This is a genomic window from Nocardia gamkensis NBRC 108242 (assembly GCF_001612985.1).
Classification (GTDB): Bacteria; Actinomycetota; Actinomycetes; order Mycobacteriales; family Mycobacteriaceae; genus Nocardia; species Nocardia gamkensis.
The window spans coordinates 1-57,671 of sequence record NZ_BDBM01000013.1 but is presented as its reverse complement, the minus strand read 5'-3'; the positions used below and the strand labels follow the sequence as shown (position 1 = coordinate 57,671).

Here is a 57,671-nt window from a genome sequence, read left to right as displayed (position 1 = left end):
CCTCGGCCCGCTCGAGATCCAGCAAGCGGCCCACGACGTGGCCGCGCCATCCGGCGGCGGGGCCGCACGATCCGTCGTGATCGGCCCGTTCGGTGAGAACGGACGCGATCTGGGCCGCCTCGGGCGTCTCGCCTTGCAGGTAGGCGCCGTAGGCGGCCACCGACGTCGCCTGGACGGCGTCGGTCGTGCCCAGCAGTCCGTGTTCCTCGGCGATCGCCAGCGCACGCGCCGCGCGCTCGCGCATCGCTGTGGCGGCGTCGACGGCGTCGGCGGCGAAGGCCAGCCGGGTCAGGGCACGCAGCACCAAGCGGGGGCGGCCCGCGTGCTCGGCGAGTGCGAGCGCCGAGTGCAGCAACTGTTCGCCGCGAGCGACGGTGCCACCGGCGACGAAGGCGGTGGCGATCTGGATCTCGGTGTACGCGTCGAGATCGGGGTCGCCGGTCGGCGAGACGCGGTCCGGGAAACCGGGGAGGTCGGCCCCGGTGGTCGCGGCGACGTCGATCGTCGCGGCGAGGGTGAGTGCGTCGAGCCGTTCGGGCGAGGCGAAGGAGATCTTGGCGGCGCGCCGCGCCGCGGCGGTGTCCAGGCACGCCACCGCGGCGGCGGTGCTGCCCGTGACGAGGGCGTCGACGACGCGCACCTGCCAGAGGAACGGATCATCGAGCAGAGCGGGCGCCGAACGGGCCAGTTGATCGAACAGCGTCGCGCCCCTCCCGTCGAGAACCATGCGCAGCGCACACGTGGACAGGAATTCGCACAGCAGATCACGGTCCGCGGCCGCGAGCTGATGCGGAAGCGCGGTGGAGGGCAGCCCCGCGGACCGCAACCAGCGGGCCGCCCGGCGATGTAGTTGCGCGCACAGGTCAGGTCCGAGGCGGCGGGCTTCGGCGAGGAAGTGGGCGCGCACCAGCGGATGACAGGAGAACCAGACCTCGCCGTCGCGCACGTCGGAATCGATCGGGAAGTCGATCCGATCGAGTTCGTGCAGACAGTGCCCCGCGCCACCGCCGAGGAGGTCGTCGGCGAGTTGCTCGGTGAAGGAAAGCGGAATGCTGGTGTAGGTGAGGAACCGGCGCAGTGCGGGCGGCAGCGCCTCGATGAGCTCGCTCATCAGGAAGTCGGCGACCGCGCGCGCCGGGCGCGCGAGAACGGTGAGCGCAGCGGCTCGGTCGTCGGATCTCGCGGCCAGATGCGTCGCGGCGATGCGCACGAGGGCGGCCCAGCCCCGGGTCAGGGCGTGCAGCGTCGCGAGTTCGTCGCCGGTGAGTTCGCAGCCGTGGTCACGGCACAGCGCATCGATCTGCGCCGGAGTGAAGGCGAGTTCACTCGGACCCCACCGGGTCAGTCGCGAATGCAGCTCGAGCACGTGCCAGCGCAGCGGCGGAGCGAAGCGAGCGCACAGCACCGTCGTCACGTTGGGCGGCGCGTGCTGCAGGAAGTACTCGATACCGGCGAGCGCGAGCGGATCGGTGAGCAGGTGGGCGTCGTCGAGCACGAGAACCGTCGGCGTCGTACGCGCGGCCAGCGTGTCGGCGAGCGCCGCGGCCTGCGCGGCAGGCGGGTTCGAGCAGGTCGGGTTCGCGATCTCGAAGCGGTCGTGCAGCACGGTCCACAGCGTCGTCGGGTCGTCGAGCTGCTCGGTGACGGTCACCCAGGCGACGTCGGACGTACCCGCGGCGTGCCGGGCGGCCCAATCGGCCACCAGTACCGACTTCCCGGCCCCGGCCGGTGCGCAGATCAGCAGCACGTGTCCGTCGCGGGTGCTCGACACGCCGTCGGCGGCGGCGTACAGATCGAACCGGGGGATCGGGGTGAACGGCAACGCGGGTATCTCGGTGACGGATTCCGCCGCGGCGGGGACGGGGCGTAGAGCGGGGACGTGCGAGGTGGTCACCGTGCCTCCCGGGCCGTGTGCTGACAGATCACTACCACGCCTCGGTAGCGGAACTTACCCGGTGTGTAGTCCGCTCGATCAGATCGTGTGTGGTCGTTATGGAATTTTCATTTCGGGTGACCGCGAAATATCGGAGTCACCCGAAACGGGTGAAGTGCCGGACGGTGGGACTGGTGGACATTCGGAAGACGCCTGTCCACTATTCCCCGAGAAAGGGGGCGACCGATGACGCACATGACCGAACCGGAGCCACACCCCGTCCGCCGTGGCATCGCGGCGGGTACGTCCATAGCGGCCGCGATCCTGTTGCTGACCGTCGGTGTGCTGTCGATCTTCGAGGGGATCTCCGCCGTCGCCGAGGACGACCTGATCGTCGTCGGCGCCGACTACGTCTACAAGTTCGACACCACGACGTGGGGCTGGATCCACATCGTCATCGGCGTTCTCCTGGTTGTCGCGGCGCTGGGTTTGATGACCGGCGCCACCTGGGCGCGGGTGGTGGCGATCTTCCTGGCGGCCCTGTCGATCATCGCGAACTTCATGTGGTTGCCGTACTACCCGGCATGGTCGGTTCTGGTGATCGCGTTGAACATCGTCGTGATCTGGGCGGTCGCCACTTGGCGGCCGGAAGCCGTCTGAGCGGACGGACATTCCCGGCCGCGCGCCTCTGCTCTCGGCCGGGACGAACGCCGCCGATCCGACCTTCGGTGCGCCTCGCACCTGAAGCGTGGCGCGGCGCCGGTCAGCGGGATCCGGCGTCGTCCGGCCGGGGGTGGGAGCCGGCTCGGCGCGGGCGGGACGGCGATATTGTTGCGGCCGCAGCATTCCGGCGAGCAAACTTGGTGATCTCTCGCAGAAGTCGGGGTTTCCGCTGCCACCATAGGTGAGGTTGTGGTATCCACCTTCGAGATCGCACTACGAAATCGAAGGGACGCCAATGCCCAGCAAGCCCCCGCTCGTTCTCCTGCACGGTGTCACGATGTCCGAACGGGTGTGGGACGACGTCACCCCCTTGCTCGCCGCCCGGCACGAGGTGATCACGCCCACCGCCGTCGGCCATCGGGGCGGGCCGCCCGCCCTGCGGCGCCCGGCGCGGGTCGAGCATCTGGTGGACGACATCGAGCAGCGGCTGGACGCGCTGGGACTGCGCCGGGTGCACGTCGCGGGCAATTCGCTGGGTGGCTGGATGGCGATCGAATTGGCTCGTCGCGGTCGCGCCGAGTCCGTCTGCGCGCTCTCACCGGCGGGGTTCTGGGAAGCCGGGGACGGAAGCCGGTCGGCCGCGACCCGCCGCATCGCCCGGGAGGCGGTCACCGGGCGGTTGCTGGGCTTTCTCGCCCCGCTGGCGCTGCGCAGTGCGGCGGCCCGGCGCATCGCTCTGCGCAACATCGCCGTGCACGGTGATCGCATCAGCTCGGCGCAGGCCCTGACCTGCTTACGCGACCTGCTGGAATGCACCGTCACCGCCGATCTGCTCGGCACCGACGAGCAGATCGCCGCGCTCGACCCGTTGCCGTGCCCGATCACGGTGGCCTGGTCGGAACACGATCGTGTTCTTCCCGAACACATCCACGGGCCGATCGCCCGGACGCGGCTGCCCGAGGCCGTGTACACCATCCTGCCGGACACCGGTCACGTTCCGATGATCGATGACCCGCGGCTGGTGGCGCAGACGATCCTGACCACCACCAGCGTCACCACCGCCGAGGCGCCCTAGGTCGTACGCGTTCCGCGGCGTAGCGCCCGGAGGACGGCGATGGGTCCGCCCGGTCACACATCGAGCAGGTGCGGCAATCCGGCGCGATACCGATCGGCGTCGATGCGTTTCCACGGTTCGAAGACCGGCAGGGAAACCAGGGGGAAGACCGGTACGCGGGGGGCCGGGTCGTCGGCGGCGTCGAGGATCGCGTTGGTGGCGGCGCGCCCGGATTCGTTGGCGCCCTCCATCGTGGCGAGGTCGATGTGGTTGCGTACGTGATCGCCGCCGAAGAACAAGTTCGGGATGGCGCAGCGGGCCTGCGGCCGGTGGTCGTAGGAGCCGACGGTGTTGACCAGCAGCGGAGTCTCGTTGTGCACGCCGTTCGCGGTCCAGGTGACTCCGGGGTCCAGATGCCAGGAGCGGATGTCCTCGGGACGCAGCCATCCCGTCCCGGTGTTGAGCCACTCCGTGAGCTGTGCCCACACCTCTTCGGCGATCTCCTCCGCGGAGCATTGTTTGGCGGGCCGGTGGAAGCGGATGCCGGGGGAGTCCCAGTCGGAGATGTCCACCGAAAGGCATTCGCGCACCGTGCCGTCGCCGTAACGGGCGGCGAAGTCGCCGACCCACATGGGCGCTTGGCGCAAGGCGGTGAGCGCCCACGGGGAGCCGAGGGCGGCGATATGGCCTTCCGGCAACTCGGTGGGGTTGGCGAGGTAGTACTGGATACCGACCATCCAGTCGGTCCGCAGCTCCCGCATGCCCGCCAGATGTGGGTCGGTGTCGAGGATGTCGTCGGTCAGCAGCGTGACCGCCCTGTCCACCGGCATCGCGCACAGATACCAGTCCGCGGTGACCACGGTGGAGCGGCCGCCGGGATCCGTCAGCGTCGCCGAGGCGATCCGGCCATCGCGAAGCTCCAGCCGTGTCGCCCGCAGGCCCGGCACGAATCGCACGCCCCGCGACCGCAGATAGGTGACCCAGGGGTCGATCCACGCTTCGTTGGTGGGACGGTTGAGAATACGGTCGATACCCGCGGAGTACTGCGGGATCGCCCCGGTCCCCGCCAGCACCAGGGCCTCCCCGATGGTGCCGATCGTGCGCGCCGAACTCAGCTGGGGTTTGGCCGCCACGGTGATCCGGGTGAGGGCGCTGACCAGGTATTCGCGATAAGCCGCCGACTTGCCTTCGGCCCGCAGGATCTGCTCCCACGTCACGTATTCCCACTGCCCGAAACGCCGTTCGGTGCAAGAGGTGAACCAGACGGCCATCTGTTTGGCGAAGAACGCGAGTTCGGCCGGTGGCAGCTCCGGAATGAAGCCGAACGCGCCGATCAGCGTGCTCTGCAAGCGCTGCGGGTTGATCTGGTCGAGGCCCCCGAATTCGACCGGCGCGTAGATCGGCGGCCTGCCCCGGAAACCGGCGACGGTGCCCTCGACGCGGACGAGGTTGCCCGCGACGCCATCGGGATTGCCGGGAAAGGGAATGCGCCGCATGGTGTCCGGAAGGTTCTGATAGCAGCCGGGAAAGAACCGGAAGCCGTGCTCGCCGGGCAGATCCGAACGGCCGTCGGTGCCGGTGCCCGGTACACCCATGCTGCGCGCTTTACCGCCGAGGAACGCCGGTTCGTACACGGTGACCGCGTATCCCCGCTCGATCAGTTCGTGGGCCGCCGACAGCCCGGCGACGCCGCCGCCGAGCACCGCGACCGACTTACCTCCGGTGCGCAGCGCGGGCGTTCGGCGTGGTCCGGGCGGTGCGGCGTGTGCCGGGGCGGCGGTGAGGGCCAGTCCGGCCGCGAGCGTGCCGCGCAACAGGTCGCGGCGGGTGAGGTCGATGGTCGGCCGAGGACGCGGGTCATGCATGTCGATCTCCTGAAGATGCCGCGAGAACGCGCCGCGGCGGCCGGGACTGGATGGCGTCGGCGGGATCGGAGCGCGTGAAGGCGCACGCTTCCCTCCGTTCGGAGACTGTGTCGCGGCATTCGTCCGCCAGATTCGCGAGAACCGGCCAGGGGGCGCGCCACGATGCGCGCAATGCTCCCGCCGTGAGCGCCGCCGCGCGTGCGGGAGAGAAGACGTCTTCGGGAGCCACGGTGCGCGAGAAGATCTCGGTGACCGCGTCGGCCAGCGCGGGGTCGGCCGCGGCCCTGCGGTAGAGCTCGATTTCCAAAGGACGCATCGCCGTACCGCGGGCCAGCCGATTGGTCCACTGGTAGACGCTCAGGCATTCGCGATCGCGCAGCCGTTCCCACGCGGCCAAGGCGGTGTCGAGGTGCTCGGTGTCGTCGAGGGCTGCGGCGGCCAGTTCGCCGAGCAGCCGGCCGTAGCGCAAGGCATCCCGGATGCCTTGCGCGGTCACCGGATCCTTGAAATGGCCCGCGTCCCCGGGCAGCGCCCAGCCCGGCCCGGTCGAGCGCCGGAAGTAGGACGCCAGTCCGGTGGCCGAACGCACCCGCCCGACGCGGCGGCAATCACGCAGGCGCAGTCGAAGTCCGGGCAGGCGCTCGATCGCCTCGTGATACCTGCGCTCGGCGCGCCCGCCACCCGGTTCGGCGGGCTGCGCGGGCGGCTGGACGAGGCTCAGCAGCAAGCCGTCGTCGCAGGGGAACGCGGTGCCGAGATCGGCACCGTGCCGCCATTGGGCCGCGATGTGCCGCTGGTCGGCCGCGCCGTCGTGCCAGTAGGCGAAGAAGCAGTCCCGTCCGCTCGGTGCGGACAATCGGGGCCGGGTGGCCCCGACGAGCCGGGCCACCGTACTGCGGCGGCCGTCCGCTCCGACGACGAGGCGGGCACGTACCTCGTGCTCGCCGCTTTCGTCGGCGTAGCGAACGCCGGCGCAGCGAGCCCCCGACCACAGCAGATCGGTGACCCGCACGCCCTCGCGGAGCCGTGCTCCCGCCTCCACGGCGGTGGCCACGAGCGCGGCGTCCAGTCCGGTCCGCCGCACGCACATCGCGTAGTCGACGCCGTCCACCGGTGTGAAGGACGACCGGACCGCGTAGCCGCCGCCGTCGGCGAAGGCCGTGGTCAGCGGGGGCGCGCCGAGCCGGAGGACACGGTCGAGGGCGCCCGTGCGATGCAGTTCGGCCAGGCCGCCGGGCCACAGCAGGTGCGTCGAGAGGGTGTCGGAGGGAAAGCGCGCCGAGTCCAGCGCGAGCACGTCGCGCCCGGCTCGCGCCAACGCGATGGCGGTCGCCGAGCCCGCGCACCGCGCGCCCACGACGACCACGTCGGTGTACTCGATTGCCGGGGAAGAAGAACCGCGCATGCCCGAACACCTCGGTCATGTAGTCTCGGACACTGTGTCCGATCGATGGTGAGCGGTGGGTGCCCGAATGTCAATATCGGTGCCGTGTCGGCAGAATGGGGGGACGCACCCGACCGGCACAGCCGAGCACGCGGCCGCCGCGCCGCAGAGAGGACCCGGATGCCCTCGCTGACCCGTGTCCCCAGAAACGCACGCAAACCGGTCGACGATCGGCGCGCGGATTTCGAGCGACGCGTCCTCGCCGCGGTGGAGGAGCTGCTCGCCGACGGCACGCCCTACACCGAGATCGCCGTCCACCGGATCGCCGCCGCCTCGCAGTCGGCGAGGTCGACGTTCTACAGGTATTTCCCGGACAAGAGCCGGCTGCTGATCCGCATGGCCGAATTGGCCACCGCGGATCTGTTCGAGGCCGCCGAGCGCTGGTGGATCACCGAGCACACCGGGCGGCAGGCCGGTGTGGTGGCGGCCGTGCGCACCATGATCGCGGGGTTCCGCGAGCACCGGTCGCTGCTGCTGGCGCTGAGCGAAGTCGCCGCCTACGACCGTGACGTCGGCGCGTATTGGCGCGGCCGGGTCGCCTCGTTCGTGGCGGTGGTGCGATCGCGGCTGGAGACCGACCGTGCCGCGGGACGGATAAGTCCGGCGATCGATCCGCGGGCCACCGCCGTCGTGCTGACCTCGATGGTGGAACGCGCGATCGCGGTGAGCTTCTCCTCCGGCTCCGGGGTCACCGACGACGCGCTGGCGGAGGCGCTGGGCCGGGCGATCTGGTTGACGGTGTACGGCGACGCCCCGTCGGCCTGACGGAACACCCGGCGGCACAAGCGGATCCATTGCTACAGTCGCGCCCATGACACAATCCGGACAGCCCCTGCGGATCGGCATCCTGGGCGCCGCCCGCATCGCGCCCGCCGCCGTCGTGCGCCCCGCCGGGGCGAACGCGGACACGGTGGTCGCCGCCGTGGCTGCCCGCGAGCCGGAACGCGGCCGGGCGTTCGCGCGCGAACACGGCATCGCGCAGGTCTTCGACAGCTATGCCGCGCTGATCGCCGCGCCCGACATCGACGCGGTCTACAACCCGCTGCCGAACGGTCTGCACGGCCGGTGGACGAAGGAGGCGCTCGCCGCGGGCAAGCACGTGCTGTGCGAGAAACCGTTCACCGCCAACGCCGCCGAGGCCGAGGAGATCGCGGCACTGGCCGCGACGTCGGACCGGGTGGTCATGGAGGCCTTCCACTACCGCTACCACCCGATGACCAGGCGGGCCGAGGAGATCATCGCCTCCGGCGAACTCGGCGAGCTGGTGCGGGTGGACACCGCGATGTGTTTTCCGCTGCCGCGATTCTCCGATATCCGCTACGACTACGCCCTCGCGGGCGGGGCGCTGATGGACGCAGGCTGCTACGCGGTGCACATGGCCCGGGTCTTCGGCGGCGAGAACCCGGAGGTCGTCGCGGCGACCGCGAAGTTGCGCGGCCCGCACATCGACCGCGCGATGAGTGCCGAACTGCGCTTCCCCTCCGGGCACACCGGGCGGGTGCGCTGCTCGATGTGGTCGTCGGACCTGCTGCGCATCGGGGCGCGCGTGGTGGGCGAACGCGGTGAACTGCGGTTGCTCAATCCGGTGGCGCCGCAACTGCCGCGCAGGCTTTCGGTGCGTTCGCAGGGCGGCAGGCGCACGGAGAAGATCTCGCGCCGCAGCACTTACGCCTATCAGCTCGATGCCTTCGTCGCGGCGGTGCGGCACGGGGAGCCGGTGCTCACCTCCGCCCAGGACGCGGTGGCGACGATGACCGTCATCGACGCGATCTACGCGGCCGCGGGCCTGCCGCTACGGCAACCGGCCTGACGCGGCGGTCGCGATCGCCTCGGTGTAGACCGCGACCAGTCGTTCGGTGAACCGCGACTGCAGCGTCCGGCCCGCGTGGCGTGCCAAGACCTCGCGCATGGCGGTGAGCCGGTCCGGCTGAGCCGCCAGCAGCCCCAGCGCTTCGGCGAGCGCGGCCGTCGAGGCGTCGCGGGCCCGGAATTCGCCACCCTCGGGCACCGTTTCGGTGACGTCGGGGTCGCAGTGCAGCACGGGAAGGCCCACCGCGACCGCCTCGAGCAGAACCATGCCTTGCGTGTCACACCCGGCGGAGGGGAACAGCAGCACATCGTGGGCACGCATGGCCGCCAAGCACTGCGCCTGGCTCACCTCGCCGTGCAGCCGAACCCGCTGGTGCAGCCCGAGCCGGTCGACGGCCGCGCGCAGGCGCGCCTCCAACGCTCCCGCACCGTAGATGTCGAGGGTGCAGCCCTCGGCCCGGTGCACCGCCTCGATGGCGTCCAGCGGCCGCTTCTCCGCCGAGAACCTGCCGCACCACAGCACGCGCAGCAACGGATCCCGGCCACGGGGCCGCTCGGGGAGAGCGCGCACCAGATCGTCGTCGACTCCGTTGGACACCACGTGCATCGGCCGATCCACCCCGTGCGCGGCCAACCGCTGGGCGAAATGCCGTGTCGGCACCACGATGTGGTCGGCGGCCCGCGCCTGCGCGACCAGCGGCCGCCAGGCGTGGCGCGCCGTGCGGCTTTCCGCCGACTTCGGCATCGTCCCGCGCAGGCCGACGAAGCTGCCGTGCAGCACGCGCATGGTGAGCGCGGCGAGATAGGGAAACGGGGAATTGCGTTCGATGAAGGAGTCGTCGCGGCTGTGCATGGACTGCACCGCCGGAAGGCCGTGGCGGCGCGCGGCGCGCAATCCGGCGATGCCCGCTCCGTAGGTGGTCTGCGCGTGCACGACATCGAATCCGCGCTCGGCGAACACCGCGTCGATGAGGCGGGCATTCCTTCGGGTCGGCAGGGCGACCGGATAGCCGTTCACGGCCAATCCCGCCGTGGTGGCGAGCACGACGATCCCGGGATCCGGCGGCACGGGATCCGGCGGGGGGATGGTGAACACGGTGACGCGATGCCCCAGCCGTTCCAAGGCCGTGCGCTGCGCGCGCATCGACGTCTGGATCCCCCCGAGGGTGGCCGGATGGAAGTCCGCGAACATCGCGATGCGCAACGAGCGGTCGTCCCCGCTCACGCGGTGCCCCGTCCGGCCGCGGAAGGCGCACAGCCGTCGAGGAATTCGAGGATGTGCCCGTACACGTCCAGCGCGGCGCCGCGACCGAGGAAGGTGTCGAGGTGGCCGTAGGAAGGGATCTCGATGTAGCGCACGTCCAGCCCGGGGTGGCGGGTGGTGAGCACGTCGTGGCACAGCTTGTTGGAGTCGAGCCAGACCTCGTTGCGGCTGCCCGACAACAGCAGCACCGGGCAATCGATCCGGTCGGCGTGGTCGAGGGCGTTCTCCGGGAGCACGCGGTAGCGGTCGTCGTTGTCGTTCCAGCGTTGCACCGCGTGCGCCAGCTCCATCCGCCGCAGCTGGGGCAGCACATGGACCGGGATCGGCCCGAACAGTTCCGCCAGACGGTCGTGGGTGCGCGGATCGAGGTGGTCGTGGACGAACAGCTGCGCGCCCATGCCCCAGCTGCCGTGCACCATCCGGCAGGTGGGGTCGGTGCATTCCCCTTTCCGGGTGAGCAGGGCGTAGAGCAGCGTTTTGCGCGACCACAGCCCGACTCTGCGGAAGTCGGACTCGAGGTGGTGGACGCGGGAGCCGAGCAGTTCGCCACCCACGAGCACGCGCATCCGCACCGCGTTGCTCACTTTCGGGGTGAGGAACACGCCCTGGGCCACGACGCCGGCCAATCCGGGCAGCAGTCCCGCGGCCATGCTCATCGACAGCGCCAAGGCCCCGACGCAGTGCGCGACCACGAACAGCGGCCGGTCGCCGATGCGCAGGCGGATCTCCTCGACGGCGCCGGGGAGGTCGTAGAGCGCCACGTCGTCGAAGCTGAAACGCGGCCCGGAGGCGTTGTAGGGCAGACGGGAGCTGCCGCGCCAGTCCAGCAGCCACGGTTGGTATCCCGCGTCGAGCAGCGCGTCGACGACCGTGCGGATCTCCGGCGCCAGGAACATCTCCGAGGAGACGCCGTGGCCGTGGACCAGCAGGACCGCGGGCCGGTCGGCCTCGGCGGCGACGGCGCGGCGCAAGCCCAGCCGCAGGCCGTCGGCGGCACGGAACGGGATCTCCTCCAGCGCCGGGGCGGCGCCCGGCCGGATCGGGGTGAGCATCAGCGCGACTCCTTCGCGTTTCGGCGCAGATCCAGCAGCTCGGTGCCCACGCGCAACGCCGGTTCCAGCAGGCCCTTGCCGAGCTGGGATCCGAACCAGCTCAGCCACAACAGTTTCGCGGTCCGCCGCTGGCGCTCGGACAATCGCGGATCGACCTGGATGCCGTCGATCTGATCGCGCAGGTAGGTCTCCAGCGGCACGGCGACTTCGCCGGTGAGGCTCGCCGGTTCGCCCTCGCGGCCGAGTTCCACGGTCAGCGTGCGCGCCTGCCTGATGAGGGTGCGGCGCGCCTCGGCGTATTTGTAACCGGACAGCCACCACCTCCCGCCGTCGGCGTCGCGCAGCGCCAGCCGGTAGTGCATCAGCGGATGCCGCAGTCCGTGCCGGATCGGGATGCCGTCGTGCGGGCGCACCGACAGCACACCGGACACGGTGAGGGGTTCGTCGTGCAGGCGTGCGCACCGTAGTTCGCCACCGACATCGACCGTGCGCCCGGCCACCAGCTGGTGGGTGCTCGCGATGGACAAGCGCAGATTCAGGGTGCAGGACGTGTCGGCCGCCCCGTCCGCGGCTGCGAGGGTGCCCGCCAGGGTTTCCGCGAACCACAGATACGGTGCGTCCTGCGGCTGCGGCAGCCGGGCCAGACCGGTGCCCGCGAGCATTTCCAGTGTCTTGCTTTGCGACCGAGCGCCGTAGCGGACCGGCTGGGGCAGGTTGTGGGCGCGCAGGAAGGCGCGGGTTCGGTCGTCGGTGGCGGCGGGGACGGAGGCCATCGTCTCCAGCGGGTGGCGCGCGACCGGGCTCTGCAACACCTGCGCCAGCGATTCCAGCTCAGGGACCGGCTCGGTGCGGATCCGTTCCACCACCTCGTCACACCAGGCGGACCAATGCTGCACCCGCATGTCCATGCCGATCGCCGCCGACTCGCCGAGCATCTGCTCCAGTGTGGTCGGCGTGCCGGTGAGATGGTAATTGTGGCCCCACGCCCCCGGCGCGCACACGATGGCCGCCGCGACCTTGCTGACCCAATCCACCGGGGCGACATGGAGATTGCGCAGCGCGGGGACGGTGCCGAACCGCGACAGCGCCGCGATGATGCCGCTGTTGAGGTCGCGGGGGTTGTGCGCACCGGTCTCCCGGTGTCCGCCGATTCCGCCGGGTCGCAGCACCGTGACCACCAGTCCGTGCTCGCGCGCCCGCCGCATGACCGCCTCGGCCGCCCACTTCGTCCGGTCGTAGCCGATCACGAGCTTGCCGATATTCGCCACCGGATCGTCCTCGCCCATCGAGGCGATGCCGAGTTCGTTGAACACCGCGATCGAGGAGATGTGGTGCAGCGGTTTCGGTCTGCCGGTCGCGGCCAGCCGGGCGAGGGTCAGCGGGCCGAGCACGTTGCCGCGGCGCAGGGATCGGTAGCCGCGCAGGAAGTCCACCGCGGCGCCGACGTTGACGATCGCGTCGACCTCGTCCGCCAGCGCGGTCCAGCGTTGCTCGGACAGGCCGAGGTTCGGCTCCCGCAGGTCGCCGGTCAGCACCGTCACCCGCCTGCGCACCTCCGGTGACCACGGCAGCAGGAACCGCGTCAGCGCGGCGGCCAGCCGGTCGAGGCCGTCGGTCTCGTCCCGCGCGCGGACCAGGCAGACGACGTGGGCGTCGCTGCCGCGCAACAGGTCCAGGAGCAGATGGCTGCCGAGGAAACCGGTGGCGCCGGTGAGCAGCACACGGCGTGGGACCACCCGCTCCGGCGGGTCGACCAGCGGTAACCGGTCGGCTCCGGCGACATCGGACATCAGCTGCGCGAACTCGTCGTCCACGGAATCGGATGCCGGCGCGATGATCTCGTGGTCCCTGGCGTCCGGACCGGTGCCCAGCCAGCGCCGCGCGAGCCTGCGCGGACGCGCGTCGGCGAACACGTCGTCCAACTCCAGGTGCACGTCGAGCTCGCGGGCGAGCGCCGCCACGAACTGCACCGCCGCGACGGAGGTGGCGCCGCCGTCGAAGAAATCCGTGTCCGGACCGACGGTTTCGGCGGTGAATCGGTTCGCCAGCCGGGTGACCGCCGCCGTGAGCGACTCCGGATCCCACTGTTCGCGCCGTTCGATCGCCGCCGTCGCGGGGGGTGCGTCGCCACCCGCGCGCGCGAGCAACGCGGACACGTCCAGGCCGCCACCGCGCTCGATGGCCTCGGCGAGGTCGCGCCGATCGGCTCGCTCGAGACGCGGCGAGTGCTCGCCGTTCGGACTGCGCACGGGAAACTCCTTGTCGGCCATGATCATCGCGCCCAGGACCGGAACGTCCGCAGGCGCTCCAGCGGCACCTCGACGTCGAGCCGCTCGGCATCGGTGGCGCCACCGCCCAGCGCGGCCGCCAACCGGCGGGCGGGCACGTTGCGCTCGGTGCGGTGGACGGTCATGCGCACCGTCGTGCAACCCAGCGCGGCCGCGCGGTCGGCCAGCCAGCCCAGCAGGTGTTCCTCGACGCCGCGGCCGAGGGCGCGGCAGCTGAGATGCCATCCGCGCACATCCAGCGCGGTCCCCTCGGCGCGCAGCGCGAGCACGGCGATCGTTCCGTAGTCGCCGAACCGGTCGCGCGCCGCCGCGGTCCACACCTCGCCGTCCTCCTGCCAGCGGTCGACATCCTGCTCGGTGCTCGGGCCCAGAACGAATTGGCTGGTGCGCCGGATCAGCTGAGCGGCGCGCGCCCGGCTCCCGCCGGAGAGCCGCTCGACGGTCACCACCAGGTGCAGACTCTCGAGGAACCGCGCGAAGTCCAGTTGTTCGCGGGCCAGGTCGCGTTCGCGTTCGTGCCGGTAGAACTCCGCCCGCTCGGCGTCCTCCGCGGTCACCGCCACCGGCGTCACCGGCCACAACCGGGTCAGGAAGGCCTCCAGTTCCTCGATCGGCGGACAGGTCACCGCGAGCACTTCCGGCAAGCGGGAACGCATCTTCGCGATCTCCACCGGGTTGTCGTCGAGATAGACCACGTCGTCCGATGCCAGACGCAAGGTACGCGCGGCCTCCTCGAGCCGTTCGGCTTTGCTGTCCCATCCGGTGGAGACGATGGCGAAGTCCGCGGCGCGCAGCGGACTGTCCGGACGGTCCAGGACCGCCTGCACGGAATCGTCGTCGTTATTGCTGATCAGCACCAGCAGGGTGCCCGCGGCACGCCACTGCCGCAGCCGCCGCGCCAGCGTGATCCGCGGCGGGTCGAAGGTGACCGCCGCGGGCCCGATCTCGCCCACGACGCCGCTCCACAAGGTGTCGTCGCCGTCCACGGCGATGACTTTCGGGGCGGGCAGCAACGCGACGCGCGCGACGGCGGCGAGCGTCAGCGCCACCGCCGCCTGGAACTCCTCGGTGAACGGCAGGTGCGCCAGCGCGTCGGTCTGCTCGTCGAAACGGTGCGCCACCGGGTGGTCACGGGTCCAGTCGGCTTCGGTGAGCACCGCGACGCCGGGAATCTCCCGCAGCCGTTCGGCGGTCAGCCGCTCCCACCGCAGCAACCGCTCGTCGAGCGCGGGGGCGGGCAGCAGGCCGACGATGATCGGCCCCCGGGCACGCTCGGCGGCCTCCCGGACGGCCGCGGGGTACTGCGCCGCCAGTTCGGCGAGCGAGTCGTCGGTGAGCGGACCGAATCGCTCCAGGTCCGCCGCCCGCAGCAGCACGATGCCCAGAGCGGTCGACGGCTGGGCGAAGACCCCGGACGGGTCGCGCAATCCGGCCAGGACGTGATGGTAAGGCGCTTCGAGCACCGTCCGCCCGTCCGCGCCGTGGGCATGCGCCGCCGCGCTGTACAGATCCGGCAGCTTCCCCAGCGCGAACGTGGCCCCGAACGCGACGCCTCGCGGTGTGTCCGTGCGCGGTGGGCGCACCGGAAGCCCGGAGTGCTCGACCACCTCGCCGAGCAGTGCGAGGTAGTCCTGCCCGAGACGGGTGCAGGTCGCGTCGTCGATGATGTCGGCGTTGTAGGTGAACCAGATCTGATCCGCGTCGGCCAGCACGGCCACCATGAGGTCGAGATCGGAGTAACCGGTCCCCACCGGAACCAGGTCCGCGCGGTGGACGGCGGAATTGGCCCGCAGATAGTTGAAGTACACCTCGACCAGCGGCGCGTTGTCTCGATACAGGCCCTCCGCGGCGAGCGTGGTGAGCACGTCGGAGAAACCCGCTCCGGGCACCAGCAGCCGCCGCAGCCGGTCGCCGGTCCGGCGCAGCAGGTCATCGATCGACTCGCCGGGCTCGACGGTCGCCGGATAGGGCACCGGCACACCGAAATAGCCGACGGCTGTCGGCGCGTCGGCGTGGATGCGGGTGTCCACCGGGACGGCGAGCGCGAAACGATCGGTGTCCTGCCGCCGGGCCAGCAGCACCGTCAGCGTGCCGAGGAACAGCGCCGCCGGCGTGATGCCCAGCTCCCGGGCCCGCCGCGCCGCGCGATCCTGCAGCCCCGTGGGCAGTTCCAGCAGCACCTCCCCGGCTCGGTGACTGCGCTGCGCGGGCCGAGGACGCGCGAGGGTGAGGTCGAGGCGGCGGCAGCCGGCGAACTCGCGGCGCCATGCGGGGTCGGGCTCGGCCTGCGGTGCCTGCGCGGCGAGCAGATCGTGGATGTCCTTGTTGGACAGGATTTCCGGGTGGTCCGCGCCGGACAGCTCGGCACCGATCTCCCCGGCGACCAGCATCATCGATTGGACATCGCACATGCCGTGGTGGGCGCCGAAGATCAGTGTCTGTTCGCCGGACTCGGACGTCAGCAGTTCGAACCGCCACAGCGGCCCCTGCGCCAGGTCGAACGGTTCGCTCATCAGTTCACGGAACCGGGTGCGCGCGTCGGCGTCGTCGAGCCGGTCGACGGCCGAACTGCGCAGCAGCGGCCCGCCCGGGCGGGACCGCACCTGCAGCCGGGTGCCGTGCTCGTCGCTGGGCACGATCACCGTGCGCAGCGCGGCGTGGCGTCCGGCGAGGCGGGCGAGCATCGCTTCCGCTTCGGCGTGGCCGATCGCCCTGGGCAGGCGCATGGCCAGTCCGCCGGTCTGGGCGACACTCGGAATGCCCTGCTGGGCGGTGCGCAGCAGCCGCATCAGGTCTCGGGTGACGGGCAGGGTGACGACCTCGGGGACGTCCTGCTCGGCCGGACGCGCGGCAGGTACGGCGGTGTCCGTGTGCGCCGCCTCGGCGACTAGGTATTCGGCCAGCGCGGCCGCGCTCTGGTTGGCGAGGATCTCGCCGAGCGGGACCAGGATGCCGGTATCGTCGCGCAACCGGTTGCGCAGTTCCACCGCCATCAGCGAATCCATGCCCAGCCCTTGGAACGACCGGTCCGGTGCGATGGCGTCCGCACCGGTATGCCCCAGCACGCCGGCGGCGACGCGCGCCACCACGTCGACCGCGACCGCGGTCGCCTCACTCGGCGGCAATCCGCGCAGCCGGTCGGCGAAGCGCGACCGTACCGACGGGTCGGCCACGTCGCGGTGCGCGGCCGTGCGGCGCGCAGCCGGGCGGATCAGCCCGCGCAGCAGCAACGGCACGTACGGTGCGCGCCGCATCGCGTCGGCATCGATCCGCATCGGCGCCAACACCGGCTCGGTCCGCCGGAGCGCCGCGTCGAACGCGGCCAAACCGTCCTGCGCGCTGAGCGGGCGCATGCCGGAGCGTTCCATGCGACGGATGTCCGCCGCCGCCATCACCTCGTGCATGTCCAGGCTCCACGGACCCCACGCCAGCGACTGCGCGGTGTGCCCTCGGGCGACGCGGTGGGTGGCGAGGGCGTCGAGGTAGGCGTTGGCGGCGGCGTAGTTCGCCTGACCGGGATTACCGAGGACGCCCGCCACGGACGAGAACAGCACGAAGCACGACAGGTCCATGCCCGCGGTCAGCTCGTGCAGGTGATGCGCCGCGTCGACCTTCGGCCGCAGGACGGCGGCGAGCCGGTCGGGAGTCAGCGAGCCCAGCGTGCCGTCGTCGAGCACCATCGCTGCGTGGACGACGCCGCTGAGCGTGCGTCCGCGCAGCACGTCGGCCAGCGCGGCGCGATCGGCCACGTCGCAGCGGGCGAAGACCACGTCCGCTCCCAGACCGGTGAGTTCGGCGCGCAACTCGTCGGCACCGGGACCGTCGGCGCCCCGGCGGCTGACCAGCAGCAGCTTGCCGACCCCGTGGGCCCGCACCAGATGCCGGGCCAGCAGCGAGCCGAGCCGTCCCGGCGCTCCGGTGACGAGCACGTACCCGTCGCCGAACTCCACGCTGCCCGGCGCGGCCTCGGCCATGGGCGCTCGCGCGAGCCGCGGCGCGGACAGGTCGCCGTCGCGCACGAGAACCTGTGCCGCCCCGCAGGCCAGGACGGTCGCGATATCGACCTCGGCGTCGGCGCTGTCGACCAGCACGATGCGATCCGGGTTCTCCGACTGCGCCGCCCGCGCCAGGCCCCAGACCGCCGCTCCCGCGGTGTTCGGGACGTCCTCGCCGGGCAGCGCCATCGCCCGGCGGGTGCGCACGACGATGGTCGCCGCTGTCAGGCGCGGATCGTCCAGTGCCGCTTGCAAGGCTTCCAGCGTCCGCCGGACCGCGGCGTGCACGGCGTCGATCGAATCACCCTCGGCGACGTCGATGAGCACCGCCTCCGGCGCCGGATCGTGCGGGCCGAGCAGCGACCAGGGCACGGCGGCGACCGGCCGGACCACCGCCGGCGCCGCGAGCGCCGACCACTCCGGCCGGAACAATGTGCGATGCGCGGCGGACAGCGCCCCGTCGAGCAGCTGCGCGGCGGGCGCGGGCCGCAGGATCAGCGACCGCACCGACACGACCGGGCGGCCGGTGTGATCGTTCGCCAGGACACGCACCCCGTCCGAGCCGTCACGGGAGATCCGGACGCGCAACGCCGTGGCGCCGGAGGCGTGCAAGCTCACTCCCGCCCAGGCGAAGGGCAGCATCGCCGAACCACTGTCGTCCGCGCCGAGCAGCAGCGCCGCGTGGAGGGCGGAGTCGAGCAACGCGGGATGGATCTCGAACCGCGCGGCGTCGCCGTGCGCGGACTCCGGAAGCGCCACCTCGGCGAAGACTTCTTCCCCGCGCCGCCACGCCGCGCGCACCGACCGGAACAGCGGCCCGTACCGGTGTCCGCGATCGGACAGCCGCGCGTACAGGTCGGCCACGTCCACGGCCGTCGCACCCGCCGGAGGCCACTGCGCGGTGTCGCCGCCGATGGTTTCGGTTCCGTGGGCCGCCGCCAGCACCCCGCGGGCGTGCAACGTCCACGAGGTGTCGAGATCGCGCTCGAGGCGGGAGTGGATCGACACCAGGTGGTCACCGTCGGGGTCGGCGTCGCCGACTACCACTTGGACCTGGACCGCGGCATCCTGCGCGAGCACCAGCGGCGCGTGGAGCACGAGTTCGCGCACGTGTCCGGCGGCCACCTCGTCACCGGCGCGGACCGCGAGCTCGACCAGCCCGGTACCGGGCAGGACGACCGCGGCGGGCGCGGCGTGCTCGGCCAGCCACGGATGCGTTCGCAGGGAGATCCGGCCGGTCAGCGTCACGCCGCCGGAATCGGGGTGCGGCACGACCGCGCCGACGAAAGGATGACCCGCGGGCCGCAACCCCAGTGCCGCGGCGTCCTCGGACACCGACTCGGTCCAGAACCGCCGCCGGTCGAAGGCGTAGGTCGGCAGCTCGACGCTGCCGCGCGCGGGCACAAGGCGTGACCAGTCCAGGTCGCGGCCCGCCACCCAGAGCGCGGCCTGGGCGCGAGCCAGGCTGCGTGGCCCGTCCTCGTCGCGCACCAGTGAACCGACCGCCACGACTTCGCCGCCGATGTCCTCCGCGACCGCCCGCACCGCCGTGGTCAGCAGCGGATGCACCCCGAGCTCGACGAAATACCGGAACCCGTCGCCGATCATGCGCTCGATCGTGCTCGCGAACCGGACCGGTTCGCGCGCGTTGCGGTACCAGTAGCCGCCGTCGGCGGAGTCGTCCACCATCTGTTCGCCGAGCACGGTGGAGTACCACGCGACGTCCGGCGGGGCCGCGCTCAACCCGGCGAGTTCGTCCAGCAGTCGCTGCCGGATCGGTTCCAGCAGCGCCGAATGTCCCGCCAGCGCCGGTCCCGCGGCCAGCACCCGCACCTCGATCTGGTCGTCCCGCAGTGCACGCACCAGTGTCTCCACCGCGTGACGGGCTCCGGCCACGATCGTCGAGCCGGGCACATTGATCGCCGCGACCGACACCGCCTCGTCGGCCGCCAAGCGTTCCGCGAGCCGGTGCGCGGGCAGGCCGACCATCGCCATCGCGCCTTCCTCGGTGATATCCGCCATCAGGCGGCTGCGTGCCACGACCACGCGGGCGGCGTCGTCGAGGCTCAGCGCGCCCGAGACGTAGGCCGCGGCGATTTCGCCCTGGCTGTGCCCGATCACGGCGTCCGGTGTGACGCCCGCGTCCCGCCAGGTGGCCGCGAGCGCCGCCATCGTGGCGAACAGCAGCGGTTGCACGAGGGTGAAGTCGCCGAGTTGCGCCGCGGTGAAGGTGAACAGCCCGGTCGCCAGCGACCAGCCGGTGCGGTGCCGGAACGCTTCGTCGCAGCGGGCGAACTCGGCGCGGAACACCTCCGACCGGGCCAGCATGTCACGCGCCATCCCCGCCCACTGCACGCCTTGCCCGGGGAAGACGAACGCCGTCTTGCCCGCGGTGAGCGCCGCGTCCGTGGCGGCCACGACATCGGGCAGTGCCCGTTGCTCGACCAGATCGCCCAGGCCGGACAGCATTTCGTCGCGTGTGCCAGCGACCACGACGGCGCGCCATTCGAACGGTGTGCGCTGCAATGCCAGCGAGCGTGACACCGGTGCGGGGTCCAGCGCGGGGTAGCCGGTGACGTGCTCGAGCAGGCGACGCGCCTGACCGTGCAGCGAGGCCCGGTTGCGGGCCGAGATCGGCAGCAGAGCGACCCGGCGGTCGTCCGGAGCGTCGTCGAACGAGTCGGAGGTGTCGTCGACGGCGGGCGGGTCCTCGAGGATCAGGTGGGCGTTGGTTCCGCTGAGCCCGAACGCACTGACGCCCGCGCGGCGGGGCCGGGTGCCACGAGGCCATGGTGCCGAATCGGTGTGCACGACCAAACCGCTACCGGCCCAGTCGATCTGCGATGTCGGCGGCCCGTCGTGGGCCATCCCCGGTATCCGCTCGTGCTGTAGCGCGAGAACCAGTTTGATGACCCCGCCGATTCCCGCCGCGGCCTGGGTGTGGCCCACGTTGGACTTCAGCGAGCCCACGCCGAGCGGGCGCCCGGGTTCGCGGCCGGGACCGAAGACGCGCGCCAGGGCGCGGGCTTCGATCGGATCGCCGAGGGCGGTGCCGGTGCCGTGCGCTTCGACGTAGTCCACGTCCGCGGGCGTCAGCCCGGCCGAGCGCAGCGCCGCCTTGATGACCTGCTCCTGCGCGAAACCGTTGGGAGCGCTGATGCCTTGGCTGCGGCCGTCCTGGTTGACTGCGGAGCCGCGGAACACCGCGAGCACCCGGTCACCGTCGCGCCGGGCGTCGTCGAGCCGTTTCAGCAGCACCAGCCCGGCGCCCTCGGCCCACACCGTGCCGTCCGCCCCCGCCGAGAACGGCGCGCACCGCCCCGACGGCGACAGCACACCGAGTTTGCACAGTTCCACGTGCGCGGTCGGGCTCATCAGCAGCGTGGTGCCGCCGGCCAGGGCCAGATCGCATTCGCCCGCGCGCAACGCCTGCGCGGCCAGGTGCATGGCGACGATCGAGGAGGAGCACGCGGTGTCGAGGGTGACGGCCGGACCGTGCAATCCGAGTGTGTACGCGATCCGTCCGGATGCCACGGCCGGCGCCAGCCCGGTGCCGACCTGCCCGTTCAACTGCTGCGGAGCCGGGTCGGCGAGATAGCCGGTGCTGTACACGCCGAAGTAGACACCGGTCATGCTGCCCTGCAACCGCTTGGGGTCGCGACCGGACCGTTCGATCGCCTCCCAGCTCAGTTCCAGCATGAGCCGCTGCTGCGGGTCCATCACCGCCGCCTCACGCGGGCCGATACCGAAGAACGCGGCGTCGAACTCGTCCACCTGGGTGAGGTATCCGCCGCGGAAGGTGTACGCCTTGCCCTCGGCGGCCGGATCCGGGTCGTAGAGCCCGTCGACGCTCCAGCGCCCGGGCGGCACCTCGGACAGGCCGTCGCGTCCCTCGTCCAGCAGGCGCCACAGCGATTCCGGATCGTCGGCTCCGCCGGGGAAACGACAGGCCATCGCGATGATCGCGATGGCATCGTCGGCGCGCCCGGACGGGACGGGCACGGCCTCGGTTCCGGTGCGTGCCTGCGCCAGCAGAGGTACGGCGGCGGGTGCGCTGTCGGTGCGCTGTCGGTCCGGGACGGGCGCGGCCTCCGCTTCGGCGGGGTGCAGCGCCGCCACCACTTGCGCGATGGTGGGGTGCTCGAAGAACAGGTTGGTGTCGAGGGTCCGCCCGACCTGGTCGGACAGCTCCACGACGAGTTCGACCAGATCGGCGGAGCCGAGACCGAATTCGACCAGCGGCCGGTGCACGTCGATGCGCGCCGGATCGAGATACGCCAGCCGGGCGATGATGTCCACCAGTCGGCTCTGCATGGCTTCGGCGCTCATCGCCGCACCGCCCGGTGCGGGGGGCGGGACGCCGATCTCGTCGAATTCGCCTCGCAGGGACAGCAACGGGGACAACGCGTCGTCGAGATACGCGGCGCGGCAGGCTTGCCGCTGCACCTTGCCGCTGCTGGTCTTGAGGAGGGCGCCGGGCCGGATCAAGACCACCGATCGCAGCGTGAGGCCGTGCTCCGCTGCGATCGCCGCGCGGATCGCGTCCTCGGCGTCGGCGAGTTCGGCCGGATCCTCGGTGCGTACCTCCGCGACCACCACGGGCAGTTCCCCGTCGAGGCCCTCGTCCACCGAGAACGCCGCGACGCAGCCCGCGCGCACGGTGTCGTGCGCGGTTTCGGCCGTCAGCTCCAGATCCTGCGGGTAGTGGTTCTTGCCGTCGATGATCAGCAGATCCTTGCGCCTGCCCGTGACGAACAGCTCACCGCCGGACACGAAACCCAGATCCCCGGTACGCAGGAAGGCGCGATCGTCGTCGCCGAGCCGGGCGTGGAAGGTCTCGGCGGTCGCCGCTTCGTTGCCGAAATATCCGGCGGCGACACTGGTCCCGGACACCCAGATCTCGCCCTCGGTGCCCTCGGCGCACTCGGTGCGGCGCTCGGGATCGACGATGACGATCGACAGCCCTTCGGCCGGGCGTCCCACGCCGGCCAGCTCGGAGCGCCCGGGCGGCAGGACGACCGTCGGAGGCGCGCCGAGTTCGGCGGCGCTGACGATGAGCGTCGCCTCGGCCAAGCCGTAGACCGGCTGGAACGATTCGGCCCGGAATCCGGTGCTCGCGAAGGTGTCGGCGAACCGGCGCACGGTGGCCGGGCGCACCGTCTCCGAGCCGTTGAACGCCACCTTCCAGCCGCGCAGGTCGAGCCGGTCGATCTGCTCGGAGGTCATCCGGCGCAGGCACAGTTCGTAGCCGAAGTTGGGACCACCGCTGGTGTGCGCGCCGAACTCCGACACCGCCTGCGGCCAGCGTTCGGGACGTTGCAGAAAGTGCCGGGGAGACAACAGCACCGCGTTCGCGCCGACGAACATCGTCTGCAGCACCGGCGCGATGAGCCCCATATCGTGGTACATCGGCAGCCAGCTGACGAACAGCGCGTCGGTGAGCGAGGCCAGCACCTCCGGCGTATGGCCCAGTGCCGTGGCGATGGCGCGCTCGTTGTGCAGCAGGTTCGCGTGGGTGACCACGACGCCGCGGGGCGCGCTGGTCGAACCCGAGGTGTATTGCAGGAAGGCGACCGAGTCCGGGCCGACGGCGGGCTGTCGCCATGCGGCGGCCGCGTCGTCGGGGATCTCGTCGGTCGCCAGCCACGTGAGCGCACCCAGTTCGGGAACTTCGGCGACCGCCGCGGTCGCGTCGACGCGGACCTGTCCGGTGGTGAGCACCGCGCCGACGTCGGCGTCGGTGACCATGTGCCGCAACCGCCGCAGCGACCGGGCGTCCAGTTGCGGCAGTGGCGCGGGCACGGCGACGACGTTCGCGGCCAGGCAGCCGAAGAAGGCCGCGATGAAATCCAATCCGGACGGATACAGCAGCAGCGCCCGGCGGACGCCGCGGTCCTGCAACGCGGCGGCGATGGCCCGCGCCCGGGCCGACACGGCGGCGTAGGAGATCTCGTCGATGACGCCGTCGGCGTCACCGGTGCGCAGGAAGCGGTACGCCGTGGTGTCGGTCAGGGTCTCGCCGCGGGCGAGCAGGACATCGACGAACGAACGGTAATCGGTCATGCGGTAACAACCTTCGGAACTCGACTGTCACGGTGGTCGTGCGCGCGCCGGACGACGCCGCGATCGCGCGCGGCGGCCACCCGGCGTCTCATGGTCGGGGTGTCGCGGCGGCGAGTTTCTCGGCGGCGTCGACCGCCGCGAGTACGCCGTTCTCCTGCGCGACCGTGCGGCCGATCTCGGCCGCTCGCTGCCGCACCTGCGGCGTGAGAGCCTGCGCCAGCGCCTGGTGCAGACGATCGGGGGTGATCGTGCGATAGGGGAACGTCGCACCGATACCGAGCGCGGCGATCCGCCAGCCGTAGAAGAATTGATCGCTGTGCACCGGGATCACCACGGCCGGAATCCCCGCCCGCACCACGTCGTGGGTATTTCCGCTGCCGCCGTGATGCACCACCGCGGCGCAGCGCGGCAGGACGCGGTCGTAATCGAACGAATCGATGATCAGCAGGGTGCGGTCGGCGCTGAACCCTTTCGGGAATCCCTCGCCTTTCACCGTGACGAGTGCCCGCGCCCCCAAGCGCGCGCAGACCGTCGCGATCATCTCGCGGCATTCCACCGGATCGAGCACGGGCATTCCGGTCATGCAGAAATAGATCGGGGGTTCCCCTTCGTCGAGCCAGCCGTCGAGTTCCGGGTCGACGACCGCTTCGCCCCAGGCGTCGCGCAGCAGCGGGGGCAGAATGGAGGCGCCCACGATCGTGGCGCGTTCGGGCCAATCGTGCGGCTTCGGCAACAGCACGGGGCTCACCATGTGGACGAGCGGTATCCGTTCGGCACGCAGCCGCCGGAAAGGATTGCGCGGCCCGCCCGCCAAACCCATCTGACGGCGCAATTGACGGTCGACCTTGCGATACAGGAACGTGTAGGACAATTCGAAAAGGCTGTAGGTCGCCCGCGACAGAATCCGGGACGAGGTCATGTTCTTCGCCATGAACGACGACGGGAACTCGTCGGTGCGTTCGAGCGGGTAGGGCAGGCAGCCGATCACCGGGGTACCGGTCTTCTCGCGGAATTCCATCGCCCACGGTAGCGTCGACGCGCACGCGACGACGACATCGGCGGACGCGCAGGTTCGCGCGAGCACCTCGTGCATCGCCACACCACGTTCACCCTCGATGATCCGCACCGTGTCGAGCATGATGCGAATGAACGGCAGCGTCTTTCCGGAGGCCAGCGCTCGCTTCGCCGCGGTCGTCTCGAGCAGTTCCGCGGCGTCGAAGGGAATCACCCGGGGCTCGAAGCCCGCCTTGCGCACGATGTGCGCTTGATTGCGGGTGGCGGTGATTTCCACTTCGTGCCCGCGGGCACGGAATTCGTGCGCCAACGCGAGATACGGTTGATGATCGCCCCTGGTACCTGCGGGCAACAAGGCCACACGCATACTATCGACTTCCGCTCGTGCACTGGGCTCGTCCGGCCGGATTCCACGAATCGGCCGATATCTGGTTCGTTGCAGGGATCCGCCTCCCGCGGACGTCCTGCTCGCTCGACAGAGTTCGGAACGGTACTCGGCCCCCCGCCGTTCTCAACGGGCCGACACTGTTCGCAGAATCGGGAGATGATCCTTTCGTCCGAGGGTGAGCCGACCGGCCGCGTCACACCCGGCGTGATCGGCTCCTGCGAAACCGGCGCAGGCCAGTATTCCGGCTCGACCGGGCGCCGTCCAGACTAGGCGCGGGCCGAATCGTTCCCTTCTCACCGGTGGGAGTGGTCCGACCGCGGTGCCGTGCGCCGGCTCGGCGAAAAATTCGCGGCGGCAGCGGATTCCGGCGCGCGGAGCTGCTCGGCTGCGGAGCGCGAACGACTATTTCGGTGCCGTCCACCAGCCCGGCGCCACCGGTGACCCGCCGTCGTGCGGGTCGAGCGCGGTGACCGCCGCCACGACTCCGGGCGCCGGCAGTGCCCCCGGAAACCGGGGCATCGCCGGAAATGTCCGTGCCCCAGCAAGCCTCGTCGGGGTGGATCCGGGTGCGGAGTTTGCGGCTTCGCCCGATGCGCGGGCAATATGTGGAGGCTGGACGGTTGTCGGCGTGCGTCGCTCGCTGCGACTCATCCCGTGCCGCGGAAGGGACCCCGCCGTTCCAGGGGCGGAACCGATCTGTTATCTACTGGCTACGATTGTTTTTTCGACTGCACGCGCTCGGTAACCGTGAAGGGATTATCTCTATGGCACGCAAGGTCGTCGTGACACTGGTCGATGACTACGACGGCAAGTCTCAGGCCGAGGAAACAGTGTCTTTCGCCGTGGACGGCGTGGCCTACGAGATGGACTTGTCGGCGGACAATGCCGGTCAGTTACGTGGATTCTTCGAGCAATGGGTTCCGTATGCCCGCAAGGTCGGTCGCGCGCGCCGCGGCCGCGGCGGTGTTCTGCGGTCGGCGAACGATCGAGAACAGGCCACGGTGATCCGGGAATGGGCGCGCAAGAACGGCATCGATGTGTCGGCGCGTGGACGGATCTCCGCGGAGGTCGTCGAGGCGTACAAGAAGGCGAACGGGTAATTCCGGAAAGTTCCTCGATCGGTGGCCTGAGGTGCCCGCGCCGCAGCGGCGGCGCGGGACGGCCACGGTGCGTACTTTTCCGCGCGATGCGGCGATAACAGCGCCGCACCGGGGTAAGCGACCGGTATGACGGTCATGTCAGGCGCCCCGAAGCAGGAACTGCCCCGCCCGCGTGGCGAGCTGTCGGAAGCGGTGGTGCAGCTGCTGCGCGGCGAACCGGGTGGCTCGGTGCCGGAGCCGGGTCCGGCGGATCCGTACGGCGAAGACCTGCACCTGGCTCTGCACACCTGCTACGAGCTGCACTATCACGGTTTCCCGGCGGTGGACGCGGGATGGGAATGGGATCCGGGCCTGCTGGGTCTGCGCGCCGCGCTGGAGCAGCGGTTCCTGCGGGCGCTGCGCGAGGACGTGCCCGGCGGCGGGGATCTCGACGCGGAACTCGACCAGTTGCTGGTCACCCCGGCCGACCCGGACGGAGTGAGCCGTTTCCTGCGCGACGAGGGCGAGTGGTGGCAGATGCGCGAGTACTTCGTGCACCGTTCGATCTATCACCACAAAGAGGCCGATCCGTACGCATGGGTGATTCCCCGGCTGCGCGGTCAAGCCAAGGCGTCGCTGGTGGCGGTCGAGTTCGACGAGTTCGGGGCCGGGCGCGGCGAGCGCGTGCACGCGCAGCTGTACGCCGACCTGCTGGCCGGCGCCGGCCTGAACCCGGACTATCTGCATTATCTGGACGCGGTTCCCGCGCCGATGCTCGCGCTGGTGAACATGATGTCGCTGTTCGGGCTGCACCGGTCGTGGCGGGGCGCGCTGGTGGGCCATTTCGCCACGGTGGAGATCACCTCCCCGCCCGGCGCTCAGCGGTTGGTGCAGGCGCTGGAGCGCTTGGGCGCCGATCCGGCGTGCGGGCTGTTCTACCGTGAGCACGTCGAAGCCGACGCGGTGCACGAGCAGATCATGCGCACCGGGGTGATCGGCGACCTGCTGCGGCGGGAACCCGAGCTGACCGAGTCGGTGGCGTTCGGTATCCAGGTGACGAATCTGCTGGAGGACCGATTCGCTGATCATGTGCTGGAGTCCTGGCGCGCCGGTCGCGGATCGTTGCGCGATGGCGGGCGCGGACGTGGCGGCGCGGACGATTAAGCAGCGCTCGGCGGGCTATCCGCCGAATGTGATGTTGATTCGACCTCCCGGCGTCTATTCGCCGCAGCTGGACACCTGGTTGCTCGTGCGTGCTCTGGCCGAAGCGGGCGTTCCGCGCGGCGGGCACGCGGTGGACGTGTGTACCGGAACGGGCGCCTTGGCCGTCGCCGCCGCGTACACGGGCGCCGCGCGGGTGACGGCGGTGGACGTGTCCCGTTCCGCCGTCGTGTCCGCGTGGTTGAACTGCCGGCTGCGCGGCATCGACGCGGAGGTGTTGCGCGGTGATTTCGCCGCGGTCCTCGGCGGGCGCAGTTTCGATCTGGTACTGGCCAATCCGCCCTACGTCCCCGCGCCCGAGGGCACCGACAGCCGCGGCGTCGCCCGGGCGTGGGACGCCGGGGCCGGGGGCAGGGCGATCCTCGACCAGTTGTGCGCGGCGCTGCCCACTCTGCTGAAACCGCGGGGGGTAGCGTTGATCGTGCATTCGGCGCTGAGCGATCCGGATTCGACGTTGGCGCAACTGCGGGAGCGAGAACTCAAGGCCGCGATCGTGGCACGGGCGACCGTGCCGTTCGGGCCCGTGCTGCGCCGGCGCGCGCAGTGGCTGGAATCGGCCGGGCTGATCGGGCCCGGTCAGCGAATGGAAGATCTGGTGGTGATCCGTGCCGACCGCATCCGACAATGAGCAGTGTCGGCGAGTGACGCTCACCGCCGACGGTCCCGCACTGATCGAGGGCCCGGTGGAGTTCGTCACCGCGGACGGGCGGACGGTGCGCTCCGACCGGTTCCTGGTGGCGCTGTGCCTGTGCAAGCGCTCGAAGAACTATCCGTTCTGCGACACCAGCCACCGCAGGCATCGCCGTTCGTCGTGACCGCGGGTCACGCCGGGGAAGCGGCCGAACCCAGCGAGCGGACGGTGTCGAGCAGTGATTCGGTGGCGCAGGCGACGGTCTGCTCGACCACCTCCACCGGTTCGCCGTCGAACTGACGGTGCCACGCGCGCACGCCGTGCTCGGTGGCGATCGCGAACCAGACCGAGCCCGGTGGCTGACCGTCCTGCGGGTCCGGGCCGCCTGCGCCGGTGACCGCTACGGAGACAGCCGCTTGCAGCAAGCCGCGGACTCCGGTGGCCATCGCTTCGGCCGCCGTCTGTGAGACCACCGGCACGTCGGGCACACCCAGGACGGTGCGCTTGACCTCCGTGCTGTAGGCCACGAGGCCGCCGCGGAACCATTCCGACGAGTTCGGCGCCGCACCCAGCGTGGCAGAAAGCCGGCCGGAGGTGAGCGATTCGGCGACCGCCACGGTGATCTCCGACTGCTGCGCCGATTCGGCCAGCTCGTGTGCGTTCTCGTCCGCCTGTGGCATCTGCGTCCTTTCTGCGCTGTCTGCGGCTCACCATACGGGCGGGCCCGTGTCCGACCGCACGGCAGCCACCCGGTTTCGGTGCGGCGGCGCCGGGAATGTCGGCAGAGAACCGGCCCTTGACGCAAGGAGAAAGCGATGACGACCGACGCGATCGTGCTGCTGCGCGATGACCACAAGGCGATCCGGAAACTGTTCCGCGAGTTCGAGAAGGCGGGTGAGGACGCCACGCAGACCAAGGGCAAGGTGGTGAAGAAGATCATCGAGGCGCTCACGGTGCACACGTATCTCGAGAACGAGTGCATGTACCCCGAGGTCCGCAAACTCGTTCCGGAGCTCGAGGACGACATCCTGGAGTCCTACGAGGAGCATCACGTCGCCGACGTGCTGGTCACCGAGCTGTCGACGATGAAGCCCGACGACGAGCACTTCACCGCCAAGACCACCGTGCTGATCGAGAACGTCGACCACCACATCGACGAGGAAGAGAACGAGTGGTTCCCGAAGGTGCGGGAAAGCCTGGGGCGCAAGCAGCTTCAGGAGATCGGGGCCCGGATGCAGGAACTGAGGAAGAAGGCGCCGACCTCGCCAGCCCAGCCCTCGGCGCTGAAGAAGACCGTGGACGCCGTGCTGGCCTGAACAGACAATGGCGCCGGCGCCTCGGGGGAGGTGCCGGCGCCGTCGTGTGGGCGTTCGGTCTTCAGTCGGCGGGCGGGTACTGCTGCGCGCTCAGCAGCCGGGCCAGGTGGGCGGCGTTCCTGGCCAGCGCGGCGGTGGCCGAGGCCACCGCCTTGGGCACCGAATCGAGATCCTGGTAATCGGTGCCGCCCATGGCCTGATCGTTCCAGTACGTGCAGCCCTGCGCCGGAATGGTGAATCCGATGTCGTTGAGCCTTTGGAACAGATCGGCGACGATCTTGTGCGCGCCGTCCTCGTTGCCGACCACCGCGACCGTGGCCACCTTGCCCACCATCGCCGGACGGCCCGCGTCGTCGGTCTCGGACAGCTCGGCGTCCAATCGCTCCAGCACCCGTTGCGCCACCGACGACATGTGCCCGACCCAGGTGGGGGTCGAGACCACCAGGATGTCGGCCGCCGCGACCTGCTCGCGAATCGAGGGCCACTGGTCGCCGGGGCCCTCGTCGGCGGTGATGCCGGGCAGCACGTCGTAGTCCACCACGCGCAGCACCGTGCCCTGCACGCCGTGCCCGGCCAGTTCGTCGAGCACCTGGCGGGCGATGAGGTCGCTGCTGGATTCGGCGGGCGACTTCTTCAGCGTGCACACCAGCGCGAGTGCGGTCGGTCCGGCCATGAAGGAAACCTCCTGATTCACCATGTGTTCCGGTTCAGTCGCGGGCGACGACCCGGATCGTGCGCAGCCGGGAGTCGGCGGCGTCGGGCACGTTCATTCCCGCGTCGAGCCCGGTGCGCAGGTATTCGACGACGGCGGCATCGATGCGTTCCCCGGGCACGACCACCGGGATGCCCGGCGGATAGGGCGTGAGCTGCTCGGCGGCGATCCGGCCGATGGCGTCGCGCGCGTCCACCGTCTGCACCGGGCCGAAGAAGGCGTCGCGCGGCAGCATCACGGTCTCGAGCTGCAGGTCCTCGGGTGAGGGGAGGTCGATGCGCGGCGGCTGGGGATCGGTCAGCTGGTCGCGCCAGGCGGCGATGCCGTCGACGAGGGTGTCGACGGTGTCCTTGTCGTCGGCCAGCGACAGCGTGGCCAGCAGGCGGCGGTGATCGCTCAACCCCATGTCGATGCGGCGGTGCTCGCGCAACCAGTCCGCGGCTTGGTAGCCGCTGGCCCCGGTGCCGGAGACGTCCATCAGGACCTGCAGCCGGTCGAGGTCGTGCGAGGCTTCCGCGCCGAGCAGTTCGTCTTCGAGCACCTCGATTCCCGGTAGCTCGGCGAGTTGCCGCCTGGCCTTTTCGGCGACCCGCAGGGCGTCGCCGAGCAGTTCGTGGCCGCGCTCGACCATCTGCCTGCGCCAGCCGTCGAGCGCGGCGTAGACCAGCACGTTCGGGCTGGTGGTCATCAGCAGGTCGGCGCATTCGCTGAGCCGGATCGGGTCGATGAGATCGCCTTGCAGGTGGAACACCGAGCCCTGTTCGAAGCCCGCGCCCATCTTGTGCACGCTGACCACGCACAGATCCGCTCCCGCGTCCATCGCCCAGGTCGGCAGATCCTCGTGGAAGGGCAGGTGCGCGCCCCAGGCCTCGTCGACGATCAGGGGCTTGCCGCGCTCGTGGCAGACCTCGGCGATGCCCGCGATGTCCGCGCAGGTGCCGTAGGGACTCGGGCTCACGATCAGCGCGCCCGCGGCGCCGGGGTGCGCGTCCCACGCTTCGCGGACCTGCTGCGGCGAGGGCGGGTGCGCGAAGTGGTGCTCGGCGTCCCAGCGCGGCGTGATCCAGTGCGGCTGGACGCCGGAGAAGATGAGGCCGGCGACGACGGACTTGTGGCTGTCGCGTGCCACGAGCAGGCCGCCGTCGTGGCCGCCCGCCACCGTCATCATGGCCGCCTTGACCGACAGGGAACTGCCGCAGGTGGAGAAGAACGCCGTTTCGGCCCGGACCGCGTCGGCCATCAGCGCTTCGGCCCGCGCGAGATAGCCGCCGCGCGAGAGCCGGTCGTCCAGCCCGGCGGTGGCCAGCACGTCGGAGCCGAAGGCGTCCCGGCCGATCACCTCCAGCACGCGTTCGTCGGTTCCGCGTCCTTGCCGATGCCCGGGCGGCGTGAAGCCGTAGCGGCCCAGCCGGTGATAGTCGGCAAGCGCTTCCAGGAGAGGAGCTCGTGTATGGTCCACGGCTACCGCCTACCCCGGATCTGCGGCGGCACACATCCGGCGCACCGCCGGCTCATGGCCTCCCGCGCACCCCCATCGCCGCGGTCTCCGGCAGCGTCCCGAATCCGCGTGCCGCGCAAGGGGATGTGTCCGTCGGGGTGCCGGACCGCCGCCCGACGGCGACCACCGCCCGGCATAGGTCCGGGCGAGGTACCCCTCGCGTGCGGCAACCATATCGGTCGCGCACTCCCGGGCCGGGCGATGCGGTCGCGTCCTGCGCCTACCGGCGTTCGTTCGGGGGAACCCGTCGCCGGTCGTTTCGGGCACGGGCGTCCGGGTAGGACGGGGACTGTATCGACTTCGACCGGAGGAGCGCGCGGATGAAGGCAGTGACCTGGCAAGGGCGGCGCAAAGTCGCCGTGGAGACGGTGCCCGATCCGCGGATCGAGGCGCCCACGGACGCGATCATCGAGGTCACCTCCAGCGGAATCTGCGGATCCGACCTGCACCTGTACGAAGTGCTCGGCGCGTACATGAGCAACGGCGACGTCCTCGGCCACGAACCCATGGGACGGGTGGTCGAGACCGGCTCGGCCGTCACCGGCCTGGCCCGCGGGGATCGCGTCGTCATCCCGTTCCAGATCAGCTGCGGCGCCTGCTACATGTGCCGCACCGGCCTGCCCACCCAGTGCGAGACGACGCAGGTCCGCAAATACGGCTGCGGCGCGGCCCTGTTCGGCTACTCCAAGCTCTACGGGCAGGTGCCCGGCGGCCAGGCCGAGTATCTGCGGGTGCCGCATGCCGACGCCACCCATATCAAGGTGCCCGAGGGACCGGCCGACGACCGCTTCCTGTACCTGTCGGACGTCCTGCCCACCGCATGGCAGGCGGTGGAATACGCCGCGGTGCCCGACGGCGGGTCGGTGACCGTGCTCGGCCTCGGCCCGATCGGGGACATGGCCTGCCGGGTCGCGGCGCATCGCGGCTATCGCGTCATCGGTGTCGACCGGGTGCCCGAACGGCTGGCGCGGGCGGCCGCGCGCGGTGTGGAGGTGATCGACATCGGCGCCGTCGACGAGCCGGTCGGCGACATCGTCCGCGGCTGGACCGATGGCCGCGGCACCGACTCGGTGATCGATGCGGTGGGAATGGAGGCCCACGGGTCGCCGATCGCGTCGGCAGCCCAGCGCTCGGCGGCGTTCCTGCCGGATCTGGTGGCCCAGAAGGTGATGGACACCGCGGGCGTGGACCGGCTCGCGGCGCTGAACTCCGCGATCGACATCGTCCGGCGCGGTGGCACGATCTCGGTGATCGGCGTCTACGGCGGCATGCTCGACCCGTTGCCGATGCGGGTGCTGTTCGACAAGCAGATCCAGGTGCGGATGGGCCAGGCGAACGTCAAGCGGTGGGTCGAGGACATCATGCCGCTGCTGAGCGACGGCGACCCGCTCGGCGTGGACACCTTCGCCACCCATCGTCTGCCGTTGACCGGCGCGGCGGAGGGCTACGCGATGTTCCAGCAGAAGACCGACGGTGCGGTGAAGGTGGTGCTCGACCCGACCGCCACGAACTGACCGGCGCACCGGCCCCGGCCGAGGTCCGAGACCGCGGCCGCGGCCGCGGACGGTTTGCTCTGTCTTTGCCTGGGTAGCTGCCGGGTATGAGCTTTTTACTACGCGGGGTCGTCTCACCGTGGTGGCTCGAGGCGCCGACCTCCGTGGCGGCGGAGATGGCCCGCGCCGGCGTGGAGAAGGTCGTCGATCTGGGAACCAAAGCGGCCCAGGCGCCGGTGCATGCGGTGGCCGCGGGCGCGCGGGCGGGGGCGTCGCTGCTGAACCTGGGAAGCGACGAGGAGTTGCGTGACGAGTTCGCGGCGCTGATCGATCCGCACGCGCTGCGTTCGCGCCGCCGCGTGGCGCTCTACGAGGACCGGGCGACCGTCGAGGTGCGCGGGCTGGACTCCGGTAAGAGCGGAGACGTCACGCAGGCGCTGCACCGGACGCTGGACCGCCGCCGCGATGTGCGCTGGTGGCGGGTGAACGCGGTGACCGGCCGCGTCGTCGCCGCGCTCGAGCACGGCGCGGCCGACCTGCCCGCCCTGGTGTCGGCCATCGAGTCCGTCGAGGCGGACACCGCGGTCGGCGACCTGGACTGGAGCCGCGGCTGCGAGCACCCAGGGGATCGGGAACCACTGCTCGCGGCCGCGATCCAGGTCGCAGGCGACGTGGGTGCGATCGGATTGTCCGCGGTTGGCGCGGTGCTGCCGTTGCGCGGGCCCGCCCGGATGTTGCGCGCGGCGGCAGCCTTCGTCGACACCCAGCCGCGGCTGCGCAAACGGCTGGAGGAACAGCTCGGCCGTCCACGCACGGACATGGTGCTCACCACCGCCAACGCCATCGGCAACGCCCTGGGCAACAGCGCGGCGGCGGGCACGGCGAATCTGGTGATCGACGCGGTGCATCGCGGCTTCACCCTGACCGAGTCGATGACCAGGTACGCGCAGTGGCGCAAGTGGGAGACCGAGATCGACCGCCGTCCGGCGGAAGTGTGCGATCCGCTGTCACCGTCCATCCGCGTGGTCGAGATGCCGCAGGGTCCGATCGAGCGGGTCGCCGACGAAACAGCGGCGGGCGCGCTGGTGGGTGCGGTCACCTCCGTCCTCGGCGGCCGCGGCCTGTTCGGCGCCGCCGACGCGCTGGAACTCGGCGCGCCCAAGGCGGCGCGGGCCAGCCGGGAGGCCTACGGCGCCCTCGTCTCGACGGTGCTCGGCCGCGCGGGCGTGCTGACGCTGCACCCACGGGTCTGGCGGCGACTCGACCGATTGTCCGCCCTGGTCATCGACGGAGAATCGCTGCTGACCTCCCGCCGCTTGGTACTCGACGCCGAAACGACCGACCAGAGATGGTCGGTCGCCGACGTGTGGAGCGCGGGCCAGCGCCTGCTGTGGGAGCGGGAGGCCGGCGAAGCCGCGGACAACGAAGCGCAGCCGGACGACACCGATCGCTACCTGTCGTCCGGCGGCCACCGCACACTGGTGCACCCGGCCACCGGAAAACCCGACGACGGTGCCACACCCCGCCCCGTGTGGCGCGAACTCCACGACAATGGCAAACCGGTCGGTCGAGTCCTGATCGGCCGCGAACTCGACCGGCGGGCACACGCGCTGCTGAGCCGGGCGCGCAGCGCGGGCCTGCGCGTCACCCTCGCCGCCGGCGCCGACGCCGCCGAGCTGCGGTCGATGGCCGACGAATTCGTCTCCCCGTCCCCTTCGCTCAGCGAGCGGGTGCGCACGCTGCAACAGGACGGCCACGTCGTCGCGGTGCTGAGCCCCCGCGCCCACAAAGCCCTGGCCTGCGCCGATGTCGGAATCGGTCTGGCTATGCGGGAAGGCAACGCCCTCCAGATGCCCTGGACCGCCGACGCGGTCTGCCGCGACCTCGGACAGGCGCACCGCGTCCTCGCCGCCATCGCCCCGGCCCGGCAGGTGAGCGAACGCGGCCGCTCGCTGGCGCTGTCGGCGGCCGCGCTGGGCGGGCTGCTGCTGGCCGTCGCCCCCGACAGCGCGGGCCGGGCCTCGCCCATGACCGCCGCCCACTACACCGGTCTGCTCAGCGGCGCCTACACCGGATGGCGTACCGCGCGTACCGAGCCACCGGCCACCCTCGCCCCGTTGCTGCCCTGGCATGCCCTCGAACCCGGCGAGGTGTTGAGCCGGTTGCCGCAGCCCGGGCCGGTGCGGGAACGGGCCCAGCCGGACACCGCCGCCCGCATCCCCGGGGTGCGCGTGCTCACCTCGGCGGCGTCGTTCGCGGGCCAGCTGCGCCGCGAACTGGCCGACCCGCTGACCCCGATCCTCGGTGTCGGCGCGGTCGCCACCGCCGTGCTCGGCGCCCCGTCGGACGCCGTGCTGCTGTCGTCGGTCCTCGCGGTGAACGCGCTGGTGTCCGCTTGGCAGCGGCAGCGCGCCGAGGGCGCGTTGCACCGGCTGTTCGAAGGCGAGCAGCTCACCGCCCGGGTGATCGAGCGCGCCGAACTCGACGCGGGCGAACCGCGCGAAACCCGCGTGCCCGCGAACCTGCTGACACTGGGCGATGTCATCGTGCTGCGCGCCGGGGACGTGGTCCCCGCCGACGCGCGGCTGCTGCGCGCGGACGACCTCGAGATGGACGAATCCGGCCTCACCGGCGAGTCGATCACCGTCGACAAGCAGGTTCCCGCCACCCCGGGCACGTCGGTGGCCGACCGCGCCTGCATGGTCTTCGAAGGCAGCACCGTGGTGAACGGCGCCGGGCGGGCGATCGTCGTGGCCGTCGGCCACGACACCCAGGCGGGCCGCGCCGCCGCCGGAGCCATCCCGCCCGAGAAGGCCGGTGTGCAGGCGCAGCTGCGCCGCTTGACCGACCGCGCCCTGCCGCTGACCCTGACCGGCGGCGGCGTCGTGACCGGGCTGGGCATCCTGCGCGGCAGGCCCCTGCGCACCGCCATCGCCGACGGTGTCGCGGTCGCGGTCGCCGCGGTCCCCGAAGGACTGCCGCTGGTGGCCACGGTCGCTCAGCTCGCCGCCGCCCGCAGGCTGTCGCGGCACGGTGTGCTGGTGCGCGCCAGCCGCACCGTCGAGGCCCTCGGCCGGGTGGACACCCTGTGCTTCGACAAGACCGGCACCCTCACCGAGGGGCGGCTGCGCCTGACCACCCTCGCCGATCTCGACGACCAGTGGTCCCCGGACGCGGGCTCCGAAGACGCGCACCGTCTGCTGCGAGCCGCGGCCCGCGCCTGCCCCGATCCCGCCGAGGGACCGATCGCGCACGCCACCGACCGCGCCGTCGTCGACGCCGCGGCGCAGATACTCGGTGACGATGCCCGGCATTGGGATGCGATCGAGGAGATCCCGTTCGAATCCAACCGCGGATACGCCGCCACCCTCGGCCACACCGCCCGCAAACTGCGGCTGATCGCGAAGGGCGCACCCGAAGTCGTGCTGTCGCGCTGCACCAGGGTGCGGATGAACGACACCGACCACCCCTTCGACGAGCGCATGCGCGAACGCGCCGAACGAGCGGTGCGCGACCTGGCCGAGCAGGGCCTGCGGGTGCTGGTGGTGGCCCGGCGCGACCTCGCCACCGAACCCGACGACGTCGAGGCGGCGGTCGTGGAACTCACCCTGCTCGGATTCCTCGGCCTCGCCGACGCCCCACGCCCGCAAACGCTGCCGCTGGTCACCGCGCTGCAACGCAACGGCATCAGCGTGCGCATGATCACCGGTGACCACCCGGTGACCGCGGCGGCGGTGGCCCGCCAGCTCGGCATCGAGGCGGGCGAGGTCGTGACCGGCGCGGATCTCGACCGCCTCGACGAGACCGCCCAAGCCGAGCTGATCGAACAGGGCACGGTCTTCGCCCGCGTCGATCCCGAACAGAAGGTGCGCATCGTGGCGGCGCTGCGCCGCGCGGGTCACGTCGTCGGCATGACCGGCGACGGCAGCAACGACGCCGCCGCCATCCGCACCGCCGACGTCGGAATCGGTTTGGCCGCACAGGGTTCCATCGCCGCGCGCAATGCCGCCGACATGGTGCTCACCCGCCCCGACCCCCTGGTGCTGTTGCATGCCCTCGTCGAAGGGCGCGGCATGTGGCAGCGGGTCACCGACGCGGTCGGCGTGCTGGTCGGCGGCAACGCGGGCGAAGTGGCCTTCACGCTGTACGGCACCGCCGTCAGCGGCCGAGCGCCGCTGGGCACCCGGCAGTTCCTGCTGGTGAACATGCTCACCGACATGTTCCCGGCGATGGCGCTGGCCCTGTCGCGGGACGGGGACGCGGTCGATCCCGACGACACCGACGACCCGAAGGCCCAGGCGGAGCGGGCGGCCGAACGGCTGGCCGAACTCCCGCGTGCGCACCTGGGCACGGATCTGCTGCACACCCTCGGCGTCCGCGGTGTGGCGACGGCCACCAGCGCGTCGGTCGCGTGGACCCTCGGCCGCGTGACCGGCACGCAGCGGCGCGCCGCCACCATCGGCCTGGTCGCGCTGATCGGCACCCAACTCGGCCAGACGCTGGTCTCCGGTTACCGCAGCCCGCTGGTGTGGCTCACCACCGCGGCGAGCGGCGCGGTGCTCGGCGCGGTGGTGATGACGCCGGGGCTGTGCACCTATTTCGGTTGCCGCCCGCTGGATCCCGTCGGATGGGGGATCGCGACCACCTGCGCGACGACCGCCACCGCCGCCGCCGTGCTGCTTCCTCGGTTGCTGCCCCAGCCGCAGTCGCCGGCGCCGGTGGCGCGCTGATTGGCGCCGCACCGCCCGGGTACCCGCCTGGCGACGGACCCTGCCACCGGCACAGGACAGGAGGACCCCTATGGCACGACAGGTCGGTGACTACGTCGTACAACGTCTGCGGGAGTGGGGCGTGCAGCAGGTCTTCGGTTATCCCGGCGACGGGATCAACGGCCTGATCGCCGCTTTCGGCCGCGCGGACGACGATCCGGCGTTCATCCAAGCCCGCCACGAGGAGATGTCGGCGTTCCAGGCCACCGGATACGCCAAATTCAGCGGCAAGGTGGGCGTGTGCACCGCGACCTCGGGCCCGGGGGCGATTCATCTGCTCAACGGTTTGTACGACGCGAAACTCGATCACGTCCCGGTGGTGGCGATCGTCGGGCAGACCGCGCGCAGCGCGATGGGCGGCAGCTATCAGCAGGAAGTCGATCTACAGAACCTGTTCAAGGACGTCGCGTCCGACTACTTGGTCGAGGTGAATGTCGCCGCCCAATTGCCCAACGCGCTGGACCGCGCCTTCCGGGTCGCCATCGCGCGGCGGGCCCCGACCGCGGTGATCCTGCCGTCGGACCTGCAGGAGCAGCCCTACGAGCCGCCGCAGCACGCCTTCAAGCAGGTGCCGTCGAGCCCGCCAGGACAGGCTGCGGCGCGCGTGATTCCCGCGCACGAGGACATCCGGCGCGCCGCGGAGGTGCTCGACGCCGGATCCAAGGTCGCGATCCTGATCGGGCAGGGCGCCCGTTCGGCCGCCGAGGAGGTCGTGGAACTCGCCGAGCGCACCGGCGCGGGCGTGGCGAAGGCTCTGCTGGGCAAGGACGTCCTGCCCGACGATCTGCCTTTCGTCACCGGAGCGATCGGATTGCTCGGCAGCAGGCCCAGTTACGAACTCATGCGCGACTGCGACACGCTGCTGATCGTCGGATCGAACTTCCCCTACAGTCAGTTCCTGCCCGAGTTCGGGCAGGCCCGCGCCGTGCAGATCGACATCGACGGCACCATGATCGGCATGCGGTACCCGACCGAGGTGAACCTGGTCGGCGACGCGAGATCGACGTTGGCGGAACTGATTCCGCTCGTGCGGCGCAAGGACGACCGCGGCTGGCGGGAAAAGATCGAGAAGAACGTCGCCCGCTGGTGGCAGACCGTCGAACGCCAGTCCCTGCTGGACGCCCACCCGGTCAACCCCATGCGGGTGGTGTGGGAACTGTCCGAGCGCATTCCCGACGACGCCATCGTCACCGCGGATTCCGGGTCCTCCACCAACTGGTATGCCCGCTGCCTGCGCTTGCGCGGCCGGATGCGCGGATCGCTGTCGGGCACCCTGGCGACCATGGGGCCGGGCGTGCCCTACGCCATCGGTGCCAAGTTCGCCCATCCCGACCGGCCCGCGATCGCGCTGGTCGGCGACGGCGCCATGCAGATGAACGGGATGGCCGAACTGCTCACCATCGCCCGCTACCGCCCCCGCTGGAGCGATCCGCGCCTGATCGTCTGCGTCTTCCACAACAACGACCTCAACCAGGTCACCTGGGAGCTGCGCGCCATGGGCGGCGCACCGAAATTCGAGCAGTCGCAGGCCCTTCCCGACGTCTCCTACGCCGAAGTCGCCCGCAGCGCGGGCCTGACCGGCATCACCGTGCGGACACCCGAGGAGCTCGGGCCGGCCTGGGACCGCGCCCTGCACGCCGACGGCCCGGTGGTGCTCGACGTGCACTGCGACCCCGACGTGCCGCCCATCCCGCCGCACGCCACCTGGGATCAGATGAAGGACACCGCCGAAGCCGTGCTGCGCGGCGACCCGGACGCCTGGCATCTGATCGCGCAGGGTGCGAAAACCAAAGTCCAGGAGTTCATTCCGTAGCGACAGAAACGAGTGTGCGATGACCGAACAGGATGTCGTCGAGCTGCTGACCGCCCAGCACGAGGAGATCTTCGCGTTGCTGGCGCGGCTGAAGGCGGGCGAGGACGGGAAACAGGATCTGTTCACCGAGTTGGTGCGGTTGCTGGCCGTGCACGAGAGCGCCGAGGAGGAGGTCGTGCATCCGGTCGCCGGGCGGGCTCGTTTCGGCGCGGACGCCGACATCGTGCAGCCGCGGCTGGCGGAGGAGAACGCGGCCAAACGCGCCCTCGCGGACCTCTACGACCTGGGGGTGGACCATCCCGATTTCGACGCCCGGCTCGCGCAGTTCGCCGACGCCGTGGCCGAGCACGCCGCGCACGAGGAGACCGAGGAGTTCACCCTGCTGCGCGCGCAGTTCTCGACCAGCCAGTTGCGGCGGATGGCGGGCTCGGTATGCGCCGCCGAAGCCGTGGCACCCACCCGCCCGCACCCCCACGCGGGGGAGTCCGCGGTCGCGAACCTGCTGGCGGGCCCACCGTTGGCGGTGTTCGACCGGGCTCGTGACGCGGTGCGCGACTGGCGGCAGAACCAGGACACGTGAATCACCCCCAGCCCACGAAGCGGAGAAGGAGAACACCGACATGGGGTTTCCCGAGCAGCAGCAAGAAGTTCCCGGCATCCAGGCCCGGATGACCCCCGTGCCGGACTGCGGTGAGGACAGCTACCGCGGCTCCGGCAAACTGACCGGCAAGGCCGCCGTCATCACCGGCGCCGACAGCGGAATCGGCCGGGCGGTGGCGATCGCCTACGCGCGCGAAGGCGCGGACGTGCTGATCTCCTACCTCGACGAGGACGAGGACGCCAAGGAAGTCGCCGACCTGGTGACGCAGGCCGGACGCAAAGCCGTCCTGGTGCCCGGCGACCTGTCGGAGGCCGCCCATTGCCGCGCCGTCATCGATCGGGCCGTGCGGGAATTCGGGAAGATCGACATCCTGGTGAGCAACGCGGCCTTCCAGATGACGCACCAGACGCTGGAGGAGATCAGCGACGAGGAATTCGAGCACACCGTCAAATTGAACATCAACGCCTACTTCTACCTGGTGAAGGCGGCGCTGCCGCACATGCCCGCGGGGTCGTCGATCATCGGCAGCTCCTCGGTCAACTCCGACATGCCCTCGCCGACCCTGGCCCCGTACGCCGCGACCAAAGCCGCCATCGCGAACTTCTCCGCCAGCCTCGCGCAATTGCTGGGCGAACGGGGAATCCGGGTCAACAGCGTGGCGCCGGGACCGATCTGGACCCCGCTGATCCCCTCCACCATGCCGGTCGAGAAGGTCGCGAAGTTCGGTGACGACACGCCGTTGGGCCGCGCCGGTCAACCGGCCGAATTGGCGCCCACCTACGTCATGCTGGCCTCCGACGACGGCAGCTACGTCTCCGGCGCTCGCATCGCGGTCACCGGTGGCAGGCCGATCCTGTGACGTTTCGCGCACGATGACCCGCCCGGTCGGCCGTGACGGCCGACCGGCAGCGGGGGCGGGTCACAGCATCGACACCACGATGCCGACCGCCACGGCGAGGAACAACAGGATCACCAGCGCCCCGATGAGCATCGCCACGACCCCGGTGACCGGGAAGTGATGGCTGGTGCTGGGCTCCGGCGCCGACAGCCCGGAGGTCTGCGGGGTGTCCGGCGGGGTCGCGCCCGGCGCCACTCCGCCACCCGGTTCCAGATCGGGGGTTTTCGCGGGATCGGGGTCCATCGCACTCATAGCCGCTCCCTACTCGCCGTCGTTGCCCGGCACCTCGGGTGCGCCGGGCCGTTTACCGGTCCTCTTCCTATACAGGATCACGGCGCCGACCAGCACCGCGAGCGCGAGAATCACCAACAGTTCCATGTCCGGGTCCTACCCGGTATCCGCGCGCCCAATCGGCACGCGTCCAGCTATCCCGGCCGGTTCCGCACGAGGATAGTAGGAGTCGAGCTCCTGCCCATCGGGAGCACGGGTGAGCGGCACGTAGCCGCAATTGGCCCCCCGGTCGGTCATCGTCCCAGGCTACGGCAGCTCGATCGGGCCGCCGGGAAGCGCACCGCCCACATCGGACAGACACTGGCCCCACGGGTGCGGGCATTGCGTGCGGGCGTGGGCTGGAGGAAGGTGAGTTATGTCCGGTGGCGCCACCGGGGCGCCACCCTGACAGGGCAGGAGGTGGCCCGTGTACGCACGTTCCAGCACCATCGCGGCGCAACCGTCATCGATGGACGACGGGCTCGCATATCTGCGTGATGAACTGATGCCGAATCTGTCCGAGATCCAGGGGTGGGTCGGATTGTCCTTGATGGCCGACCGGTCGACGGGACGCTGCATCGCCACGACTTCCTGGGAGAGCGAGGAGGCGTTGCATGCCAGCAGAGGACGCGTCCAGCAACTGCGTGAGGGCATGGCCCGGCGCCTCGGCGGGCGGGCCGAGCGCGTGGAGGAGTGGGAGATCGCGGTGATGCACCGTGACCACCCGGCAGGCAACGATGCCTGCACCCGCTGCACGTGGGTCCAGGTCGATCCGGCCCAGGTCGACCGGCTGGCCGACATGTTCAAGATGGAAGTGCTGCCGCAGACGGAGATGCTCGACGGATTCTGCAGCGCGAGCCTGTTCATCGACCGCGACAGCGGCCGAGCGGTGGGTGCGACCGTATGGGAGAACCGGCAGGCGATGGACGACAGCCGCGAGCAGACCAATCAGATCAGGGCCACGGCGACCCAACGGGTGGGCGCCAACGTCCTGGAGGTGGGGGAGTTCGATCTGGCCTTCGCGCACCTGCGCGTACCCGAGATGGCGTGAAAGCACGGACGTCCGGCCGGAAAACGAGCTTTCCGGCCGGGTATCCGCGTCCCGCGCAAGGGTAGTCGTCATTACCCGAGAGGTAATGGCCACGCCCCCCGGCCGTTCGTAGGATCTGGGGCGTGAGTACCCCAACGGCAGGTGACCTGCTGCGACATTGGCGTCTGGAACGCAGGCTGAGCCAGCTGGAACTGGCCGGACGGGCCGACACCTCGGCGCGGCATCTGAGCTTCATCGAAACCGGGCGCGCCACCCCGAGCCGCACCATGATCGTGCACCTGTCCGAGCATCTGGAGATCCCGTTGCGCGAGCGCAACCGTGTCCTGCTGGCCGCGGGCTACGCCCCCGCCTACGCCCAACCCGGCCTGGACACTCCCGCGATGGACGCCGTTCGCGGCGCCATGCGCCAGATCCTCGCCGGTCACGAGCCCTACCCCGCTCTGGCCATCGACCAGAACTGGACGATGGTCGACGCCAACAGCGGCGTGTCCGTGCTCATCGCGGGCATCGATCCGGCACTGGTGACACCGCCGGTGAACGCTCTGCGCCTGAGCCTGCACCCCGACGGCATGGCAGGCCGCATCCGCAACCTCGCCGAGTGGCGCGGCCACATCTTCGCCCGCTTGGCGCGCCAAGCCGAGGTCACCGGGTCCCGGGACCTGGCCGATCTGCTCGAGGAGCTGCGGTCCTATCCCGGCGGCGAAGTGGAACTCGCCGTCCCCGAACCCGACCAGGCGGTGGTTCCGCTGCGGATCGACCACGACGGGAACGAGCTGTCGTTTCTGAGTGTCACCACGGTGTTCGGCACCCCGATGAACGTCACCGTCGCCGAACTGGCCATCGAGTCGTTCTTCCCCGCCGACGAGGACACGATGAAGCGGCTCACCGCGGGCGCCCGGTGAGCCGCGCGGCCCAGCTGTCGGCGCTGCTGACCGTGCCCGTGCGCACCGTCACCGACCTCGGCGCCAGGCACGCGTGGACACTGCACCGCGCCGAAACGGCCGACGGCCGAGCGCTGTTCGTGAAGGCGACGGCCGAGCCGACACCCGTCTTCGCGGCGGAAGCGGCGGGTCTGACCTGGCTGCGAGACACCGCGCCCGGCCCGGCCGGCGACGGCAACCAGGCCATGCTGCCGGAGGTGCTGGCCGTCGACGACCGGACGCTGGTGCTGCCGTGGCTGGAGGAAACCGGCCCCACCCCCGCGGCCGCGGAGCGATTCGGTCGCGAACTGGCCACACTGCACGCCCACCGAGCCGAGCTGTTCGGTGCGCCGTGGGAGGGCTGGATCGCGAGCCTGCCCCTGCCCAACACCCCGACCAGCGGACCGTGGTCGCGGTGGTACGCCGAATATCGCCTCGCTCCCTACCTCGCCCGGGCGGCCCCGCATCTCGGCGAAGACGGAACACGCCTGATCGAGCGCGTCATCGATCGCATCGATGACCTGGCCGGGCCCGCCGAACCACCGGCCCGCATCCACGGCGACCTGTGGTCGGGCAACGTCCTGTGGACCCGGGGACGGGCGATGCTCATCGATCCCGCCGCGCACACCGGCCACCGCGAGACCGACCTGGCCATGCTCGCCCTCTTCGGCATTGCGCACCTGGACCGCATCCAGGCCGCCTACCACGAGACCCATCCGCTCGCCGACGGTTGGCGAACTCGCACGCCGCTGCATCAACTGCATCCGCTGCTGGTGCACCTCGTGCTGTTCGGCGCGGGCTACCGCGCGCAGACTCTCGCCGCCGCCACCGCGGCGCTCGCGTCCCGGCCTACCCGCCGACCCGCGCGATGACCTTCTCCGCGAAGCGCGACAGGTTGGCGATCTTCGTCTCCAGCGGCTCGGTGTCCTGCTCGGTGGTGTAGGGGAGCCGGAAGCCGACGATCACGTCGGTGACCCCTTTGTCCTCGAGGCGTTTGATGCCGTCGACGGTGAACCCGTCCAGCGAGATCACATGCACCTCGAAATCCTTGCGGGTGCCGTACTCCGCGCGCAGGACATCCAATTCGGCCAGCAGCCGGTCCAGTTCGGCGCCGTCGCCACCGGCGTGCATCCACCCGTCGCCGCGCTGCGCGGCCCGGCGCAACGCGGGCCTGCTGTGCCCGCCGACGAGGATCGGCACCGGTTCGGTCGGCACCGGGCTGATCTTGATCGGCGGAATGTCGTAGAACTGCCCGTGGTATTCGAAGTAGCCGCCCGCCGAGAGCCCGCGCACGATGTCGATGCACTCGTCCATCCGCGCGCCGCGCTTGTCGAACGGCACCCCCATGATCTCGAAATCGTCCGGCCAGGGGCTGATGCCGACGCCCAGCCCGAACCGGTTGCCGCTCAGCGCGGCGACCGAGGCGGCCTGCTTGGCCACCAGCACGGGCGGCCGGATCGGCAGCTTCAGCACGAACGGAGTGAAACGCAACCTGGTGGTGACCGCCGCCATCGCCGCGCTGAGCACGAACGCCTCGACGAACGGTTTGTCCTCCAGGAATTCGCGGCTGCCGTCGGGGGTGTAGGGATACTTCGCGTCGGACTCCTTCGGATACGCCACGCTGTCGGCGACAGCCATGGAGGTGTAGCCGGCCTCCTCGGCGGCTTTGGCGAGAGCGAGGTAATACGACGGATCGGTCATCGTCTCGGCGTAGGTGAAGCGCATAGTGCTCGCCTTCCTGGCGCGTCCAGCGCGCCGCGCGGGTCCCGGTGCCAGGGGAATGGGCCGGCGCCGAGACGTGAGAGGACTGCCGCAAGCGGAACCGGACCGCCTCGATGGTGTCGAGGCCGCCCGCTGGATCACCGCCTACTGCCATGGGTTGGTGAAGCCTTCCGGAATCAGGTGGTCGAACATCGCCCTCATCTCCGGCGAGAGCCGTAGCAGTTCGATGTACGAGCCGATCGGCCCACCGTCGAGGTAGGCGAACTCCATCCCGGCGCCCTCGAACCTGCCACGCGCGGCGATCTCGATGCCAGCCTCGGTGGCCTCGGCGAGCGCGGCGTCGTAGTCGTCGGGCACCCAGGCGGCGTGATGCAGGCCGGGACCGAAACGTGCCAGGTGCTCGGAATACAGGCTCAGCCCGCCACGCGGCTCGATCAGCTCCAACTGCTGCCCGCCCGCGTAACCGAGCGCCACACCGATCGTGTAATCGGCGGGTGCCCCGCGCAGTTCGGCGGTATCGGCCCCGAAATGGACCTCCGGGATGGTGAACCAGTCGCCGACTCCGTACCGAGTGGTGAACGCCCGAGTGGCCGCGGCCAGATCGGACACCACCCAGCACAGCTGAAAGATCGGACCGCCGGTGATCATCATCGGCCCCCGAGGCGGCTCATCGAGTTCGGACACCACCGGTGGGCAGCCACCTCGGTGGCCACGACCGCGACGCCCCGCGCGACCGGCAGGCGGCACAGCGCGGCGCCGAGACCGGACGCGGCAAGGGTGACCACCGCCACATCATCCACGCCGTTCAATTAATCATCTGTGTTTAACATCGTCAAGGCTCGTGTTTAGTACAGTGCGGATATGCCGAGCGACGAATCGCGCGCCGCCTTGCTCGACGCCGGGGAACGCCTCATCGCCGAACGCGGCGTCGACGTGCCGTTGCGCGACATCGCCGCCGCCGCCGGTCAGCGCAACAACTCCGCGGTGCACTACTACTTCGAATCGCGCACCGGATTGATCGAAGCCATCGTCGAGCGACGGATGAACCGGCTCGAACAGCGCCGCATGCAATTGCTGGCCGCCCACGAAGCCGACGGCCGCGCGAACGACGTGAACGCCCTGGTCGCCATGCTCGCCACCCCGATCCTAGAACTGCTCGGCCACGACCGGGTGACCCATCTGGGCCGGTTCCTTGACGTCGTGCGCACCCACCCCGTGGTGGCGGACGCCCAGCGCCTCGCGGGCGCCGACCGCGCCGCCGTCCGCATCATCACCACCCGCCTGGACGCCGCGCTGACCGGGCTGCCGCGGCGCCTGCGCCGACAGCGCCTGGAGACCATGGCCACCGTCATGTTCGCGTTGATCGCCGACTACGAGCGCACCCTGGAATCCGGCGTCCGCACCGCCCACCCGGGAGACGCCGCGGAAATCGTGGACATGATCGTCGCCATGCTGACCGTGCCCGTCCACGACCACCCAGCCGCCGCCCCGCGCCGCTGACACCGGCGCGGCCGGATACCGGCACGGTTGCCTCAACCCCACGTCCGCCGCGCCCCGACGCGGTTCGCCGGGACAGCGGCCGGCTGCCGATCCGCTTGCGGCCGCGCTGCTTCCGGGAACCTGCGGTGCAACCGGTCGATGAAGCGGCGCACGGCACACAACTCGCTGTGCAACTCGTGGCGTGCGGCGGGATCGCCGCGGTAGGAGAATTCGATATCCCGCGCCAAGGTCTGGGCTCGCCGGGTGAGCAACTCCAAGAAGACCCGGGCCTGGGCGAGGTCGGCGTCTTGTTCCATGCGCTGGCCGATCTGTCGTTCGATTACGGTGTCGGTCGCCCAGTACTCCCCGTGCCGCGGTCCTCGGCCGATCGGAGCAAACTGATGCTAACCGAGCCCCGGCCCCACAGGTGCCGAAATGGAACCGTCTCTTGGCTATCACGTGGCGACTCGCCACCCCGCTCCCGGCGTATCGTGATCGTATGGGCGTCATCGGGGAGCTGTTCCCAGGTAAGAAGCTGACCCACGAGGGCAGCGAGGACAGCGACGGACAGGCCTACACGCCGCGGTTCGACATCGATCTCGACACCGGCGTGGTCCGGGTGCCGCGCGCGCAACCACCTACCGCCGGCGACCAGCCGGAGCAGACATGACACTTCGGATCCCGCTCGCGCGGAAAACATCTCGCTGATCGCAAACCGTTACCTCGCCGGTGCGCGCCGGTAGCGTCGCCGCAATGGGCAATGCTGGTGGGCGGCGGCGGCCGCTGAAGACCATCACGGGAGTCAGCGGTGCGGTCGGCGTATACGCGGCGGCCATCGATCCGGACACGACCACGGTCGCGTCATCGATCGAGGTCGCGAAGATCGCCGAGCGAAACAAGTTCGACGCTCTGTTCGCCGCCGACCTCCTGAGTTTCGGTGCGCAGGGTGCGATCGGCGCGCAGGAACCACTGATCTTCCTGTCCGCGTTGAGCGCTGTGACCTCGCACGTCGGGCTCATCGCGACGGTGACCACCACCTTCCACCACCCCTACAATCTCGCCCGGCTCTTCGGCACCCTCGACCACATCAGCAACGGCCGCGCGGCCTGGAACGCCGTCACCTCCTCGGTGGGCGAGGAGAACTACGGCGACCAGGAACTGCCGAGCCCCGAAGACCGCTATGCCCGCGCCACCGAATCCCTCGAGGTGGTCAACGCCCTGTTCGACAGCTGGCAGCCAGGCGCCCTGAGCGCCGACGGGCACGGTGGCGCGATACTGGACCCCACCCGAGTGCGGCCCATCGAGCACACCGGGCGGTACTTCACCGTGCGCGGGCCGCTGAACATCCCGCCCCTGCCGCAGCGCAGGCCGGTCCAGTTCCAGGCAGGGCAGTCGGCCGGCGGCATCGAACTCGGCGCGCGATTCGCCGAAGTGGTGTTCACCTCGCTGCCGACCCTCGAAGACGCGGTGACCTACACCAAGCGCATCCGCGCCCGCGCGAACGAACTCGGCCGCGCCCAAGGCCTGCCGTTGATCATGAGTTCCTTCCACGCCACCTACGGCGCCACGGAATCCGAAGCCAGGCGCCTGGCGCGGGAACAAGCGGAGGCCACCGACTTCGAGGCCGGGCGAGCCGCCCTCGCCGACATGCTCGGCGGCGGCGTCGACCTGACCGGCCTACCGTTGGACAAGCCCCTGCCGGAGAGCCTGCTGCCCGACGTGACGTCCGTGCACCGCAGACGCGGCCGCGTGGAGATCTTCGGCAACTTCGCCCGATCGGGAAAAACACTGCGCGAACTCATCATCGCCGCCAAGGACACCGGCCACTGGGCGGCCGTCGGAACACCCGAACAACTCGCCGACTCGATCGAAGAACGCTACGACGCGGGCGTCCTCGACGTGATCTCCCTCGGCGGACTCGCCGACGAACGCACCCGCGACTTCCTCGTCAACGGACTGCTGCCCGAACTGCGCCGCCGCGGCATCGTCGGCTCCGACTACGTCGGCGCGACCTTCCGTGAAAACCTCGAACTTCCCCCGCTACCGGACTGACCGCCCGAGGCGCACTCACGACCCTCGGCGAGATGAGCCCCAGGCATTTTCGCCATCGATGCGGTGGGGCTCATCCGGAGATCAGGCGTGTTGTGGCCGCCCGGACGCGAGCACAGCCGCGGGAGAGGCGAGCCGCCGACCGCTACCGGGTGAGGACCGGCGCCGAACGGTGAGCCGAGGTTTCGCTCCCCGGCGGGTTCGTATTCCGCACCCAGGTGACGTTGGCGATGAGGTCGTCATCGAAGACCAACTCGTCCCACAGCACCCGCTCGGCGGCATCCGGCGACGTCTGCGCAACCGGACGGGGCGCCTGCGCGGCCGCCGGAGGCGGCGTTGTCTCGGTCGGCAGCGGCGTCACCAGCCAGGACAACGCCCGCATCGTGCTGAGGCCGTAACGACGGGCGCCCTGCGCGACCGCGGCCACCGCGGCGGCGGAACTCAGCACCCCGGCGAGCAACGCCACGGAGGTCAGTCCGGCGCCTGCCATCCGCTGCTCACCGGCAGCCGAAACGGCCGTGCCGTCCTCGTCGAAGATCCGGCGCAGCCACCCCGAACCGAAACCTTCACCCGGATCGATCAGCGTCCGCAACTCCGGCCCCTTGGCATCCAGGTACAGCAAGCAGATCAGCACCAGAACCGTCACGGCCACACTGGATCCCATCACCAGAGCGGCGAGCGCACGGGAGCGCGACCGCACCTGCGCGACCGCGGCGAACACGGTGACGACCGCCGCGGCGGCGGCCAGCAGACCCCAGGCACCGCCGATGTTCATCTCACGGAATTTCGACACCGACCATTCGTCGAAACCGTTGGTGACACCGGTGACCCGGCCGAACGCGTCCGAACGCACCTCGCCACCCGAACCCGACGCCGACAGCCACGGCTGGAACAGCAGGGCGAAGGTGACCGCATTCGTGGCCGCGGCGAACAAGAAGCCCCAATCCACTCCCCGTGGTGGCGTCGCGCTTCGTGCCGGGCGTCCGGAGCCACGGCTCCGGCGGTGTCGCGCTTCGGTTGCCTGCCAGGGGGTTGGTTGTACCATTGCTCCAGTTTCGCCGGTGCCGCATGAATTCCGCTGCCGCCCAGAGCAATAACAATGAAATTGCCTGAAGGGTGGAAAACGCGGCGCATCAATGAGATGAAATTCGATCGGGCGTCATCGGCCATCGACGGAATTAACCGTAAGCACCGCGGCGACACCGGGCAAGCGTGATCGATGTCCCACGTATCACCGCAGCTCCCGCCGCGTCCGACCGCGGAGTGACCCAACCGGTGAGTAACATTTCGCGCACAGCGTTGAACTCGGCCTTCACGGTTTCGCCGCGACAATTACTTGCCCGGCGCAATCGAATTGCTGTGACAGGCCTAACAAGTGCGCACTGCGACGTCGGTCACAAACCTGCACCACATCCGGTGAAAACATCGAAAAATGGAAAACACGGTGCCGGACCGTATTTCGATCAGCACCCACCCGCAGCCGGCCGAGACCTCCGAAACCGGATCACGCCCGTATCGAGAGTGGGCGCTCGCGGATCCGGTCCCACCACCCGGTCATCACGTGGCGCACAGCCGGACGGCGAACGACCCGCTGCCGCTCAGTGTCCTTCCGCCGCCGCCCGCGCGTCGGCGACCCCACGGGTGATCTCCGCCAGGCGCTCCGCCGAAACCTCGACCGCGCCCTCGGCGTCGACCAGCACCGCGGTGGGATAGAGATCGCGCAGCAGATCCGGGCCACCCGTCGCCGTATCGTCATCGGCCGCGTCGAACAGCGCCTCCACCGCAAGACGCAACGCCGCCTGCTCATCGATATCGCGGTGATAGGTCTTCTTCAACGACGACCTCGCGAACACCGACCCCGAACCGACCGCGGTGTAACCGAAACGCTCCTCCTGCCGGCCACCCACCGCGTCGTACGACACGATCCGCCCCGCCCGCCGCGGCTCGGCAGCGTCCGGGTCATAGCCGACCAGCACCGGAATCACCGCCATGTCCTGCAACGCCGCGGGCAAATTCGCGCGCACCATCGCCGACAACTTCGTCGCCTTGCCGTCGAACGTCAGCGGAGCCCCTTCGATCTTCTCGTAATGCTCGAGCTCCACCGCGAACAACCGGATCATCTCCAACGCCATCCCGACCGTGCCCGCGAAACCGGCCGCCGAATAGGTGTCGGTGACGAAGACCTTCCGCATATCCCGCGTCGCCACCAGATGCCCCATCGTGCCCCGGCGGTCACCGGCCACCAGCACACCACCGCGATAACTGATCGCGACGATCGTCGTCCCGTGCGCTGCGGCGTCGTCCCCACCGCCGCCCGACTCGAAACCGACCTCGGGCAACAACCGCGGCGCGTACCGGCGCAGAAATTCCGAGAAGGACGCCGCCGGGTACTGCAAACCGAGCGGCAGGTGACTATCGGTCGTCATGATCACCTTTCCGGGCGGACGCTGCCCCACCCGCGAACGCGACACGTGCACTCCCGCCGACGTTACCGGAACACCACCACCCCTCGGCCGCAACCGGCATCCGCCACCGGCGGTCCTAAGCCGGGTCGTCCCCGGCGCAGGTGTCCGGCGCATCGATCCGGACACAGGGGAGCGGAGCCCGCGTCGGCCGATAATCCGGCCCCACACCACCCGCGCGGATCAACCGGACATACGCATCGACCGCGTCGGTCGGGCGGCGCGCCAACGTCGGATCGGTCAGCACATCGACCGTGTAGAGCCCGAACCGCGGCGCGTACGAACCCCACTCGTAGTTGTCCGTCAGACTCCAATAGTTGTAACCGATCACATTCATCCCGTCGGCCTTCGCCCGCTGCAGCCAATACACCGTGTCCCGCAGATGATCGGCGCGGCTGTACCCATCCGGACGAACCTGCCCGTTCTCCGTCGGAAGACCGTTCTCCACCACATACAGCGGACGCCAGGGGAACTGGCGCGCGTAATGCCGCAACGCGTAGTAGATACCCTCCGGATGCACCGGCAGCTCCCACATCGCAGAACCTCCCTCCGCACCGCCCTGCGCCGACTCACCCGTCTGCGGCAGCGGAGCGAAGTAGTAATCCACACCGATGAAATCCAGCTTCGCCGAGATCCGATCCACGATCGGCTGATTCACCTCCGTCTCCGCACCGGCCACATAGCCCAGATTGCTGGTCACCAGCGCATCCGGCCGATAACCGTGGATGACGTCGTAGATCTCGTTGTGCGCCAGCGCGATCCGATCCAGCATCACCGGCGCCTCGTCGACACCGATCCCACCCGTCCGCAACTCCGTGCCGACATACGCGGCCGGCTCGTTGAACGTCACCCACAGCGGATCACGCGAGGCATACCGGCCCACCACCTTGCGCATGTTCGCCAGCCAATCCTCGACCATGCCCGGGTTACGCCACCCACCCCGATCCAACGCCCACCCCGGATACACCCAGTGATCCAAGGTCAGCATCGGCCGCATCCCCGCCGCCAGAATCCGCGCGATCACATTGTCGTAGAACCCGAACGCCGCCTCGTCCCAGGCATGCGGCGCCGGTTGCAGCCGCGCCCACTCGATCCCCACCCGATAGACCCGCACCCCCAGACGCGCCGCCAGATCGATATCGGAGATATAGCGGCGCGCGAAGTCCACCGAATCCCGATACGGATCCGCCGTCCCACCAGCCGCGATGAAACGCGACCAGTTGCTGTCCGGCGCACGACCTTCGGACTGGAACCCCGACGACGCCACACCCCACAGGAACTCCGCATCGAACGCGGGCAGCGCCGGACTCTGCTGAGCAGCGGAAACACCCGAAGCCATCAGCACCGCCGCGGCAGCCGACAGCGCGGCGAACCCGCGCCGATGAGTGCGTGTACGCATCGCCGTAGCGTAGCTGTCAGATTGCTGACTGCCCGGGCAGGAAATCGCGTGTCGCCGGTCGCGCAACCGTCACGATCCGCGCTCACACCATCCGCGACCGCCGCGCCAACTCCACCGTCGCCGCCCGCAACTCCTCGACCGCGTCGATCCGCTCCGCATACCCGACCCTGGTGCGAGCCACACCCCGCGGCGTCACCACCCGCAAATCCAAACCGTATCGGTCGGCACGCTCACAACTCGCCCCGGTGGCATCCGGGTACCCGCCCAACCGCCGCGCCATCGCCAGCAACGCCTCGGCATGATCATCATTGAGATGCGCCACCGCCCGAGCCGCCACCGGAATCACCGGATCCGGCTCCGCCGCCGCATACTCCTCCGCACTCGCCGAATCCATCCGCCCATACCCGCCGACCCAGCGCACCCGCCGCACCCGCAACACCCACAACGAGAAATCGCTGTAATCGATGTACATCCGCCCCGCCGCCACCGCCGCCAGATACGCCTCCCTCGCCGCGACCGCCTCCCCACCCACCGGCCTCTCCACCACACCCGACAGCGTGATCCGCGCCCCCGCCAACGGGTCCGCAGGCGGATCCGGCGCCACCACCGCCAAGCTCGCCCGCCCGTCCGCGGCCAGATTGCGCCCGTGCTCGGCCAGCCGCGACACACACAACACCGGCTGCCCCGCCGACAACCCATACGTCACCAACGACGCCCACGGCGAACCATCCGCCGCCGAACTCGCCAGCGTCGCGGTATTCACCGACGCCGCAACGGTTCTCGCCTCCTCCGCAGCCGAAGGTCGAGCCGGATACAACACCGGCGCCAGCGGCGGCGGCACCGAAGGCCCGTCACCAGGAGCACCATGATCGACAGTCATGCCCCCATCCTTCCAGCGCGTCCAGGCGAAACGCCGCACAACCTCACACGAGCGAAGCAATTGACCGAGCGCATCCGCCGCCGATCGACCAGACTTGCCCAGTGACCAGATACGCATTCGATGCCGACCGCGCCGCCCTCGTCGCCACCTGGGCGACCGGACGAGGCGACCTCGCCCAGACGGTGGCCACCCTGCCCCCGCAGGTGACCAAGGACCAGGCAACCGATCTGGCGTCGAACCTCACCACCCTCTCGCGGTTCCAATGGCGCACCTACACCCACCCGGCCAGCGCCGCGGGCGACCCCGACGTCCCCAACAGCGAAGCATGGCGCCGCGCCGAAGAACGCCGGAACTTCAAAGAAGTCGAAACCGGACTGCGCAGCCCCCACCTGCCCACCGACGAAGGACTGCTCGTCTCCTACAGCGGCGTCGTCGAATCCGCCCACCGCATCGGACGCACCCTGCACGACATCGACGACGACGCCCTGCTCGACACCATCGCCGCCGAAGTACGCACCGAACAAGAAGCCATCGAATCCGCCGAACGCGGCGACCTCTCCGCCCGCGCCCGCCAAGCCGTCGAACTGTCCCGCCCCGACGTCTCCCCGGCCCAGGTCCACGCCGCCGACGCACTCCTGCGCGCCGACCCGCTCGGCAGCATCGAACTGTTCACCGAACTCGACCCCGCCTCCGCCTCCGTCGCCGCGGCGCACTGGCTCTACGCCGCCGCCGAAGTCGCCGGAGAGGCCGCCAGCGTACCCACCACCGATGTCGTCGCCGAAGCCGACGACATCGAAGCACTCCAAGTCGAGACCCCCACCCTCGTCCTCGAACGACTCGCCGCGGGCGACACCCCCACCGAAGTCGTCCTCGAACTGATCGCCGAAGCGATGGCCGTGCACGAAGGCCGCGTCCCGGCCCCGTGGAGCCTCGTCGCCCGCGTCGCCGAAATCGAAACCCAAGCCCACCGCTTCGGCGTCGACGCCGACACCCGCGAGGCGATGCTCACCGGCTTCCGCATCAGCCGCCTCGACCCCGCCCGCCCCGCCCTCGACCTCCTGGAAGACCTCCTCGACGGCATCCGCGGCTGCCTGCTGCTCTACGCCGCCAACACCGACCACGCCGACCCCGAATCCCACTTCGCCGAAGACGTGCGCCTCGAAGCCGACGCCGACCCCGAAGACCTCCTCTGAACGCCCGGGCGGGACACGGCAACGCCCTGTCCCGCCCGAGGATCGCTCAACAGGACACTTCGCCGGAAACCGCCGCCGCTTCCGAGGTCAACCAGGCGCGCAGCGCGCGGTAGACCGCATCATGATTGAGCAACGTGAAGTGATGCGCCGACGCGAGATGCATCCCCTTGTCCACGTCGAAGCCGATCCGACGCGTCCGGTTCCGCCCGCCGCCGCTCGGTGTCAGAACCAGCCCGTCACCGATCACGCGGCCAAGCGGATGCCGCGGACTGCGCGTGACGGTAGCCGTGACGAAATAGTGCTCCGCACTCCTCAGCAGCGGCACCTCGCGGATCACCCGGCGACGCAACGCGTCGGCATCCAGATCCCGCCAATCCTCGTCCACCAACGAGCCATCCCGAAGATCACGAATGCCTCCGCTGCGACGACGCAACAGCTGCCCGAACGGCCGGGTCTCCGGCAACCGCACCAGCGCCGCCGACGCGTAGTGCACCAACTGCTCCAGCGGCGCGCCCATATGGGGTGAACCAAGACACACCACCTGCCGCACCAGCTCCACCCACGGCACCCCGGCTTCGCTCGCCACGAAACACGCGCCCCGCGCGACCAGCCCGCCCATCGAATGACCCACCAGAGAAACCCGCTCGACCGGTACCGGCCACCGCTCGACCAGGCATTGCATCAGTTCGCTGAACTGTGCCGCGTTCTCCGAGATGTGCAGACCGCTGTTGTACCGGACCTGTAGCGCCGTGCAGCCCGTATCGGACTCCAATCGCTCGGCATAGGTCGGCCCGCCGCCCAACCGCCACGCGTGCTCGGTCTCCACCAACCCGTGCAGGAAAACCACGATATGCGCACCCGGTCGCCGCACACGCGCGCCGACCAGCTCGGCGGGCACGGGAGCGCCGTCGATCCGGAAGGTCATCGGCCCGGCCAGAATCGGTCGCTCCCGCTCGAGCTCGTCACCGATGAGTCCCTGCACCGCGGCGAGCAAACCCGACCCGTACACCGTGCGTGACGGCGCGGCCCCCGGCAGGTCCGCGGTCCGTTCCGCGACCATGCCCGCCGCCACCGCCGATCGGCTGACCACACGATAGACACTCTCGGCGATCGCATCGTGCATCAGCTCGACCGGAGCCGCCGCCGGGCCGACGCCCCAGCGCACGGCCGCGAACACTCGCCGCGCGATCGCGCGGTGCACGGCCGCGATCCCGTCGACCGCTCCACCGAGTTCGTCACCGGCCAGCCGGGCCAGCGCTCTGACCTCCGCCTGCCGTCGGCGCGCCTCTTCCGTCATGGCATGAGTGTACAAGTGTGCACTGAAAAAGTGGGGCGGAGGAGTCCTACGGCACTCGCGACACGGCCACCGCCCGCTCACTGAGGCTGCCCAGATACAGCACGCCGTCCTGCTCGACCACACCGGTCACCATCGAATAATCGGTGCCCTCCATCTGGAGGTCGTGCACGACTTCACCCTCGAAATCGACCGCCATCACCCACACCGTCCGCGCCGGCTTCGGCTGCACCCACTCCGGCAGCGTCCACACGATGCGCCGCAGAATGCCCGGAAGTGGAAGGAGGCGGTCCAGCAACGGATTTCGCGGCGAAGGAAGGGTGATCCAGATCAGGCCGTCGCTGCCGAGCCCCAGGTTGTCGGGAAAACCCGGCAGATTCTCGATCAACCGTTCCTGCGTGCCCGCCTTCGGGCCGGTGAGCCAATAGCGCGTGAGCCGGTAGCCGCCGGTCTCCGCGACGACGACGCTGGAACGATCGGGCGCGAGGACGACGCCGTTGGCGAACTGCAGATCGTGAATGAGCGTTTCCACCTTGCCCGCGGGATCTCGGCGGAACAAGCGACCGGTACCGGAGTGCTCCAGGATGTCGCCCATGTACTCGTCGAGTGAGTACCGGCGCGACGACGCGGAGAAGTAGATCGTGCCGTCGGGATCGCGCACGACATTGCTGGCGAATCGGAGTCGCTCTCCATCGATCTCGTCCACCAGTACGGTCAGCGCGCCCGAAGTGTCCAGCTCCAGCAGTCCACGCTCGAAATCGCAGATCAACAGCCGTCCATCGGCGTCCGCATGCAGACCGAGCGGACGGCCGCCGGTATTCGCGAGCTCCCGTACGTCTCCGGTCGCCGGATCGATGCTGAGAATCGCACCGCCCGCTACGCCCGCGATGATCCTGCCGTCGGCGGAGAGCACCACATCCTCCGGTCCGGCGCCGGGCAATTCGAGACGCCGTACTCCCGGAAGGGGAGGGGTACTGCGGCTTCGACGTGCCCGAGCAGGGGAGGGCGGCGGCGTCCACCGCTGCGGCTGCATGGTCGAGGCGAGCATGGCATCAGGGTAGCCCCGTGAGCGCGGAGTTCCGGGGAAACGCGATGCAGGCCCGCTTCGAGGAGGTGGGCAACGGCGGGTAAGAAAAACATCTTCTTACGTAGATATGCGCATCTAACAATGTGTATCCCATAGACCCCGCCCAGCTCCAGAACATTCAAAACAGCAAGGAGGGGAGGGGTCCGACGAAACGGATTCGGCGGTGGGCTACGCGAAGCAGGCAGGTTCGCCCGGGATGGCGCTGCTGCCGGCGTTCGTCACGACCGCCTCGCCGGAGCCGGGACGGGCAACGCCTGGACAGCAGCGCCGAGGTATCAGGGCTGGTGTGTGATGGTGTACCAGAGGATGGCCAGTGTGCCGAGCGTGAACAGTGGTGCCACGATGAAGGTTTCGACCTTGTTCCCGGTGCGATCGATGATGGGAAGGCTGACGCGGAGGTCGAAGGGCCAGAACAGGCGGCAGCCACGCTCGGTGAGGCAGTCGCCGATCAGATGGGCCAGCGCGCCCAGCCCCACCGCGAACGGCAACCAGACCGGCTTGTCGGCGATCCAATGCTCCATCGCGAAGGTGCCCGCGGAGGCGAGCGCCACGATCGGACCCCACGCCTTGAAGTTGTTGCCGGACGGGCACAGATGTAGTGCGCGCACGGCCAGGGCCAGCAGGAAGAAGACCAGGCTCAGGGTGAACCAGCGTCCGAGCCAGTGCTCGCCTGCCCACGTGCCGTAGGCGACGGCCGCGACGAATGCCAAGGAGTGGGTGGCACCGCGATGGCCGCCCGAGACCCAGGAGATCAGCTTGCACGCAGTGTGCGTGATCGGACCGAGGGCGTGCGAGATCGTGCCCTGGGGGTGGTCCGCATCGGGCAGCAACGCGGCTCCGGCGGTGAGAAAGACCCCCAGCAACAGATCGACGGTACCGAGATGTCCCGTCGCATCCTGGAGAGCCGGAAACGTCAAGATCGTTACCGGCAGCGTCGCCACTGCCGCCGACCAGGCCAACGCGCCACTGGTCGCATGTGAATGTCCAAGCACCATTCGAACGTTAGTTCAGCTTGCTATGGGTTCGCGAATGCCGTTGTCGCGCGGGGGAGCAGCCCGATGC

The 57,671-nt window shown here is 70.3% G+C and carries 44 protein-coding genes (1 of these 44 running past the window's edge); 21 read left to right on the top strand and 23 right to left on the bottom strand.

Translation table 11 applies throughout. The features are described 5' to 3' along the window. A protein-coding gene (locus NG1_RS13445) for a LuxR C-terminal-related transcriptional regulator (RefSeq protein WP_062970657.1) crosses the window boundary here: on the bottom strand, nucleotides 1–1,894 show its 5' portion. The gene continues 725 nt to the left of window position 1, outside the view; 1,894 of the gene's 2,619 nt are visible here — the first part of the coding sequence; it begins with the start codon at nucleotides 1,892–1,894; its stop codon lies beyond the left edge, outside the window. 225 nt (nucleotides 1,895–2,119) lie between these two features. Here NG1_RS13445 and NG1_RS13440 point away from each other — a divergent pair, with 225 nt between their 5' ends. Together NG1_RS13440 and NG1_RS13435 are read left to right on the top strand one after the other, a co-directional pair. Then, complete coding sequence (locus NG1_RS13440; RefSeq protein ID WP_062970655.1) at nucleotides 2,120–2,533, top strand: DUF7144 family membrane protein; 414 nt, start codon at nucleotides 2,120–2,122, stop codon at nucleotides 2,531–2,533. A gap of 298 nt (nucleotides 2,534–2,831) precedes the next feature. Then, nucleotides 2,832–3,611 carry an alpha/beta fold hydrolase gene (locus NG1_RS13435; protein ID WP_062970653.1) on the top strand — a complete coding sequence of 260 codons (780 nt, stop codon included), beginning with the start codon at nucleotides 2,832–2,834 and terminating at the stop codon, nucleotides 3,609–3,611. Nucleotides 3,612–3,664: 53 nt separating this feature from the next. Here NG1_RS13435 and NG1_RS13430 read toward each other — a convergent pair whose 3' ends face one another. Together NG1_RS13430 and NG1_RS13425 are read right to left on the bottom strand one after the other, a co-directional pair. After that, a complete protein-coding gene (locus tag NG1_RS13430; RefSeq protein WP_062970651.1) occupies nucleotides 3,665–5,455 on the bottom strand; it encodes a hydroxysqualene dehydroxylase in 1,791 nt (596 codons plus the stop codon). Next, the gene (locus NG1_RS13425; protein WP_062970649.1) at nucleotides 5,448–6,860 is read right to left on the bottom strand and encodes an NAD(P)/FAD-dependent oxidoreductase; all 1,413 of its coding nucleotides are present in this window, start codon (nucleotides 6,858–6,860) and stop codon (nucleotides 5,448–5,450) included. The genes NG1_RS13430 and NG1_RS13425 overlap by 8 nt, the downstream gene beginning before the upstream one ends. 159 nt (nucleotides 6,861–7,019) lie before the next feature. On the opposite strand from NG1_RS13425, the gene NG1_RS13420 reads away from it, so the two are divergent. Together NG1_RS13420 and NG1_RS13415 are read left to right on the top strand one after the other, a co-directional pair. Continuing rightward, nucleotides 7,020–7,664, top strand: a complete 645-nt coding sequence (locus NG1_RS13420) for a TetR/AcrR family transcriptional regulator (protein WP_062970646.1) — start codon at nucleotides 7,020–7,022, stop codon at nucleotides 7,662–7,664. 46 nt (nucleotides 7,665–7,710) lie between these two features. Continuing rightward, a complete protein-coding gene (locus tag NG1_RS13415; protein ID WP_062970644.1) occupies nucleotides 7,711–8,709 on the top strand; it encodes a Gfo/Idh/MocA family protein in 999 nt (332 codons plus the stop codon). On the opposite strand, the gene NG1_RS13410 is transcribed toward NG1_RS13415, so the two are convergent. The 5 genes from NG1_RS13410 to NG1_RS13390 form a co-directional block, all read right to left on the bottom strand. Continuing rightward, entirely contained in the window at nucleotides 8,692–9,933 is a 1,242-nt protein-coding gene (locus NG1_RS13410) for a glycosyltransferase (protein WP_245659890.1), read from the bottom strand. The two genes, NG1_RS13415 and NG1_RS13410, sit on opposite strands and share 18 nt — an antisense overlap. Continuing rightward, a complete protein-coding gene (locus tag NG1_RS13405) occupies nucleotides 9,930–11,024 on the bottom strand; it encodes an alpha/beta hydrolase (protein WP_062970642.1) in 1,095 nt (364 codons plus the stop codon). The genes NG1_RS13410 and NG1_RS13405 overlap by 4 nt, the downstream gene beginning before the upstream one ends. Next, the gene (locus NG1_RS13400) at nucleotides 11,024–13,273 is read right to left on the bottom strand and encodes a thioester reductase domain-containing protein (RefSeq protein WP_062970684.1); all 2,250 of its coding nucleotides are present in this window, start codon (nucleotides 13,271–13,273) and stop codon (nucleotides 11,024–11,026) included. The genes NG1_RS13405 and NG1_RS13400 overlap by 1 nt, the downstream gene beginning before the upstream one ends. A 23-nt stretch (nucleotides 13,274–13,296) precedes the next feature. Then, nucleotides 13,297–23,370, bottom strand: coding sequence for a hybrid fatty acyl-AMP ligase/type I polyketide synthase (locus NG1_RS13395; protein ID WP_062970640.1), 10,074 nt, complete (start codon nucleotides 23,368–23,370; stop codon nucleotides 13,297–13,299). Nucleotides 23,371–23,458: 88 nt separating this feature from the next. Then, nucleotides 23,459–24,751, bottom strand: a complete 1,293-nt coding sequence (locus NG1_RS13390; RefSeq protein WP_062970638.1) for a glycosyltransferase — start codon at nucleotides 24,749–24,751, stop codon at nucleotides 23,459–23,461. Nucleotides 24,752–25,536: 785 nt separating this feature from the next. Here NG1_RS13390 and NG1_RS13385 point away from each other — a divergent pair. The 4 genes from NG1_RS13385 (at nucleotide 25,537) to NG1_RS13370 (ending at nucleotide 27,887) form a co-directional block, all read left to right on the top strand. Further along, nucleotides 25,537–25,872 carry a histone-like nucleoid-structuring protein Lsr2 gene (locus NG1_RS13385; RefSeq protein WP_062970637.1) on the top strand — a complete coding sequence of 112 codons (336 nt, stop codon included), beginning with the start codon at nucleotides 25,537–25,539 and terminating at the stop codon, nucleotides 25,870–25,872. A gap of 126 nt (nucleotides 25,873–25,998) precedes the next feature. Continuing rightward, nucleotides 25,999–27,015: an iron-containing redox enzyme family protein gene (locus NG1_RS13380; RefSeq protein ID WP_062970635.1), complete on the top strand. Its 1,017-nt coding sequence runs from the start codon at nucleotides 25,999–26,001 to the stop codon at nucleotides 27,013–27,015. Next, entirely contained in the window at nucleotides 26,981–27,700 is a 720-nt protein-coding gene (locus tag NG1_RS13375; protein ID WP_309247338.1) for a HemK2/MTQ2 family protein methyltransferase, read from the top strand. The genes NG1_RS13380 and NG1_RS13375 overlap by 35 nt, the downstream gene beginning before the upstream one ends. 13 nt (nucleotides 27,701–27,713) lie before the next feature. Beyond that, a complete protein-coding gene (locus tag NG1_RS13370; protein ID WP_174315520.1) occupies nucleotides 27,714–27,887 on the top strand; it encodes a CDGSH iron-sulfur domain-containing protein in 174 nt (57 codons plus the stop codon). A gap of 7 nt (nucleotides 27,888–27,894) precedes the next feature. On the opposite strand, the gene NG1_RS13365 is transcribed toward NG1_RS13370, so the two are convergent. Beyond that, complete coding sequence (locus NG1_RS13365) at nucleotides 27,895–28,383, bottom strand: CinA family protein (protein WP_062970631.1); 489 nt, start codon at nucleotides 28,381–28,383, stop codon at nucleotides 27,895–27,897. Nucleotides 28,384–28,518: 135 nt separating this feature from the next. Between NG1_RS13365 and NG1_RS13360 the strand changes: the two genes are divergently transcribed. Next, nucleotides 28,519–29,019, top strand: a complete 501-nt coding sequence (locus NG1_RS13360; protein ID WP_062970628.1) for a hemerythrin domain-containing protein — start codon at nucleotides 28,519–28,521, stop codon at nucleotides 29,017–29,019. Between the two features lie 61 nt (nucleotides 29,020–29,080). Here the strand turns inward: NG1_RS13360 and NG1_RS13355 are convergent, their stop codons facing one another. Beyond that, nucleotides 29,081–29,692 carry a flavodoxin family protein gene (locus tag NG1_RS13355; RefSeq protein ID WP_062970680.1) on the bottom strand — a complete coding sequence of 204 codons (612 nt, stop codon included), beginning with the start codon at nucleotides 29,690–29,692 and terminating at the stop codon, nucleotides 29,081–29,083. A gap of 34 nt (nucleotides 29,693–29,726) precedes the next feature. After that, entirely contained in the window at nucleotides 29,727–31,190 is a 1,464-nt protein-coding gene (locus NG1_RS13350) for an aminotransferase class I/II-fold pyridoxal phosphate-dependent enzyme (RefSeq protein WP_062970626.1), read from the bottom strand. 359 nt (nucleotides 31,191–31,549) lie between these two features. On the opposite strand from NG1_RS13350, the gene NG1_RS13345 reads away from it, so the two are divergent. From NG1_RS13345 to NG1_RS13325, 5 genes are all read left to right on the top strand, one after another. Further along, nucleotides 31,550–32,743, top strand: a complete 1,194-nt coding sequence (locus NG1_RS13345) for an alcohol dehydrogenase catalytic domain-containing protein (RefSeq protein ID WP_062970624.1) — start codon at nucleotides 31,550–31,552, stop codon at nucleotides 32,741–32,743. A gap of 86 nt (nucleotides 32,744–32,829) precedes the next feature. Then, a complete protein-coding gene (locus tag NG1_RS13340; RefSeq protein WP_157114038.1) occupies nucleotides 32,830–37,452 on the top strand; it encodes a cation-translocating P-type ATPase in 4,623 nt (1,540 codons plus the stop codon). Between the two features lie 70 nt (nucleotides 37,453–37,522). Further along, entirely contained in the window at nucleotides 37,523–39,304 is a 1,782-nt protein-coding gene (locus NG1_RS13335) for a thiamine pyrophosphate-requiring protein (RefSeq protein ID WP_062970619.1), read from the top strand. Nucleotides 39,305–39,323: 19 nt separating this feature from the next. After that, on the top strand, nucleotides 39,324–39,884 hold the full coding sequence (locus NG1_RS13330; protein ID WP_062970617.1) for a hemerythrin domain-containing protein: 561 nt from the start codon (nucleotides 39,324–39,326) through the stop codon (nucleotides 39,882–39,884). Between the two features lie 40 nt (nucleotides 39,885–39,924). Further along, nucleotides 39,925–40,764, top strand: a complete 840-nt coding sequence (locus NG1_RS13325) for an SDR family oxidoreductase (RefSeq protein ID WP_062970615.1) — start codon at nucleotides 39,925–39,927, stop codon at nucleotides 40,762–40,764. Nucleotides 40,765–40,824: 60 nt separating this feature from the next. On the opposite strand, the gene NG1_RS13320 is transcribed toward NG1_RS13325, so the two are convergent. Beyond that, a complete protein-coding gene (locus NG1_RS13320; protein WP_062970613.1) occupies nucleotides 40,825–41,055 on the bottom strand; it encodes a DUF6480 family protein in 231 nt (76 codons plus the stop codon). Nucleotides 41,056–41,500: 445 nt separating this feature from the next. On the opposite strand from NG1_RS13320, the gene NG1_RS13315 reads away from it, so the two are divergent. The 3 genes from NG1_RS13315 (at nucleotide 41,501) to NG1_RS13305 (ending at nucleotide 43,916) form a co-directional block, all read left to right on the top strand. Continuing rightward, entirely contained in the window at nucleotides 41,501–42,124 is a 624-nt protein-coding gene (locus tag NG1_RS13315) for a hypothetical protein (protein WP_062970611.1), read from the top strand. 122 nt (nucleotides 42,125–42,246) lie between these two features. Beyond that, on the top strand, nucleotides 42,247–43,026 hold the full coding sequence (locus tag NG1_RS13310; protein WP_062970610.1) for a helix-turn-helix domain-containing protein: 780 nt from the start codon (nucleotides 42,247–42,249) through the stop codon (nucleotides 43,024–43,026). Further along, nucleotides 43,023–43,916 carry a fructosamine kinase family protein gene (locus NG1_RS13305; protein WP_062970608.1) on the top strand — a complete coding sequence of 298 codons (894 nt, stop codon included), beginning with the start codon at nucleotides 43,023–43,025 and terminating at the stop codon, nucleotides 43,914–43,916. Before NG1_RS13310 ends, NG1_RS13305 begins: the two co-directional genes overlap by 4 nt. Here NG1_RS13305 and NG1_RS13300 read toward each other — a convergent pair. The 3 genes from NG1_RS13300 to NG1_RS37840 form a co-directional block, all read right to left on the bottom strand. Beyond that, complete coding sequence (locus NG1_RS13300) at nucleotides 43,894–44,769, bottom strand: TIGR03619 family F420-dependent LLM class oxidoreductase (RefSeq protein WP_062970606.1); 876 nt, start codon at nucleotides 44,767–44,769, stop codon at nucleotides 43,894–43,896. The genes NG1_RS13305 and NG1_RS13300 overlap by 23 nt on opposite strands. A 141-nt stretch (nucleotides 44,770–44,910) precedes the next feature. Then, nucleotides 44,911–45,450: a VOC family protein gene (locus NG1_RS13295; RefSeq protein ID WP_245659889.1), complete on the bottom strand. Its 540-nt coding sequence runs from the start codon at nucleotides 45,448–45,450 to the stop codon at nucleotides 44,911–44,913. Then, nucleotides 45,414–45,566 (bottom strand): hypothetical protein, encoded by a 153-nt coding sequence (locus tag NG1_RS37840; protein WP_168434258.1) that lies wholly within the window; start codon nucleotides 45,564–45,566, stop codon nucleotides 45,414–45,416. The genes NG1_RS13295 and NG1_RS37840 overlap by 37 nt, the downstream gene beginning before the upstream one ends. A 61-nt stretch (nucleotides 45,567–45,627) precedes the next feature. On the opposite strand from NG1_RS37840, the gene NG1_RS13290 reads away from it, so the two are divergent. Further along, nucleotides 45,628–46,266, top strand: coding sequence for a TetR family transcriptional regulator (locus tag NG1_RS13290; RefSeq protein ID WP_062970602.1), 639 nt, complete (start codon nucleotides 45,628–45,630; stop codon nucleotides 46,264–46,266). Between the two features lie 32 nt (nucleotides 46,267–46,298). Here NG1_RS13290 and NG1_RS13285 read toward each other — a convergent pair whose 3' ends face one another. Beyond that, the gene (locus tag NG1_RS13285) at nucleotides 46,299–46,562 is read right to left on the bottom strand and encodes a hypothetical protein (RefSeq protein ID WP_062970600.1); all 264 of its coding nucleotides are present in this window, start codon (nucleotides 46,560–46,562) and stop codon (nucleotides 46,299–46,301) included. Between the two features lie 182 nt (nucleotides 46,563–46,744). On the opposite strand from NG1_RS13285, the gene NG1_RS37425 reads away from it, so the two are divergent. Next, on the top strand, nucleotides 46,745–46,915 hold the full coding sequence (locus tag NG1_RS37425) for a hypothetical protein (protein ID WP_168434260.1): 171 nt from the start codon (nucleotides 46,745–46,747) through the stop codon (nucleotides 46,913–46,915). An 83-nt stretch (nucleotides 46,916–46,998) separates the two neighbouring features. Then, entirely contained in the window at nucleotides 46,999–48,297 is a 1,299-nt protein-coding gene (locus NG1_RS13280) for an NtaA/DmoA family FMN-dependent monooxygenase (RefSeq protein ID WP_062970598.1), read from the top strand. Nucleotides 48,298–48,439: 142 nt separating this feature from the next. On the opposite strand, the gene NG1_RS13275 is transcribed toward NG1_RS13280, so the two are convergent. From NG1_RS13275 to NG1_RS13260, 4 genes are all read right to left on the bottom strand, one after another. Then, nucleotides 48,440–49,228, bottom strand: coding sequence for a hypothetical protein (locus NG1_RS13275; RefSeq protein WP_157114037.1), 789 nt, complete (start codon nucleotides 49,226–49,228; stop codon nucleotides 48,440–48,442). Between the two features lie 664 nt (nucleotides 49,229–49,892). Beyond that, nucleotides 49,893–50,720, bottom strand: coding sequence for a proteasome subunit beta (prcB, locus tag NG1_RS13270; protein WP_062970678.1), 828 nt, complete (start codon nucleotides 50,718–50,720; stop codon nucleotides 49,893–49,895). Between the two features lie 115 nt (nucleotides 50,721–50,835). Then, nucleotides 50,836–52,155, bottom strand: coding sequence for a family 1 glycosylhydrolase (locus tag NG1_RS13265; RefSeq protein ID WP_062970593.1), 1,320 nt, complete (start codon nucleotides 52,153–52,155; stop codon nucleotides 50,836–50,838). A gap of 82 nt (nucleotides 52,156–52,237) precedes the next feature. After that, nucleotides 52,238–53,035, bottom strand: coding sequence for a HugZ family pyridoxamine 5'-phosphate oxidase (locus tag NG1_RS13260; protein WP_062970591.1), 798 nt, complete (start codon nucleotides 53,033–53,035; stop codon nucleotides 52,238–52,240). Nucleotides 53,036–53,136: 101 nt separating this feature from the next. On the opposite strand from NG1_RS13260, the gene NG1_RS13255 reads away from it, so the two are divergent. After that, the gene (locus NG1_RS13255; protein ID WP_157114036.1) at nucleotides 53,137–54,228 is read left to right on the top strand and encodes a hypothetical protein; all 1,092 of its coding nucleotides are present in this window, start codon (nucleotides 53,137–53,139) and stop codon (nucleotides 54,226–54,228) included. Nucleotides 54,229–54,274: 46 nt separating this feature from the next. Here NG1_RS13255 and NG1_RS13250 read toward each other — a convergent pair whose 3' ends face one another. From NG1_RS13250 to NG1_RS13240, 3 genes are all read right to left on the bottom strand, one after another. Then, nucleotides 54,275–55,525 carry a lipase family alpha/beta hydrolase gene (locus NG1_RS13250; protein ID WP_062970589.1) on the bottom strand — a complete coding sequence of 417 codons (1,251 nt, stop codon included), beginning with the start codon at nucleotides 55,523–55,525 and terminating at the stop codon, nucleotides 54,275–54,277. Between the two features lie 46 nt (nucleotides 55,526–55,571). Continuing rightward, on the bottom strand, nucleotides 55,572–56,570 hold the full coding sequence (locus tag NG1_RS13245) for an SMP-30/gluconolactonase/LRE family protein (RefSeq protein ID WP_245659888.1): 999 nt from the start codon (nucleotides 56,568–56,570) through the stop codon (nucleotides 55,572–55,574). A gap of 314 nt (nucleotides 56,571–56,884) precedes the next feature. After that, on the bottom strand, nucleotides 56,885–57,604 hold the full coding sequence (locus NG1_RS13240) for a metal-dependent hydrolase (RefSeq protein ID WP_210750965.1): 720 nt from the start codon (nucleotides 57,602–57,604) through the stop codon (nucleotides 56,885–56,887). Between the last annotated feature and the right edge of the window lie 67 nt (nucleotides 57,605–57,671).

Bases quoted from the DNA above. Each gene is read 5' to 3' on its own strand.
- NG1_RS13380 (WP_062970635.1), top strand. From the start codon at position 25,999: ATGACGGTCATGTCAGGCGCCCCGAAGCAGGAACTGCCCCGCCCGCGT.
- NG1_RS13360 (WP_062970628.1), top strand. From the start codon at position 28,519: ATGACGACCGACGCGATCGTGCTGCTGCGCGATGACCACAAGGCGATC.
- NG1_RS13385 (WP_062970637.1), top strand. From the start codon at position 25,537: ATGGCACGCAAGGTCGTCGTGACACTGGTCGATGACTACGACGGCAAG.
- NG1_RS13335 (WP_062970619.1), top strand. From the start codon at position 37,523: ATGGCACGACAGGTCGGTGACTACGTCGTACAACGTCTGCGGGAGTGG.
- NG1_RS13395 (WP_062970640.1), bottom strand. From the start codon at position 23,370: ATGACCGATTACCGTTCGTTCGTCGATGTCCTGCTCGCCCGCGGCGAG.
- NG1_RS13440 (WP_062970655.1), top strand. From the start codon at position 2,120: ATGACGCACATGACCGAACCGGAGCCACACCCCGTCCGCCGTGGCATC.
- NG1_RS13285 (WP_062970600.1), bottom strand. From the start codon at position 46,562: ATGGAACAAGACGCCGACCTCGCCCAGGCCCGGGTCTTCTTGGAGTTG.
- NG1_RS13355 (WP_062970680.1), bottom strand. From the start codon at position 29,692: ATGGCCGGACCGACCGCACTCGCGCTGGTGTGCACGCTGAAGAAGTCG.
- NG1_RS13435 (WP_062970653.1), top strand. From the start codon at position 2,832: ATGCCCAGCAAGCCCCCGCTCGTTCTCCTGCACGGTGTCACGATGTCC.
- NG1_RS13240 (WP_210750965.1), bottom strand. From the start codon at position 57,604: ATGGTGCTTGGACATTCACATGCGACCAGTGGCGCGTTGGCCTGGTCG.
- NG1_RS13345 (WP_062970624.1), top strand. From the start codon at position 31,550: ATGAAGGCAGTGACCTGGCAAGGGCGGCGCAAAGTCGCCGTGGAGACG.
- NG1_RS13425 (WP_062970649.1), bottom strand. From the start codon at position 6,860: ATGCGCGGTTCTTCTTCCCCGGCAATCGAGTACACCGACGTGGTCGTC.
- NG1_RS37425 (WP_168434260.1), top strand. From the start codon at position 46,745: ATGGGCGTCATCGGGGAGCTGTTCCCAGGTAAGAAGCTGACCCACGAG.
- NG1_RS13245 (WP_245659888.1), bottom strand. From the start codon at position 56,570: ATGCTCGCCTCGACCATGCAGCCGCAGCGGTGGACGCCGCCGCCCTCC.
- NG1_RS13320 (WP_062970613.1), bottom strand. From the start codon at position 41,055: ATGAGTGCGATGGACCCCGATCCCGCGAAAACCCCCGATCTGGAACCG.
- NG1_RS13325 (WP_062970615.1), top strand. From the start codon at position 39,925: ATGGGGTTTCCCGAGCAGCAGCAAGAAGTTCCCGGCATCCAGGCCCGG.
- NG1_RS13415 (WP_062970644.1), top strand. From the start codon at position 7,711: ATGACACAATCCGGACAGCCCCTGCGGATCGGCATCCTGGGCGCCGCC.
- prcB (WP_062970678.1), bottom strand. From the start codon at position 50,720: ATGACGACCGATAGTCACCTGCCGCTCGGTTTGCAGTACCCGGCGGCG.
- NG1_RS13405 (WP_062970642.1), bottom strand. From the start codon at position 11,024: ATGCTCACCCCGATCCGGCCGGGCGCCGCCCCGGCGCTGGAGGAGATC.
- NG1_RS13365 (WP_062970631.1), bottom strand. From the start codon at position 28,383: ATGCCACAGGCGGACGAGAACGCACACGAGCTGGCCGAATCGGCGCAG.
- NG1_RS13390 (WP_062970638.1), bottom strand. From the start codon at position 24,751: ATGCGTGTGGCCTTGTTGCCCGCAGGTACCAGGGGCGATCATCAACCG.
- NG1_RS13260 (WP_062970591.1), bottom strand. From the start codon at position 53,035: ATGACTGTCGATCATGGTGCTCCTGGTGACGGGCCTTCGGTGCCGCCG.
- NG1_RS13340 (WP_157114038.1), top strand. From the start codon at position 32,830: ATGAGCTTTTTACTACGCGGGGTCGTCTCACCGTGGTGGCTCGAGGCG.
- NG1_RS13250 (WP_062970589.1), bottom strand. From the start codon at position 55,525: ATGACGGAAGAGGCGCGCCGACGGCAGGCGGAGGTCAGAGCGCTGGCC.
- NG1_RS13420 (WP_062970646.1), top strand. From the start codon at position 7,020: ATGCCCTCGCTGACCCGTGTCCCCAGAAACGCACGCAAACCGGTCGAC.
- NG1_RS13375 (WP_309247338.1), top strand. From the start codon at position 26,981: ATGGCGGGCGCGGACGTGGCGGCGCGGACGATTAAGCAGCGCTCGGCG.
- NG1_RS13265 (WP_062970593.1), bottom strand. From the start codon at position 52,155: ATGCGTACACGCACTCATCGGCGCGGGTTCGCCGCGCTGTCGGCTGCC.
- NG1_RS13290 (WP_062970602.1), top strand. From the start codon at position 45,628: ATGCCGAGCGACGAATCGCGCGCCGCCTTGCTCGACGCCGGGGAACGC.
- NG1_RS13300 (WP_062970606.1), bottom strand. From the start codon at position 44,769: ATGCGCTTCACCTACGCCGAGACGATGACCGATCCGTCGTATTACCTC.
- NG1_RS13280 (WP_062970598.1), top strand. From the start codon at position 46,999: ATGGGCAATGCTGGTGGGCGGCGGCGGCCGCTGAAGACCATCACGGGA.
- NG1_RS13430 (WP_062970651.1), bottom strand. From the start codon at position 5,455: ATGCATGACCCGCGTCCTCGGCCGACCATCGACCTCACCCGCCGCGAC.
- NG1_RS13330 (WP_062970617.1), top strand. From the start codon at position 39,324: ATGACCGAACAGGATGTCGTCGAGCTGCTGACCGCCCAGCACGAGGAG.